Source organism: Reyranella sp., assembly GCF_044224635.1.
Lineage (GTDB): Bacteria > Pseudomonadota > Alphaproteobacteria > Reyranellales > Reyranellaceae > Reyranella.
The window spans coordinates 1-56,525 of the sequence record NZ_JBGAKA010000043.1 but is presented as its reverse complement, the minus strand read 5'-3'; the positions used below and the strand labels follow the sequence as shown (position 1 = coordinate 56,525).

Genomic DNA, 56,525 nt, shown 5'->3' with positions numbered 1-56,525 from the left:
CATGCCTCGTGCCCAGCGGCCAATCGAGGCAGCTGAGTCTTGCGACATCCGCACTTGCAGGCGGCCGGCGGGAAGGCTGCGCTGCATTGATGTGGATCAAAGCGACCCTGTGCCGGGGTTGTTCCACTTGTCCATGGGCGCTCCGTTTCTCTTTCTTTGTCCGAATACCGGCCTTCGGGTCCAGGCAACCGACAACGGCGACGAGCCTGTCAGCCAGAAGGGCACTCGCTACCTTGCTGTCGAGTGCCTGGCTTGTCGTGGTTTCCATTTCGTCGACCCCGCCACCGGCAAGCTGATGTCGGACAGCAACAAGAAGTGAGGCCCCACCGGATGGGGGGCGATCGCCGCGCTTCAGAGGGGAGTCGGGCGGGACATCAACACTGTCAGCCCGAGCATGGCGAGGGACCTCGACTCGAACCTAATGCTTGTGCGGATGCGGATGGGTCGGGTCGACCCAGTAGATTTCCTCGGGCTTCTCGACTGGCGCGATATCGATGTTGATGGCGATCGCCTCGTTGTCGGAGCGCACCAGCACGCATTCCAGCGGCTCGGTCTCCGAGGCGTTGATCTCCTGATGCGGCACGTAGGGCGGCACGTAGATGAAATCGCCCGGCCCGGCCTCCGCGGTGAACTGCAGCTGGTCGCCCCAGCGCATGCGGGCGCGGCCCTTGACCACGTAGATGACGCTCTCGAGATGGCCGTGATGGTGGGCGCCGGTCTTGGCGTGGGCATGGATGGTGACCGTGCCGGCCCACAGCTTCTGCGCACCGACCCGGGCGAAGTTGATCGCCGCGGCGCGGTTCATGCCCGGCGTCTGGGCGGTGTTGGTGTCGAGCGAACCCGCGGGGATGACCCGCACGCCATCATGTTTCCAGTCAGTCATGCCCTGCATCTAGCGTCGCCGCACAGCAGCGACAAGGGCAGCCTCCGCGTGAAGCAAGGTTCGCTCGATGGGACCGCAATGACAGAAGAAATTGCTGTCCTGGACGCGGCGCAGGAACTTTTTTGCGGCATAGCCCTGACGGCGCCGCGGTTGGTAAGGTGGCAGCCATGAACAGGATCGACGACTCGAAGCCCTTCAAGCCGGTCAACATCGCCGTGCTGACGGTGTCGGACACGCGCACCCTCGAAACCGACAAGTCGGGCGACACGCTGGTCGAGCGCATCGCGCGCGACGGCCATGTGCTGGTCGACCGCGCCATCGTCACCGATGATGTGCCGGTGATCCAGGCGCAGGTGAAGAAATGGATCGACGACCCGCGAGTCGAGGCGGTGATCACCACCGGCGGCACCGGCGTCACCGGGCGCGACGTCACCCCGGAGGCGCTCGAGGCGCTGTTCGAGAAGCGCATCGACGGCTTCGGCGAGGTCTTCCGCTGGATCAGCTTCCCGAAGATCGGCACCTCGACCATGCAGTCGCGTGCCACTGCCGGGGTCGCCAACGCGACCTACATCTTCGCCCTGCCTGGCTCGACCGGCGCCTGCCGCGATGGCTGGGACGACATCCTGCGCCAACAGCTCGACATCCGCTTCCGCCCCTGCAATTTTGCCGAGCTGATGCCGCGCCTCAATGAAGGCCGCCCCCCGCGGAACGGCTGAGCAGTGTTGCCGCGGAGCAGCTGAAGATGATTGTACGCGGAACGGCCGAGCAATGATCGCGCGGGGCTACTCGACGATGATCGCACGCGTGCCTGGGCGATGACCGTGCACGGCGATTGACCGGTGATCGACGCTCTGCTGGCCGCGCTGCGTGAGCAGCCGGCCTATGCCATCCTGACCGACCGCGATCTCGCACCCCTGCCGGCGACCGGCACGGCGCATGGTCACGTGCGCCTGCCGGACGGCAAGCTGGCGCGCGTCGCCTACGCGCACGAAGGCGATCCTGCGGCAGCGGAGCGCCTGCAGACCCAGGCCGTCGCCTTCCGCCATCTCGCCCCGGCACATCGCACGCCGCGTCTGCATGCGGTGATCGAGCCGCGCGCCGGCTTGCCCGGCGGCGCCCTGATCGTCGACCATGTCGAGGGTCGCCCTCCCGATCTCCCGGATGAGCTGCCGGCCCTGGCCGATACGCTGGCCTGTCTTCACGCCCTACCGCTGCCCGGGCCCGGCTCGCCGATCCCGCGGCAGACGAACCCGTTCCTGCAGACCCTCGAGGTTGTCGAGCTCGCCGCGACACGCTTCCTCGACAAGGCCGTCACGGATCCCGCGCCGCGCGCCGAGATCGTCGAGGAGCTCATACTGATGCGCGGCATGTCGTCCACCCTGGGCAGACAGTCCCAGCCGCTCACCGTGGCCCTGGCCGATACCCATCCGGGCAACTTCATCGTCGATCGCGCGGGCATCGCCTGGTTCGTCGATCTGGAGAAGGTTCATGTCGGCTCGCCGGCGATCGACCTCGCGCACGCCACCCTGCCAACCTCGACCCTGTGGGATCCCAAGATCGGCAAGAGCCTGTCCCGCGAGGACGTCGCCGCCTTCCACGCCTTCTATCTGGCGAAAGTCGGCGCGGCGCAGGCCGCTTTGCTCGAACCCTGGCTGATGCCGATGCGGCGGCTCACTTGGCTGCGCACCATGCTGTTCATGGCGCGCTGGCGAGTGCAGACGCAAAGCCCACGCGATCCCTCCGATGCGACGCAATGGAGTGACGCCGGCCTCGACCCGGCGATGAAGGCCCACATCGACGCCCGCATCGACAGCGCTTTCCGCCGGGAGACGATCCGGGCCATTCGGTCGGAATGGGAGGCTTGACGTATTCATGTTTTGTTCTCATCCTTCCTCGATGAGGCCGAAAGCCCCGCCCGACTATCCCGACGATCCGATCCCCGAGCCGGTGCATCGCGGCCGCGGCGCGCTGTCGAACGAGACGAGCCGCTTCGACAGCGAGAAGCGCATCCGCACGACCGACGGCTGGGAGACGGGTGGCCGGGAGACGGGTGGCCAGGAGGGAGGCTCCGCTTCCGAAGCCACCGATGACGACGACGTGCCGCCGCCGCTGCGTACCACGCTGACGCGCGATGCCACGCGCACCATCCTGGCGCGCAATTCGTCGCCCGACATTCCGTTCGATCGCTCGATCAATCCCTATCGCGGCTGCGAGCACGGCTGCATCTATTGCTTCGCGCGGCCCACCCATGCCTATCTCGGCCTGTCGCCCGGCCTCGATTTCGAGACCAAGATCCTGTTCAAGCCGGATGCTGCGGCGCTGCTGACCGCGGAGCTCGCCTCGCCGAAGTACCGCCCCGACGTGATCGCGATGGGGACCAACACCGATCCCTATCAGCCGGTCGAGCGCGAGCTCAAGATCACGCGCCAGATCCTGCGCGTGCTGAGCGACTTCAACAATCCCGTCGGCATCGTCACCAAGAACCACATGGTGACGCGCGACATCGACATCCTGGGCGACATGGCCAAGCGCAATCTCGCCGAGGTGTTCGTGTCCGTGACCACGCTCGACAAGGACCTGGCGCGGACCATGGAGCCGCGCGCCTCGGCGCCGCATCGCCGGCTCGAGGCGATCCGCGCGCTGGCCGGTGCCGGTGTCCCGGTTGGCGTCATGACCTCGCCGATGATCCCCGGCCTCAACGACCACGAGATGGAATCGATTCTCGAGGCGGCATCGGATGCCGGCGCGACGCGGGCCGGCTTCATCGTCCTGCGGCTGCCGCTCGAGATCAAGGAGCTGTTCGAGGAGTGGCTGCGCCAGCACCGGCCGGATCGCGCCGAGCGCGTGCTGTCGCTGATCCGCCAGGTCAGGGGTGGCGCGCTCTACCAGGCCGAGTTCGGCAAGCGCATGCGCGGCGAGGGGCCGATCGCCGACCTGCTGGCCTCCCGCTTTGCCGTCGCCGTCAAGCGGCTCGGCCTCAACAAGCAACGCTACCGGCTCGACACCGCCCGCTTCCGCGTCCCCGAGGCGGCGCGCACCGCGCTGGTCGACGCCAGGCGCGACGCGCGGCAATTGAAGCTCTTCTAGCGGACGCTCGCAGGCCGGAAGACGAAGAGCATGACGGTCGCGGTCCGGAAGACGGGTTGTTGGCTTCGTCGCCCGGCGCGGCCATGATCCGGCGTCGGAGGGCAGGGAGCGCAAGCGGCATGGCCAACCATCCTCAGGTGCTGATCGCGGGCGCCGGTCCGGTCGGAATGACCATGGCCAACGAGCTGGCGCGACGCGGCATCGGCGTACGCATCGTCGACAAGGCGCCAGCCCGCACCGACAAATCGAAGGCCCTGGTGCTGTGGAGCCGTACGCTCGAGCTGCTCGACGACGCGGGCTACGTGGGACCGTTCATGAAAGCCGGCATGCAGGCGCACGGCGCCCAGATCTCGACGGGACGCGAGATCGTGGCCCGCGTCTCGCTCGACACGATCGACAGTCGCTATCCCTACGCCCTGATGATCCCTCAGAGCGAGACCGAACGCATTCTCGACGAGCTCCTCGTCGCGCGCGGCGTGACCGTCGAGCGTCCGGTGGAGCTGGCGAGCTTCATGGACAAAGGCGGCGGCATCGAAGCCACGCTGCGCAAAGCGACTGGCGAGACGGAGACGGTATCGGCCGACTGGCTCATCGGCTGCGACGGCGCCCATTCGACGGTGCGGCATGGGCTCGGCTTCACCTTCGAAGGCTCGACCATGCAGAGCGACTGGGCACTGGCCGACGGCTTCATTGCCGGGCTGGAGCCCAAGGACCGCATCCACATCTACTGGCACCGCGACGGCATCCTGGCCTTCTTTCCCATCGTCGGCGATCGTTGGCGCGTCATCTGCGACCTCGGGGCGAGCCAGGGCGAAGGTCATCGCGCCGATCCGACGCTGGAGGAGATCCAGGCGCTGCTCCGGCAGCGCAGCGAGGCCGACCTCGTCATCACCAATCCCTACTGGCTGGCCTGCTTCCGCATCAACGAGCGCAAGGTGAGGGACTATCGCAAGGGCCGCGTCTTCCTGGCCGGCGACGCCGCCCACATCCACAGCCCGGCCGGCGGCCAGGGCATGAACACCGGCATGCAGGACGCCTTCAACCTCGCCTGGAAGCTCTCCCTGGTGATCCAGGGCAAGGCCAGGCCGGAACTGCTCGACAGCTACTCGCCGGAGCGCAGCGCCGTCGGCGACCGCGTGCTGCGCAATGCCGGCCGGCTGACCGAGGCGGCCATCGTGCGCAACCCGATCATCCAGGGCTTGCGCAACACCATCGTGCGCTTCGCCACCGGCTTCCCGCTGATCCAGCACAAGATCGCCGATCAGCTTTCGGAGATGGATATCGGCTATCCCGACAGCCCGCTGACCTTCCAGGACGGCATCGGCGGGAGCGGACCGAAACCGGGCGAGCGCTGGCCGCAACCGGTGCCGGAAGGCCCGCAGGGCGCGCGCTTCACGGCCATCGGACCGGCCGGCGCCGTCGCCGCCCTGGCGCAGAATTTCCCGCGCCTCGTGGTGGCCAAGCCCGATTCCGGGACGACCCTGCGCCTCGTCCGTCCCGACGGCTATGTCGCTTTCGCCGACGCTCATGCCGACCGGGCGCTGGCGGAGAGGTATCTGGCGGCGATCGCGGGCTGAGGCGACACTTTTCAGTCGTCCTGAGCGCAGCGACGGACCTTGTCGCCGCTCACCACTGGTGTGCTTGGAAGCTTCTGGCGATGAGATCCTTCGCTACGCTCGGGATGACAAGAAACGGACCTTCCGCTTCGGATCTCCCGCATGTCTGAATGCGGCTCAAGGCTCGTTCGAGTAGATCTCGACGAGCGTGCCGTTGATGCGACGGCTGAGCTTGGCATCGCACAGCATCGCCACGGTGTTGGTTCTTGTGCAGACCTGTCGCGACATGACGACGATCCAACCATAGTAGACTTTCACCGACAGATTCCAGAGCAGCCTTGGTCGATACCTTGGCCGATATCGGTTTGGTTATGGCAATCTCGGGTCCGACCATGGCTGATGCCGATCTCACCCTCTCGCAGGCTCTCCAGCGCGCGATCGAGAGCCACCAGGCGGGGAACCTGCCGGAAGCCGAGCGCCTTTACCGCGCCATCCTGCAGGCGCAGCCAACGCACGCCTTTGCCAACCACAATCTCGGGTCTCTCGCCGTCGGCGTGGGCAAGGTCGCCGAAGCTCTGCCCTATTTCGAGGCGGCCTTGCGCGCGGCGCCGCAACAGGAGGCGACCTGGCTGAGCTACGTCGCCGCCCTCGCCAATTGCGGCCGTCTGACGGACGCAAGGCGCGCGCTCGGGCAGGCGCGCGCCGCCGGACTCGCCGCACAATCCCTCGACGCGCTGGAGGAGCGGCTGCCCCGCGAACCCGCGGCGAGCGAGATCGGCACGCTGCAGCGTGCCTTCGAAGCCCGATCCTTCACCGACCTCGAGCACGCCGCCCGTCCGCTCACGGAGGCCTATCCGCAATCGGCGCTGGCGTGGAAGGCGTTAGGTCTCGCGCTGGTCGCGACAGCGCGGTCGGAAGAGGCCCTGCCCGCCCTCGAGCGATCAATCGCGTTGAAGGCCGACGATGCGGAAGTGTACGCCTACCAGGCCGACGCCTACCGCAAGCTCGGCCGCGTGGGCCAAGCCGAGGCGAGCTACAGGCATGCCATCGCGCTCCAGCCGGAGGCCAGCGGAGTCCAGCTGGAGCTGGGCAAGTTGCTGTTTGCACAGGATCGTTTCGACGAGGCTGAGAGGCGTCTTCGGCGCGTGATCGAGATCAGGCCGGCGCTCGCCGATGCGCATTCCTACCTCGGCACCACGCTTCGACATCTCGGCAGGATCGACGAGGCCGAGCGATGCTTTCGCGAGGCCGAGTCGCTCGATCCCGACAACACCATCCATCCCTACAATCTCGGCAATCTCCTGCGCGACGCCGACAGGATGGAGGACGCGGAGGCGCCGTATCGACGGGCACTCGCGCTCGATCCGGCCAACCGGCTCGCGATGAACAACCTTGCCGATACGTTCGTGGAGCGCGGGCGCTTTGCCGAGGCGCTCGATCTCCTGCAACGGGCGATCGCTGTCCATGCCGACTATGCCACGGCGCACTGGAACAAGAGCCTGGTCGATCTTCGCCTCGGCAATCTTGCCGAGGGATGGCGAGGCTATGAATGGCGCTGGCGATACGAAGGCTTCCCGACCCCGAGGCGGGATCTGCCGCAACCGCTGTGGCTCGGCGAGGAGTCTGTCGACGGCAAAACCATCGCCGTGCCGTGGGAGCAGGGGTTGGGCGACACGATCCAATTCTGCCGATACCTGCCGATGCTCGAGGCGCGTGGCGCCCGGGTGCTGTTTGCGCCGCAACGGTCGCTCCAGGGGCTGATGAAAGGGCTTCCCGGCACCGTCGAGCTGGTCGACCTCGGCGACCTTGTCGATGGCCGCGTGGCGTTCGACGTCCAGGTGCCGCTGATCAGCCTGCCGCTCGCCTTCGCCACCACGCTCGAGAGCATTCCCAGCACCGTCCCCTATCTTCGCGCCGAGCCCGCGCGCATCGAGCGCTGGAGGAGCAGGATCGGCAGTCATGGTCTCAAGATCGGGATCTGCTGGCAGGGCAACCCCGGCATTCTCGACCGCGGCCGTTCCTTCCCGGTTTCCTGCTTCGCCGGCATCGCCCGCCTGCCCGGCATCCGCCTGATCAACCTGCACAAGGGCGAAGGTCTTGCGCAGCTGTCGAGCTTGCCCGAAGGCCTGCACATAGAGACGCCGGGCGACGATTTCGATGCCGGGCCCGATGCCTTCGTCGATAGCGCGGCGGTGATGACCCTTTGCGACCTGGTGATCACGTCGGACACGGCGGTGGCGCACCTGGCCGGCGCGCTCGGGATCAGGACCTGGGTCGCGCTCAAGCCCGTGCCGGACTGGCGCTGGCTGGAGGATCGGACGGACAGCCCGTGGTATCCGACCCTGCGGCTGTTTCGTCAAAGGTCGCGCGGCGACTGGCGTCCGGTGTTCCGCGAGATCGAGGCCGAGCTCGGGCGCTTGCTCGAAGCGACGGCTCGATCACCCACGCCGCGGGCGCGGCCGGGCGCTCCATCCGTCCCGGTCTCCTGGGGCGAGCTGGTCGACAAGATCACGATCCTCGAGATCAAGAGCGAACGCCTGCGCGACGAACGGGCGCGCGCCAACGTCGCCCGCGAGCTGGCCCTGCTGGCAGCCGTTGTCGATCCGGAGCTCGCGGCCTTGCCGGCCCTGTCGGGGATGAAGGCGGCTCTGCGCACGGTCAACGAGACGCTGTGGGAGGTCGAGGACGCGCTGAGGCTGATGGAGGCGGCCAGCCGGTTCGACGATCGTTTCGTTACGCTCGCCCGCTCGGTGTACCGCCAGAACGACCAACGGGCCGCGATCAAGCGCCAGATCAACGACCTCCTGGGCTCCGAGCTCGTCGAGGAGAAGAGCTACGAGCCGTATTGAGCGGGACCCTTCTCATTCTCCTCCCCCGATTGCGGGGGAGGAGAATGAGAAGCTTCGAGCCACTCGCCCTCACCGCCACCAGTCCTGCGGGCTTTTCACCTCGCGCATGCCGTTCACCGTGATGTTGCGGTTGGCCGGGACGCACAGCATGTTGGATGACAGCAGGGGCGGGTGGTTGTTCTGGGTGTTGCCGCGGAAGTTCGGCATCTTGATGCATGGCGGCAGGTGCCAGAAGCAGCGGTAACCGAACGCCAGCAGCTGCTCGATCAGCGCCGGCGATCGATCCTGCCGGTCGTTCTCGGTGTAGATCACGGGGCCCCATCGTCGGATGGTGTCGGCCGCGCCCCTGAGGACGTCGAGCTCCATGCCCTCCACGTCGATCTTGAGGAGATGACAGGCCGGCAGGCCGAAACTGTCCAGTCTCACCAGGCGCACGCTGTCGCCCGACTGTGCGTCGCCAAGGGACAGGCCGCCGAAATTCTGCAGATGCGCGCTGTCGAGCCGCGGCACCGCGATGACGCCATCTGCATCGCCCAGCGCCGCCCAATGAGGCTCGACCTGCTCCAGCCCGTTCAGCGCCAGGTTGGCGCACAGGATTTGGAAGACCGAGCGTTGCGGCTCGAACGCCAGCACGCGCCCCGGGGGTCCGACCTGCCGGGCGATCGCCAGCGTATGGACGCCGATATTGGCGCCGGCCTCCACCACGGTCATGCCCGGCTTCAGGATCTGGCGGAAGATCTCGTTCTCCTCCTCCGAGAACTCGCCGTACTGGTCCAGCAGCGCGCCGATGAACCGGTCGTTGGTGTTGTAGAGCATCAAGCCGTTGCGGCACGGCCGCAGGCGCAGATGGTCCTTCTGGTAGAGCGGCGCGCCGGCCGTCGATGCACCTGTCTCCGTCATGGCTGAACCACGCGACTGTTCCCCGACATTCGCACGCGCGATCCGCTAAGCAGCCGCCTGATCGGCGTAAGGCACCGGCGTGCAGAAGGCGTCGTCCTCGTGCCGGCGCCAATAGAGCTCCTCGATGCGCCGCGTCAGTGGCCCGGGCCGTCCGTTGCCGACCGGCCGCCCCTCGTAGCGGGTGACCGGCATGATGCCGCCGGCCGTGCTGCTGACGAAGATCTCGCTGGCCTCGGCGACCTCGCCGGGGCGGACTGCGCGCACCTCGCAGCGCAGCTGCAGGTCGCGGGCGATCTCGATCACGGTGCGCCGCGTGATGCCCTCGAACAGGCCGCGCGCCGGCGTCGCCAGGACGCCGTCCTTGACGACGAAGACGTTGAAGCCCGGCCCCTCGGTGATGGAGCCGTCGGCCGCCGGCAGGATCGCCACCGTGGCGTCGCGGTCGTAGGCCTCGAAGATGCTCATGGTGAGATCGAGCCAATGGAAGTTCTTGATCCGCTGGTCGAGCGATTCGGGCGGGATGCGCTGGGTGTGCGACAGCACCATGCGCAAGCCGTCGCGGCGCTGCTGCTCGTCGGCGATCCAGACGAAGGGCTGGGCGAAGGCATAGAGTCGGTTGCGGCTGAGCCGCGGGTCACGCGTGCCCTGTGGCGGCAGACCGCGCGTGCAGGTGACGTGGACGTAGGCGTCGCGCAGCCCGCTGCGGCTGGCGCACTGGATCATGATGTCGGCGATCTCCTGAGCCGAGTAGGGCAGCGACATCCGCAACCCGGCCATCGAGGCCTGGAAGCGCTCGACATGATCCATCAGCCGGAAGAAGCGCCCTTTCCAGACATGGGCGACGTCGTAGGTCGCGTCCGAGCGCACGAAGCCGCGATCGAGGATCGGCACCGAGGCCTCGGCAAGCGGGACCCAGCGGCCGTCCATGAAGGCTATTCCCGTGATGCCGGCGGTCTCGTCGTCGATGGTCATCGCCATGGCTCCTGCTTGATTGCCCGGGGAGAGACAATGATTTGATTGAGTTCCGCCACTTGAATTTCCCTGGGGTAGAATATACCTAGTCTGGTACTAAGGAACCCTGAATGGCTCTTAGCATCAAGGACCCCGAAACCGAACGATTGGCGCGGGCACTCGCAAAGCTCACGGGCGAGAACATTACGACGGCGACCAAGCGCGCCATCAAGGAGCGACTGCGCCGGGTCGGAGGGCAGGGCCGCAAGGCCGCCCTGTTGGAAGACATGGCCGAGATTCGCCGACGCTGGAGCGCGATGCGCGTCCTGGATGATCGGACACCGGAAGAGATTGTCGGATACGACGAGCACGGACTTCCGCGCTGATGGTCATCGACACCTCGTCAATCGTGGCAATTGCCCTCGACGAGCCCGGCGCAGCGGAGCTCGAGGTACAAATCGCTGACGACCCGGTTCGTCTGATCTCTGCTGCGACGGTACTCGAAGCGACGATGGTGCTCGAGACTCGACTGGGCGATAGCGGCGGGCGCGAGCTCGATCTCTGGTTGCTGAAGATCGGCGCCGAGATCGTCCCCGTGGATGCCGAGCAACTCGATGTCGCGCGGCGTGCGTGGCGGCGCTTCGGCAAGGGGCGGCATGCTGCCGGACTGAATTATGGAGACTGCTTTTCCTACGCGCTGGCGCTAGCCCACGGTGAGCCGTTGCTTTTCAAGGGCGAGGATTTCGCGCGGACCGATGTCGAGCGAGCGCTCCGGTAGGCCGACGGATCGTGCTCCGGCTGTTCGATCGAGCGCCCCTCACTCCAGGAACCGCACCTTCGGCCACATCTCGCGCCAGCGCTTGGCGGTGATGCGCGCCTCGTACTCGTGCCGCCGCGTGTGGCCGAACGCGGTCGGACGGCAGCACAGGCCGAGCAGGTCGTCGGTGCCGAGCGGCGCCACCACGGTGAGCGAATCGTCGTCCTCGAGGCGCACGCCGACGGCGGTCACCGTCTCCAGCCAGTAGACCATCGCATCCGCTGTGTCGCGATGCGGCGGCAGGTCCTTCCACACATGCATGCGCGCCTGGTTGCGCACCTGCCAGGGCAGGCCAGGCAGCAGCACGGCGAGGCGGCCCTCGTGCTCGCTCTCGCGCTCCTTGGAGCGATCGTCGGCATCGAAGTAAAGCACGTCGATATCCACAGGCTGGCGGGGAGGCACGATGCCGTGCAGGTGGTCCCACACCCTGTTGCGCACGAATCCGGCGGCAATGCACCAGTCGGCCAGCGCCAGCGCGCGCACTGCACGAAGCTGTATCATAGCCACAGGGTCCTGGGTGATGATGGCGGCGATCGAAGTCATATAGGCAGTGTAGGGACGCCGGCAGGGGATATGCCGAGTTTTCGCTTCGAACGCGATTGCGTGGGCCGGGTGGCCGGCATCGACGAGGCCGGCCGTGGCCCGCTGGCCGGGCCGGTGGTCGCCGCCATCGCGGTGATCGACCGCACCGTGGCCAAGCGCAGGCTGCTGCGCCTGATCGACGATTCCAAGAAGCTCGAGGAAGAGGCGCGCGAGACCGCGTACGACGCCATGGTCGCCTCCGGCATCGTCCAGTTCGCCGTCGGCGAGGCGAGCGTCGAGGAGATCGATCGCGTCAACATCCTGCAGGCAACATTCCTCGCCATGCGGCGCGCCCTGCAGGCGCTGGCAGCGACGCCGGGCATGGTGCCGCCGGACATGGTTCTGATCGACGGCGACCGCATCCCGCCGGCGCTGGGATGCAGCGCCCAGACGATCGTCGGCGGTGACGCCCGCTCCTACTCGATTGCCGCGGCGTCGATCTTCGCCAAGGTGACGCGCGATCGCACCATGGCACGCTTGGCGGAGACATTTCCCGGCTACGGCTGGGAGACCAACCGCGGCTACGGCAGCCGCGAGCACCTGATGGCGCTTGACCGTCTGGGCCCGACGCCGCACCACCGCATGAGCTTTGCGCCGCTCAAGCTGCGCAACGTGGGACTGCCCCTTCTGGATTACGTGGACAACATAGGCGGCGACTGTGGATAAATCAGACAATCAGCTGACGTTGCAGGCGTTTTCCAACGACGCTGCGGTGGATAATGAACCGGGCGCCACGCCGCCGAAGGACTGCATCCTGGTCGGCGACTGCGTCAAGCTGATGGACGCGCTGCCCGAAGGCTCGGTCGACATGGTGTTCGCCGATCCGCCTTACAACCTGCAGCTCAGGAACGAGCTGCTGCGGCCGGAAAACACCAGCCATGTCGATGCGGTCGACGACGACTGGGACAAGTTCGCCGACTTCGCCACCTACGATGCCTTCACGCGCGCCTGGCTCACGGCGGCGCGGCGCGTGCTCAAGCCCAACGGCACGCTGTGGGTGATCGGCAGCTACCACAACATCTTCCGTATCGGCACGGCCCTGCAGGATCTCGGTTATTGGCTGCTGAACGACGTCGTCTGGATCAAGACGAACCCGATGCCGAATTTCCGCGGCAAGCGCTTCACCAATGCGCACGAGACGCTGATCTGGGCGGCGCGCGAGCAGAAAGGACGTCCAACCTTCAACTACGATTCGCTGAAGGCGATGAACGAGGACCTGCAGATGCGCTCGGACTGGCTGCTGCCGCTGTGCACCGGGCCGGAGCGCCTGACCGATGCCGAGGGCCGCAAGCTCCACCCGACGCAGAAGCCGGAGGCGCTGCTGCATCGTTGCATCCTGGCGGCGTCCAATCCCGGCGACACCATCCTCGATCCGTTCTTCGGCACCGGCACCACCGGCGCCGTGGCGCGCCGGCTCGGCCGGCACTACATCGGCCTGGAGCGCGAACGTACCTATGTCGACGGCGCGCGTGCGCGCATTGCCCGGGTGCGGCCGCTCGCGCGGCAGTTCGTCCTGCCGCTCGCCGGCAAGCGCACCGAGCCGCGCGTGCCGTTCGGCACCCTGATCGAGGCCGGCCTGCTCGAGGCCGGCGCGGTGCTGACCGACGCCCGCGGCCGCGTGCAGGCGAGCGTCTGTGCCGACGGCTCGCTGCTCGCTTCCGCCGAGGCGGGCGGCCATCGCGGGTCGATCCACAAGGTCGGTGCGCTGGTGCAGGGAGCCGAAGCATGCAACGGCTGGACCTACTGGCATTTCGAGCAGGACGGCACGCGCCGGCCGATCGACGAGCTGCGCGCCAAGGTGCGGGCGGGAATGTAAAGACGGCTAACGTGGAGGTCGAATCTCGGGCCAGGACGAAAGTCGGCTGGTTCTCGACGTGGAACTGCCGATGCGGCGTCGCCGAATACTCGCGCCATCTGCTGAACCATTTCGACGCTGATCGGTTCGACTGGACGGTTCTCGCCTCCTACGACGATCAGGTTCTGGGACCTGATGGCGGCAACGTCATCCGCTGCTGGGGGATCAACGCAGGGTCCGTGCGCCCCCTGCTCGAGGCCGTGAGCGCGGAACGGTTCGACGTCCTGGTCCTGCAGTACAAGATCCAGCTGGGGTTCGGCTGGCTCTCCCTGCACCACTTCGAGGCGCTGGTGGCGCTCTGCCATGTGCTCGGCACCCGGGTGATCGTCGTGGCGCATGCCACGGATGGAGCGGACCTGTCGGGCAGGCCGGTTTCGTCGCGCATGCGCGCTGCCCTGGCGACGGTCGAGCGCATCCTCGTCCATTGCGATGCCGACGTCGACCGCCTGCGGGCCTTCGGCCTGTCGGCCAATGTCGAGTTGTTGCTGCATGGCTTCCCCGACATCGTCGCACACGACGGCAAGTCGGTGCGCATCAGGCTGGGCATGCCGCAAGAGGGCTTCGTCATCGGCGCGTATGGCTTCATGCTTCCGGCAAAAGGGATCGACACGCTGATCGAGGCTTTCGGCGTGGTGCGATCCGCGCACCCGGACGCCAGGCTGCTGCTGGTGAACGCGATGTACCCGCACCCGATCTCCGAGGACTACCGGGCGACCTGCGAACGTGTCGCCGTGGATCGCGGCGTCCGCGACCAGGTGGTGCTCGAAACGCGCTTCCTGCCCGACGACGAAAGTGCGGAGCTGCTGACCGCCGCCGATGTCGTCGTGTTTCCCTATCGCAGCGGCATGGATTCGAGCTCGGCTGCGGTACGGGTCGGGCTGGCGTCACTTCGTCCGGTGCTGTGCACTCCCGCATCGATATTCTCCGACGTCGCGGCGATCGTGCAGTTCTTCGACGGATTTGCACCAGAGGACATCAGCCGTGGGCTCGAGTCGTTCATTGCCGGCGGTGGCGCGGACGAGGCGCGATCCCGGCGGCAGGCGGCCTGGGTCGAGGAGCATTCGCGGCGCAACGTCTCGCTCCGCCTGCAAGGTCTGATCGGCAAGCCTGCTGCGTCGGATGGAACGCGGCGCGACCAGGCGTGGGTCGCCGGCCATCTCCAGGATCTCGTCACCGGGCAGTCGGCGAACGACGTCGCGCACGATCGCATTCGGAACCTCGAGCAGGCGCTGCGCGAAGCGCACCAGGCGGCCGAGTCGATCGGCCGCGAGCACGATGCGGCCGCGAGCGCGCTCGAGCAGACGCGGTCGGCTCTCGGGCAGGCTGATGCCGCCCTCCAGCGGGCTCGAATGACCATCGACCAGTCCGACGCGGAGCTGCGCGCCGTCCATGCCAGCCGGTCGTGGCGCGTGACGGCGGCGCTGCGATATTGCGAATCGGTATTGCGCACCTGGTTTCGCGGACGACCCCCGGCGACGGCGGTGCAACAGGACGCAGCCCATCTCCGAGCCGACAGGATGACGGAGGACGCGCCACCCGCCTCCGCCGCCGTGGCGCCGGCTTCCGCCGCCGAGAACGAGCTGTCGGCCGAGGCGCGGGATGTCCGTCTCGATCTCGAACGCATGGCCGAGCGACGGAAATGGTGAAGCGGCCGTGCGCCTGATGCTCGATCTGCAGGCCTGCCAGACGCCGCCCAGTCGCGAGCGCGGCGTTGGCCGCTATTCGCTCAATCTGGCGAAGGCGCTGGCCGCGCTCGGCGAGCATGAAGTGTGGCTGGCCCTGAACGGACGATTTCCCGAAACCATCCCCGCGATCCGGCGCGCCTTCGAGGGTGTGCTGCCGCGCGAGCGCCTTGTCGTCTTTCAGGCACCAGGCACGGCGGCAGGCGCAGAGGTGGCCGATGCCGGACTGGTGCACGCGGCGGAGGCGACGCGCGAGCATTTCCTGGCGCAGCTCGAGCCAGACGTGGTGCATGTCTGCAGCCTGTTCGAAGGAGATCGGGACGATGCGGTCACGGCGGCCGGGACGGGCGCCTTCCCGACCAGCGTCACGCTGCATGACCTGATTCCCCTCGTGCATGCCGAGGTCTATCTCGCCGACCCGGTCACGCGAGCCTGGTACTTCCGCAAGATCGCGCATCTGCGCAAGGCCGAGCTGGTCCTGGCGGTCTCCGAGCATTCCCGCCGCGAGGCGATCGAGACCCTGGACCTGCCTCCCGACCGCGTGGTCACCAACCCGGCGGCGGCTGACGACCGGTTTGCCAAGCGGGCCGTACCGGCAGCCAGAAGGCAGGAGCTTTGCGCGCGCTATGGCGTGCATCGACTCTTCGTCCTGTACGTCAGCGGAATCGATTACCGGAAAAACATCGAAGGACTGATCGCGGCGTTCGCCGAGCTGCCCGCGAGCCTGCGTGACGGCCACCAGCTCGTCATCGTGTGCCAGGTGCATGAGGCGGATCGGCAGCGACTGAACGGCTTGGCCGACCGGTGCGGTCTCGGGCCGAACCAGCTCGTCCTCACCGGCCATGTTCCCGACGAGGATCTGCTCGATCTCTACAATCTCTGCCGGCTCTTCGTGTTCCCGTCGCTCCACGAAGGCTTCGGACTGCCGATCGTGGAAGCCATGCGCTGCGGCGCGCCGGTCATCGGATCGAATACGTCGAGCATTCCCGAGGTGATCGGGCGGCCCGATGCGCTGTTCGATCCGTCGCGACCGGCAGCGATCGCCGCGCTGATGGCGCGTGCGCTCGGCGACGACGGCTGGCGGCATTCGCTCGGCGAGCACGGCGTGCAGCAGGCCAAGAGATTTTCCTGGCAGGAGACGGCGCGGCGGGCCGGAGAGGCCTTCGAGGCGCTGCGCGCCAGGAAGGCGGAGCGGCGCCGCTGCGTCGTGGTGCCGTCACGGCGCGAAAGACCGCGGCTCGCCTACGTATCGCCCCTGCCTCCGGTGAGGTGCGGCGTGTCGACCTACAGCGTCGAGCTGCTGCCGGAATTGGCGAGGTACTACGACATCGAGCTGGTGGCCAACCAGCCCTCGGTGGAAGAGCGTCAGGTGCTCGGTCACTTTCCGCTGCGCGACGTTCCCTGGTTCGAGCAGAATGGCCATCGGTTCGATCGCGTCCTCTACCATCTCGGCAACAATGTCTTCCATCAGCACATGTTCGACCTGATGCGACGGCATCCGGGCGTCGTCGTGCTGCATGATTTCTTCCTGAGCGGCATCCAGGTGTGGCTCGACGATATCGGGACCAGCCCGGGACTCTTCCTGCGCACGCTCTATCGCGCGCACGGATACCCGGCGCTCGCCTGGACTGAGGCGCACGGCCGCGAATCGGCGATGTGGCGCTATCCCGCCAATCGAACGGTGACGGAATGCGCCGTCGGCATGATCGCGCATTCGTCCTACGCCCTGGCGGCGGCGCGCCGCTGGCAATTGCCCGATGTCGAGAGGAACTGGCGCAGGATTCCGCTTCTGAGGACCCTGCGGCCGCGCGGCGACAAGCCTGCGCTTCGCCAGGAGCTGGGCCTCCCCGTGGACGACTTCGTGATCTGCGCCTTCGGCTTTATCGATCCGATCAAGCTCAATCACCGGCTCCTCGACGCCTTCCTCGATCCGCGCCTGGCCGGCGACCGAAGCTGCCGTCTGGTCTTCGTCGGCGAGCCGTGCGACAGCAACTACGAGAGCGCGTATCTGAAGCGGATGGTTGGCCGCATCGAGCAAAGTCCGGCGCGGGATCGGGTGACGATCACGGGGTTCGTCGACGCCGAATTGTACCAGGCCTGGCTCGGCGCCGCCGACCTGGCGGTCCAGCTGCGCACCCGGCCCCGCGGCGAGACGTCGGCGACGGCCCTCGACGCTCTGGTCAACGACTTGCCCCTGATCGTCAATGCCGCCGGCACGATGGCCGAGCTGCCCGACGCGTGCGTCATCAAGATCGCCGAGGCGTTCGAGGACGGGGAGCTGGTCGAGGCGATTGCGCGACTGAGGAACGACCGGGCGCTGCGTGAACGGCTGGGAAGAGCGGGCGAAGACTACATGCGGACAGATCACGATCCGGTCGCGGCCGCCCGCCAGTATCACGATGCAATCGAGGAGCTGTATCACGGGAGCGGCCGACTGCGATATCTTCGCCTGGTCGAGACCTTGAGCCGCGACCTCGCCGGCAAGCCGACCGACGTGCTCCAGGAGGCGGCGGCGTCGGTCGCCGCGAACATGGCAGTCGCCAGAAACCCGTTGCTGCTCGTCGACGTTTCACCCCTGCTCGGGGGGACCGTCCAAGCCGCGGCAGCCGAGGGCCTTCGAGACCTCGTGAAGGGGCTTCTGCAAGCCGACGCCGGAACGATCCGCGTCGAGCCGATTCGCTCCAGCGGCGCCCGCTATCGCTATGCCCGCGCGTTCTCCCGGCAACTCCTCGGACTCTCGATGTTCGGCGCGGCCGACGACCCGGTCGACGTCTCCCCCGGGGATGTCGTGCTGGTGCTCTGCGCGGCGCGCGACCTGTCGTCGGATCAGCACAGCGGCCTCGGACGCCTTCGCGACATCGGCAGCGAGATCTGCTTCCTGGTTCGGGAGGGCGAGGAAGATCAGGTCGATGCAGCCCTGGACATGGGGGCTGGTCTGGTCTGCCTGTCTGCGGAGGCGACCGACCGGCTGGTGCAACGGCTGGCCGCACGGCAGCCTGCCGCCGGCACGATCAGGCGAATTGGGATCCTGGTGCCGCACCCGCGCGATGCGGGCCAGACGGGCGCGGGTGATGCCGGCATGGAGGGCTTGGTGCTGCAGTGGCGGACGGTGCCGGGCGATCGGCTGTCCGGGTGACTCTTCTTTTTCCTCCCCAAGCGTAGCTTGGGGAGGTGTCGCCGTCTTCGGCGACGGAGGGGTCATGAGCCCCAGTCCCACTGCTCATGACCCCTCCGCCCCGTATGACGGGGCACCTCTCCAGCGAAGCTGGGGAGGAGAGTGAGAGGCGCGCCCATAGGCGAATGCCCTGCCCGTAAGACGGGGGAGGGATTCGAGTTGTGTCCCCAGCCCCCCGTCACCCCGCGATTCGTCTCCGCGCGCTGCTGGTTGACGAAGGTGGCGGTCGTTTGCGGCGTAGGCGTGTCCCACAGGCACGACTTGCAAGTCGGCAGCTCGCCCCAGTTTCCTCGGTCGAGCTGCGCACCGAATTGCGTGCGCGCGGGCGACTGCAGGGCCTGCCGCACCGTCTGATGCGCCAGGCTGCCGATCGGCAGCTCCTTCCTGAAATCGTTGCAGCAGGGAAACACGGTGCCATCCCAATCGAAGATCAGGGTCTTTCCCAGGATGTCGCTGCGGCAGCGCGGATGCCTGGGGGCAAACGCCAACCCATCGAAAATCGACGCCGGCACCGAGCAGCGATTGGTGATCTGCGTGAACTCGACGAGCCGGCAACCACGATTGTGGAAGTACTCGACCATCGACTCGCGCTCGCCGAGGTTCATCTTGTGAACCGGAACGATGACGTCCACCTTGCCCGGGAAATCGCGCAGGATCATCTCGATCTTGTCGAGCACGCGCTCCAGGCGCAGGGGCGCCATGGCGACGTTGTAGACCTTGGGGTCGAGCGATTCGACGTGCAGCGAGACCTGGTCGAGCAACTCGATCAATGGCGCATGCCTCGACGGCGAATAGGCGGCGCCGTTGGTCGAGAGGATCAGATGCGTCTCCGGAAGCTTCTCCCTCGCATAGCTGATCCGCTCGACGATGTGCGGGTCGGTCAAGGGATCGCCATAGAGCCCGAAGCCGATTCGGCCGACGCGATAGCTTTCCGCGAGTTGATCCACGATGGCTTCGAAGGATCGGGTCGGCATCGCCCCCTGGGGCAGGTGCTCCGTCTCGGCCTTGTTGGTCGGGCAATGAATGCACGAGGCGTTGCAAAGGCTCGACGTGCCGATGATCACGCAGTCGAGGTGCTGCTTCGGCTCGGCGGGAGCGACGGCGATAGCGTCCTTCTGCTGCTGCGGGGCGGCCTTGCGCAACCCCTTCAACAGGCGAAGCGGCGTGTCGAGGAACGAAGGGAACAGTCTGGTCATTGACCCCGTCAGGCAGTGGCTCGTCAGAGCCACCTGCGCCGACACCATAGCGTTTTCGGTTGTCGAGAGGCAGGGTAGCGAGCGCTCGTTTCCTCTCACGTGCCCGATCGTCGACGACTGGGAGCCTGCGAATACGGCCGCCTCCGGAACGACCTCCGTAGAAACTGATTCGTTACACTCTCGGCCTGGTTCGCCCTGGGGCGCGCCAAACCCTGGTGATGCTGATCGTGACCGACCCGAAGTTCGAGTCTCAAGCCGCGTCGCCCGCCGGGGCGACATCGGACGTATTCCTCTTCCTCAAGAGAAAGAAGGGCGCGTCGCTGTCGATCGAGGAAAGGTCCACCAGGTTATTGTCGTAGCCAAAGGCGCGAGCCGGACCCGATCAGGGCCGATCGCGCAACCACTCTCTTGACGTCGCGAAAAGTCCGCCTAGCGTGAGTCAGCATCGGCAATGCGTCACCGCCGGTGAATGCGCAGCATCAAGGAGGATGGGACATGCGCAAGCGGGCGGCCGTGGCCGATCTCCGAGCGACCCTCTGCGGCTTCGGCTTCGTGACGTGGAAGGCCGGCCCGACCGCAAGAACAGGCCTCCGACCGCAAGAAGCTGTTTCCGACCGCAAGAAGCTGTTTCCGACCGCAAACCGCTTTTCGCGCAAGTCATTGAAAAACAACGGGATCGACCGCACCGAACGCACCGAACGCAAGATTGCAAGGTGATTCTATTCCTTGAGAGCGTGGGCGATCACCTTGCGCATGACCGTGGGCAGGGCGCGCTCCGTCATGCGGTCGACCGTGCACCACGCCGTACCGGGTGCCAGCGCGGCCGGAACATCTGTCGCGGCCGTCGCGCGCGCCACGGTGAGCTCGAGATGAAAGTGCGTGAAGGTGTGGCGCACGATGCCGTCGAGGATCTGCCAGCGCGCCGGCACCGGCGCCTCGGCGAGTGCGCTGTCGGCCGCGAAGGTGCCCTCGCGCCAGGCGCTCGACGGCACCTCGTCCATGCCGCCCAGCAGGCCCTTGGCCGGCCGCTTGCGCAGCAGGATGGCGCCGTCGCGGCGGGCCAGGACAAAAGCGAGGCCGCGGCGTGTCGGCTTCTGCTGCTTCGGGAGTCGGGCGGGCAGCTGCTCGGCGATGCCGCGCTTGCGGGCGCGGCAGGCGTCGGCGATCGGGCACAGCATGCAGCGCGGGTTGCGCGGCGTGCACACGGTCGCCCCGAGATCCATCAAGGCCTGGGCGTAGTCGCCGGCCCGCTTCTGCGGCACCAACCCGGCGGCGCGCTCGGCGATCTCGGGCTTGGCGTCGGGCAGCGGCATTTCGATCGCGAACAGGCGGCTGATCACCCGCTCGACATTGCCGTCGACCGCCGAGGCCGGCCGATCGAAGGCGATGGCGGCGATCGCGGCTGCGGTGTAGCGGCCGATGCCGGGCAAGGCGCGCAGGCCGGTCTCGTCTTCGGGGAACCGCCCGCCGTGCTGCTCCGCCACAACCCTGGCGCAGGTATGCAGGTTGCGCGCCCGGGCGTAGTAGCCGAGGCCGGCCCAGGCCGAGAGCACGTCGTCGATCGGCGCCGCGGCCAGCGCCTCGACGGTCGGCCAGCGGGCGATGAACCGGTGGAAGTAATCGCCGACCGTGGCCACCGTGGTCTGCTGCAGCATGATCTCGGACAGCCACACGATGTACGGGTCGGGCCGTTCACCGGCCGGCGCGCGCCACGGCAGGGTGCGACGATGTCGATCGTACCAGGCAAGCACTCGTGAAGCGTGAGTCGTGGTCATGTCATTTACTGTCGCCTAGCATATGAAGACGGGTTTGAAAGGGTCCATGCGGGAAAACGGCTTCCGCGCCATCGGCGGTCTGACGCAGCGGCTCACCTCCGACATCGCCAAGGGCCGCGGCGCCTCGATCGCGCGCCTGCGCGCCGACTGGTCGGCGATCGTCGGTGCCGACCTCGCCGCCGTCACTTGGCCCGATGCTCTGACCACCGGGCGCGGGCGCGCCGGCAAGGTGCTGCGGCTCTGCGCTTCGGGCGCCGCCGCCCTCGAGGTCCAGCACAAGGCGGGGCAGGTGGTCGAGCGGGTCAACGGCTACTACGGCCATCGCCTGGTCGACGCCGTCCGGGTCGTGCAGGGCATGATGCCGCGGCGCCGCGGGCTGTCGGAAGAGCAGGCGCCGGCGCCAGCGCCCGCGCCGGCGCTCGTTTCGGAGATGAGCGAGCGTGTGAAATCGGTCGAGGATCCCGAGCTGCGCGCGGCGCTGGCGCGGCTCGGCGCCCGCATCGGCCAGCGGCCCCTCAACCGGCGGAACGCGCTGGTGGGCGGGCTCGGCGCCGCCCTGCTCGGCCGCACGGCGTTGGCTCCGGCACGGGCGGGAGCGCAGGATCTCGCGCGCGACAAGCTGCTGGAGGCGCTGCCCGACGATCATGTGCTCGGCGATCGCAACGCCCCCAACACCCTGATCGACTACGCCTCGCTGACCTGTCCGCACTGCGCCAATTTCTACATCGCGGTGATGCCGATCCTGCGCACGGAGTGGATCGACCCCGGCAAGCTGCGCGTCATTCATCGCCATTTCCCGTCCGATCTCGTGGCGACCCGCGCCGCCCAGCTCACCGAATGCGTCGCGCCGGACAGGTTCTTCGCCACCGTCGAGCTGCTGTTCCGCCGCCAGGTCGAGTGGCTGTCGGTCGGCGACCCCCTGGTCGAGATGGTCACGGTGCTGGCGAGCGCGGAGGCGGGCGGAGGCGGCCCGATCAAGGGTGATACGGCCAAGGGCGACGCGACCAGGAAGTGGGCGGCGGCCTGCTTTGCCAACGACAAGGCGCTGGACAAGGTGGTGGCCGACGTGCAGTCCGGCCAGACGCTGGGCGTCCGCTTCACGCCGACCTTGTTCGTCAACGGGGAAAACTACGGCAATCCCGGGAGCGCCGAGGCTATCGCCGCGATTTTGCGCCAGGTAGGGCGGTAAGCGTTTGACACCCCACAGGGGCTATTTCCAAGATGTAGTGGAGAGGAAGAGGGAATGCGGAATATCTTGATCGTCGCCGGCGGCGTCGTGGCGGTGGCCGCGATTGTGCTCGGCGTCTATTTCGGGACCCGTGCGCCTGCCCCCGGCCCTGCGCCGGTGGCCGTGGCGGGGACCCCGGACAAGACCGCGCTGTTCGCCGTGCAACCCGGCGACCATGTCCTGGGCGACCCCAAGGCGCCGATCACCCTGATCGAGTACGCCTCGTTCACCTGCCCGCACTGTGCCCATTTCCACACCCAGATCCTGCCCGAGCTCAAGAAGAAGTGGATCGACACCGGCAAGGTGAAGCTGGTCTACCGCGACTTCCCGCTCGACCAGGTTGCCGCCAAGGCCGCGCAGATCGCCGAGTGCGCGCCGGCCGACCGCTACTACCCGGTCATCGACCTGATCTTCCGCAACCAGGCAACCTGGGCGACCGGGTCCGACCCGATCGCCGAGCTCGCCAAGCCGCTGCGCATCGCCGGCATGGGCGAGAACGAGATCAAGGCCTGCCTCGCCAACCAGGCCAAGGCGGACCAGGTGGTCGCCGACTACAAGGGCGGCGAGGTCCTGGGCGTCAACTCGACGCCGACGCTGTTCATCGATGGCCAACTCTATCGCGGGCCGCGGTCGGTCGAGGAGCTCGACGCCGCGTTCGCCAAGCTCGCGAAGTGACTCTCGCGATAATGACGGGCAACAACCGGTAACCGACAGGCGTGGTGTAGATGGTGCAGTTCGACAAGCTCCGGCTTTCCGGCTTCAAGTCCTTCGTCGACCCGACGGAGCTCGCCATCGAGCCTGGCATGACCGGCATCGTCGGGCCCAATGGCTGCGGCAAGTCGAACCTCGTCGAAGCGCTGAAGTGGGTGATGGGCGAGACCTCGGCCAAGCAGATGCGCGGCAGCGAGATGGAGGATGTCATCTTCGCCGGCACCGGCGCCCGGCCGGCGCGCAACATCGCCGAGGTGCTGCTGACGCTCGACAATCGCACGCGCACCGCCCCGGCCATGGTCAACGACACCGACCAGCTCGATATCGTGCGCCGCATCGAGCGCGGCCATGGCTCGTCCTACTCGGTGAACGGCCGCGACATCCGTGCGCGCGACGTGCAGACCCTGTTCGCCGACGCGGCGACCGGCTCGCGCTCGACGGCGCTGGTCAGCCAGGGCCGCATCGGCACGCTGATCAACGCCAAGCCGGCCGACCGGCGCACCGTGATCGACGAGGCGGCCGGCATCACCGGCCTCTATGCCCGCCGCCACGAGGCCGAGCTGCGCCTGCGCGCCGCCGAGCAGAACCTGGCGCGCGTGCAGGACGTGCTGGTGGCGCTGGAGGAGCAGCACAAGGGATTGAAGCGCCAAGCCCGCCAGGCCAGCCGCTATCGCAACCTGACCGACCATATCCGGCGCGCCGAAGCGGCCGTGCTGGCGCTCAAGCTGTCGGCTGCCGAGCGTGAGCTCGGCGAGGCGAGCGAGCGATTGAAGGAGGCCGAGGCCGAGGTCGCCGACCTGACGCGCCTGGTTGGCCTCGCGACGACGGCGCAGGCCGAGGCGGCGACGTCGCTGCCGCCCCTGCGTAACGACGAGGCGGCCGCTGCGGCGGCGCTGCAGCGGCTGCGCGTGGCGCACGATGCCCTCACCGTGGAGGCCGAGCGGGTCGCGCAGGCCCAGCAGGAGGCCGAGACGAGGCTGCGCCAGGCCGAGTCCGACCTGATGCGCGAGCATGGCCGCAAGGGCGATGCCGAGACGGCGATCGCCGATCTCGACGTTCAGCGCGGCCGTCTCGAGGAAGAGCGGTTCGGCGAGGACGAGCGGGCTGCCGCCGCGGCCGAAGCGCGCGATGCGGCGCGCGCCGAGACGGAGACCACCGAGGCCGAGCACGATCGGCTCAATCGCCAGATCGCCGACGACGAGGCGCTGCGCGCCAGCGTCAGCCGCGAGATCGCCGAGTTGCAGGAGCGGCTCGCCCGCCTGCTGGCGCGCCGCGAGGAGATTTCCAGCCAGCAGCGCCAGATCGAGGGCGAGCTCGCGAACCTGCCGGCGCTGGCCGAGGTCGAAGCCGCGCTCGACACCGCGCGCGAGACCCTGGAGCGGACTCGACACGAAGGCCAGCAGGCGATCGAGGCGGCACGCGAGGCCGAGCGCTACGAATCGGATGCGGCGCGCCAGGCGGTCGCCAAGGCCGAGGCCGAGCGCCTCGACATGGAGCGCGCCCGGCTGTCCGAGCGCCGCGCCGCCGAGGCGAGCCACCAGGCGGCCGGCGAAGCCGTCCGCGAGATCAATGCGCGACTGACCAAGCTGCGCGCCGAGGAGGCGGGCATCGCCGCGGCGCTGAAATCGGCGGCCTCGTCGCTGTGGCCGCCGCTGCTCGATGCGCTCACCGTCGAGCCCGGCTTCGAGAAGGCGCTGGGCGCGGCGTTCGGCGACGAGCTCGAGGCGTCGTCCGACCGCGGCGCGCCGGTCCATTGGCTGGCGCTCGGCGCGCTCGCCGAGGCGCCGGCGCTGCCCGACGGCGCGACGCCGCTCGGCCGGCACGTCGCGGCCCTGCCCGAGCTCGAGCGCCGCATCGGCTTCATCGGCGTCGTCGCGGACGATGCGACGGGCAGCGCCCTGCAGGCAGGCCTGGCGCCGGGCCAGCAGCTGGTGACGCGCGACGGCGCGGTGTGGCGCTGGGACGGCTACACGATGCGCGCCGGCGCGCCGTCGACCGCGGCGGTGCGGCTCAGCCAGCGCAACCGGCTGGCCGAGATCCGCCAGCAGATCGATGCGACCGTGGCCGAGCAGAACGCGGCGCAGGCGCGGCTCGACGCCGAGATCGGCTGGCTCGCCGCCGCCGTCGATGCCGAGAAATTGTGCGTCGACCAGGCGCGCGCGCACGAGCGCGCAGTGGCCGACGCGGCGCGCCGCAAGACGACGGAAGCGGGCGAGGCGACGCGCGCCGCCGAACGCCTGGCGCAGAGCAGCGTCGCAAGCGCCGAGCGCGCGGCCGTCTCGGCGCGCGACCGTCACGCCGACGTGGCGCGGCGCACCGACCAGCTGCGCACGCGGCTCGGCGGCCTCTCGAGCACGCTCGACGAGCTGGCGGGCGACATCGCCGACGGCGAGATGCGGCGGACCTTCCGCCAGGCACGCCTGTCGGCGATCGCCGACACGCAGGCCGATCGCGTCGCCGCGGGGACGTTGCGGGCGCGCATCGCCGAGCTGCGCGCGGCGCTGGTCGAGGCCGAGGGCCAGTGCGACCGGTTGGCGCGCGAGGCGGCGATGCGGCTGGAGCGGCTCGGTCAGATCGCCCAGGACCGCGCCGGCTGGGCCAAGCGGCTGGCCGATGCCGAGGGCCAGATCGGCGAGCTCGAGCAGCGGCACGAGCAGATCACCGAGGCGATCGCCGAGCTCGCCAGCAAGCCGGCCGAGATCGAGGCCAAGCGCGAGACGCTGGCCGAGGAGATCGCCGGCGCCGAGCAGCGCCGCCAGGAAGCCGCCGATCGTCTCGCTATCGGCGAGACGCGATTGGGCGAGGCCGACAAGGCGCTGAAGCAGGCCGAGGCCGAGCTCGCCACGGCGCGCGAGAGCCGGGTGCGGCGCGAGGGCCAGGTCGAGCAGGCGGCGCGCGATCGCGAGGCGGTGATCGAGCGCATCGCCGAGCGGCTGCGCTGCGAGCCCGACGGCGTGCTGGCGCTCGCCGAGGTGCAGTCGCTGGAGGAGCTGCCCGACATCGACAAGGCCGAGCATCGGCTGGAGCGGCTGGTCCACGAGCGCGAGACCATGGGCGCGGTCAATTTGCGCGCCGAGGAAGAGGCGACCGAGCTCGAGCAGCAGATCGCCGGCATGACCGCCGAGCGCGACGACCTGATCGCCGCCATCGGCCGCCTGCGCCAGGGCATCCAGAGCCTCAACCGCGAGGGCCGCGAGCGCTTCCTCGCCGCCTTCGAGCAGGTCAGCGGACATTTCCAGCAGCTCTTCACCAAGCTGTTCGGCGGCGGCAAGGCGGAGCTGAGACTGACCGAGTCGGAGGATCCGCTCGAGGCCGGGCTCGAGATCCACGCCAGCCCGCCGGGCAAGAAGCTGCAGGTGATGTCGCTGCTGTCGGGCGGCGAGCAGGCGCTGACCGCGCTGTCGCTGCTGTTCGCCGTGTTCATGACCAACCCGGCGCCGATCTGCGTGCTCGACGAGGTCGACGCGCCGCTCGACGACATCAACGTCGAACGTTTTTGCGGCCTGGTGAAGGAGATCGCCGGCCGCACCGATACGCGTTTCATGGTGATCACCCATCACCGTGTCACCATGGCGCGCATGGACCGCCTCTACGGCGTGACCATGGCCGAGCAGGGCGTCTCGCAACTCGTGTCCGTGAACCTGATGGAGGCCGACAGGATCGCGGCATGAGCCAAACGCCCTGACCGGCACGCCGGCCCGGCGCAACCCGGGATGGCAAAGCTCGAGCAAGCAACAAGACTAGTCTTCCTCTCTCTCAATTCGACTGGGCGCCGGTCCACCAGACCGACGCCCTTCTCTTTTTCATGCTCCTCCCCAGCGTCTTCGCTGGGGAGGTGTCGGCGTCTTCGCCGACGGAGGGGTCATGAGCAGCGGGACTGAGGCCTCTCACCCCTCCGTCTCGGATTACCGAGACACCTCCTATGAAAATCGGGGCGGGCACCGCCCCGATTTTCTCAGCATCGTGGTGCGCGCCGGCGTGCTGGGGAGGGGGAACATGAGAGTTCTCTTTGCAGGGGCAGGGATGTAGTGTCGCTGGCATGCCGGATACGATGACAACCGACGTCACCGACGTCGTCGAGCTGACGCGCTCGCTGGTGCGCTGCGAGAGCGTGACGCCGCACGAGGCAGGCGCCTTGCAGCTTCTCGAGAAGGTGCTGAGCGACCTCGGCCTCGCCTGCGAACGCATGGATTTCACCCAGGCCGGCACCGACGACGTCGCCAACTTGTACGCCCGCATCGGCAGTTCCGGCCGGCACTTCTGCTTCGCCGGGCACTCCGACGTGGTGCCGGTGGGCGACCTGTCGTCGTGGACCATCGGGCCGTTCTCGGCCGAGCTGTCGGCCGGCTACCTGTTCGGCCGCGGCGCCGCCGACATGAAGGGCGCGATTGCTGCCTTCACCGACGCGCTGGCGCGCTTCCTGGCGCGCCGCGGCCGCGACTTCGGCGGCTCGATCAGCCTGCTGATCACCGGCGACGAGGAAGGGCCGGCGGTCAACGGCACGATCAAGATGCTGCAGCGGCTGGCCGAGCGCGGCGAGACGATCGATGCCTGCGTGGTCGGCGAGCCGACCAGCTCCAGGCGCTTCGGCGACATGATGAAGATCGGCAGGCGCGGCAGCGTGAATGTCGACATGGTGGTGCGCGGCATCCAAGGCCACGTCGCCTATCCCGACCGGCTCGACAACGCCATCCATCGCCTGTCGGCGCTGATCGAGACGCTTGTGCGCGAGCCGATCGACCAGGGCAGCACGCACTTCCAGCCGAGCTCGCTGCAGTTCACCACAGTCGATGTCGGCAACAGGGCGACCAACATCGCACCCGGCACGGCCAAGGCCCGCTTCAACGTGCGCTTCAACGACCTGTGGACCTCAAAGACCTTGCTGGCTCACCTTGAAGAGCGGCTCGAGCGCGCCAATGCGGCGCTGGGCGGCAACGGCACCGTCGAGCTCTCGGCCGAGGTGTCGGGCGAGTCGTTCTATACGCCGCCCGGCCCGCTCAGCGAGCTGGTGGCCGGCGCCATCCGCGACGTCGCCGGCGTCGAGGCCGAGCTGTCGACCACCGGCGGCACGTCGGATGCGCGCTTCATCCGCAGCTACTGCCCGGTGCTCGAGTTCGGCCTGGTCGGCGAGACCATGCACAAGGTCGACGAGAAGAGCGCGATCGCCGACTTGGCGATGCTGGCGCGCGTCTACGAGACCGTGCTCGACCGCTTCTTCGCTGTGTAAGGCCGATCGTGCTCACCGCCGCAGAGATTGCGCGCGGCGTGCAGGGGGCGCTGGCGTTTCTGCAGCGCGACCCGGCGGCGCCGCGCTACTTCGAGAACACCATGGAAGCCTGCCTGCGCTCGTTCCGGGTGATGGCCGTGGTGGCGCCGCTCTATGCGCTATACCTGCTGATCTACTACGCCACCGTCACCACCGTGTCCGACGAGCTCGAGATCCTGCTGGTCGAGGCGGTGCGCTACGTCGTCGACTGGCTGCTCTACCCCGTGCTGTTCTACGAGGCGGCGCGGCGGCAGGGCTGGCTCGATCGCTATGCGCGCTACATCGGCGCGCTGAACTGGATCAACCTGCCGGCGATGGTGGCGGCGCTGGCGAGCCTCGTGATCGCCTCGGTGTCGCCGACGGCGGTCGCCATCCTGATCGATCTCGGCTTGCGGGCGCTGCTGTTCTACTGGTTCCTGGTGACGACGCGCATGGTGGTCGGCACAAGCTGGCCGATGTCGGTGGTCCTGCTGATCGTCAACTGGGTGCCGTCGCTCCTGTTGTCACTGCTCGTCGCCCGCATTCTCGGCGTCGTCGCCGTCACGCCCGGATAATATGGCTTTGAACGAGGCAGCCGATACAAATGGCTGTCATCCCGAGCCCAGCGAGGGACCTTTGAGGCCCCAATAAAGGTCCCCTCGCTAAGCTCGGGATGACAGCAGCGTCGTCACAACGAGCGTGACTTACTTTGCTGTAGACCCTCAGTCATACCGCACCTCCATCAGGCAGAGCCCCTGCGGCGGCGCCGTCGGTCCGGCGCGCGTGCGGTCGCGCGCCAACAGCGCCTGCTCGACGTCGCGACGCGTCCACTGGCCGCGCCCGACCAGCTGCAGGGTGCCGGCCAGGATGCGCACCTGGTTGTGCAGGAAGGAGCGCGCGGCGACATCGATGGCGATGCGATCGCCGTGCCGCGTGACGTCGAGCCGGTCGAGCGTCTTGAGCGACGAGGCGGCCTGGCAGGCGGTCGAGCGGAAGCTGTTGAAATCGTGCCGCCCGACCAAGAGCGCCGCGGCGCCGGCCATCGCATTGCGATCGAGTGCCACCGGCACGTGCCAGACGCGGCCGCGATCGAGCGCCGGCGGCGCGCGCCGGTTCAGGATCAGGTAGCGGTAGCGCCGCGCCGTCGCCGAGAAGCGCGCGTGAAAATCCGCGGGCACGACGGCCGCCTCGGTGATGACGACCGGCTGCGGCTTGAGATGGAAGTTGATGGCGGCCTGCACCGTGCCGGCGTCGTGCGCGTGCTCGAGATCGACATGCGCGACCTGGCCGGCCGCGTGCACGCCGGCGTCGGTGCGGCCGGCGCCGTGCATCGCCACGCGCTCGCCGCAGAAGGCGAAGGCCGCCTCCTCGAGGGCGGCCTGCACCGAGGGGCCGTTGTCCTGGCGCTGCCAGCCGACGAACGGCGCGCCGTCGTACTCGATCGTGAGCTTGTAGCGCGGCACGCGGTCAGGCGGGCAGGGCAGCTGCCGCCGGCAACGGCAGCACCGTCCCGGGCTCGAGCGCAAAGCCGCGCAAAAAGCTGTCGGCCGGCTGGGCCGTCTTGCCGGCGCGCTGTAGGGTCAGGAGCTTGAGGCCGCCGACGCCGCAGGCCACCACGGGATAGCCGTCGCGGCCGATGCTGACCATGCCGGGCGCGCCGGCGGCCAGCGCCAGGGCTGTCGCATGGACCTTGATGCGCTCGCCGGCGACCTCGAACCAGGTGCCGGGCCAGGGATGGAAGCCGCGCACCTTGCGCTCGAGCTCGGCGGCCGGGCGGCGCCAGTCGAGCGCGCCCTCCTCGCGGCCGAGCTTGTGGGCGTAGACGACACCCTCCTCGGGTTGCGGCACCGCCTCGATGGTGTTGCGCAGGAGCCCGTCGAGCGCCGCCACGATCAGGCGCGCACCCAGTTCCGCCAATCGATCGTGCACCGTCTCGGCGGTGTCGGCGGCGGAGATCGGCGTGCGCTCGGCGAGCAGCATCGGCCCGGTATCGAGGCCCTCGTCCATGCGCATGATGGTGACGCCGGTCTCGGCGTCGCCGGCCAGGATGGCGCGATGGATCGGCGCTGCGCCGCGCCAGCGCGGCAGCAGCGAGCCGTGGATGTTGAGGCAGCCCAGCACCGGCGCATCGAGAAAGCTCTTGGGCAGGATGTGCCCGTAGGAAACGACGACCGCGGCATCGAGGTCGAGCGCCTTGAAGGCCTCGGCCTCCGCGGGCGCGCGCAGGCTCTTGGGCGTGCGCACCTCGAGGCCGAGCGACAGCGCGCGCTCGTGCACCGGCGTGCGGCGCTCGCGCTGGCCTCGGCCGGCCGGCTTGGGCGCGCGGGTATAGACGACGGCGACCTCGTGGCCCGCCTCGACCAGCGCGCTGAGCGCCGGGACGGCGAAATCGGAGGTGCCGAGAAAGGCGAGCTTCATCGCCGGACCTTATAGGCAGCCGCGCGACGGTGAGCCAGAAGCCCATTCCGTCCGGCTGGAACAGCCGGACGGAATGGGCCCGTTGAAGCGACCATCTCCCGTGCGCGCATTTTCGTTGCGATGGAGCCGCTTGCGGTTCCATCGCAATGAAAATCGCTTTAGGTATGCGCCGGCAAATGACTGGACCTGCTCCCACGACTGCCGGCGTCCCCAATGTTGGCAAAGGACCCGCCGCCAACCTTGCCGCCCGCCGCGGCGCGGGCGAAGTTCATGCCGATCCCGTGCAGGAGAAGGTCGTGCTGCGCCTGCAGGCGATCTACGACCAGCTCGCCGCGATGGCCGACCATCCCGTGCCAAAGCGTAGCCTGCTCGCCCGCCTTGGCCTGGTCTCGGCGCCCAAGGAGCCGGTCGGGCCGCACGGCCTCTACATCTGGGGGCCGGTCGGGCGCGGCAAGTCGATGCTGATGGACCTGTTCTTCGCCGATGCGCCGGTGGCGCTGAAGCGTCGCGTGCACTTCCACGAGTTCATGCTCGAGGTGCAGGAGCGCCTGCACAGGCGGCGCGAGAAGCTGGCCAGCGAAGGCGCGCCGCCGGAGGCCGACACGATCGTGCCGATCGCCCGCGAGATCGCCCGCGAGACGCGCCTGCTCTGCTTCGACGAGTTCCAGGTGACCAACATCGCCGACGCGATGATCCTGGCCCGTCTGTTCGAGACCTTGTTCGACGAGGGCATCACCGTCATCGCCACCTCCAACCGCGCGCCCGACGACCTCTACAAGAACGGCCTGCAGCGCGATCGCTTCCTGCCTTTCATCGATCTCCTGAAGCAGCGCCTGGAGATCCTCGAGCTGGGTGGCGGCCACGATTACCGCATGGACCGCCTGCGCAACCTCGATGTCTACCTGACGCCGCTCGGCGCCTGGGCGACGGCCAAGCTCGACGAGGCGTTTCGCGCCTTGAGCGACGGTGCCGACGGCGAGCCGCTGCATCGCCGAGAATTTCCACACGGTGATCGTCGCGGAAATTCCCCAGATGGGACCGGACAGCCAGGACAAGGCGGCGCGCTTCGTCACCATGATCGACTCGTTTTACGAGAGGAAGGTCAAGTTCGTCTGCTCGGCAGCGACGGCTCCAGCGCGCCTCTACATGGCAGGCGACGGCGCCTTCGAGTTCCAGAGGACGGTGTCGCGTCTCATGGAGATGCAGAGCCCCGAGTATCTGGCCCTGCCGCACATCGCCTAATTGTGATTGTGGGCCAGGTGCATCGCATCTTAGGCTCCGCCGCGCGATTTAACCCCCAGGGAGGCAGGAATATGGACGGCGATCGCATGATTTCTCTCAACGAGCGCGGCCTGTCGCGGCGCACCGCCATGATGGCAACCGGCACGGCGCTCGGCAGCACGTTCGCCTTGTCGGTCCAGCCGGTGCAGGCACAGACCATGATCGTCACGCCGGCCGACGGGCTCACCGCGGGCGAGGTGAAGGTCAAGACCAAGGACGGCAAGGAAATGGCGGCGTACCGCGCCATGCCGGCGACCGGCCAGGGCTTCGGCACCATCCTGGTCGTGCAGGAGATCTTCGGCGTGCACGCGCATATCGCCGACATGTGCCGACGCTTCGCCAAGGCAGGCTATTGCGCCATCGCGCCCGAGCTCTATTTCCGCCAGGGCGATCCCAAGGGCTACACCGAGATTCCCAAGCTGATCTCGGAGGTCGTCGCCAAGGTGCCCGACGAGCAGGTGATGGGCGACCTCGATGCCTGCGTCGCCTTCGTCAAGGGCGAGGGCAAGGCCGACACGGCCAAGCTCGGCGTCACCGGCTTCTGCTGGGGCGGCCGCATCACCTGGCTCTACGACGCTCACAACCCGGCGGTGAAGGCTGCGGTGGCGTGGTACGGCCGGGTCGTCGGCGACGCGACGCCGCTGACGCCCAAGCATCCGATCGACATCGCCAAGCAGCTGCACGGCCCGGTGCTCGGCCTCTATGGCGGGGCCGACAGCGGCATCCCCAACGACACGGTCGACAAGATGCGCGCAGCGCTCAAGGCCGCCGGCACGCCGGCCGCGTCGAAGTCGGAGATCATCACTTTCCCCGACACGCCGCATGCCTTCAACGCCGACTATCGCCCGAGCTACCGCAAAGAGCGCGCCGAGGAGGGCTGGACGAAGGCATTGGCCTGGTTCAAGGCCAACGGCGTCTGATCGGTCGATGATCGAGACCACGAGCATCACCACCCGGCCGGGCCTCACCTTCACGACGGATGTCGCGGGCCCGGCCGGCGGGACTCTCGTGCTGCTGCTGCACGGCTTTCCCGAGTCGCGGCACAGCTGGCGGGCGGCGCTGCCGTCGCTTGCCGCGGCAGGCTATCGCGCCGTGGCGCCCGACCAGCGTGGCTACTCAGCCGGAGCGCGGCCCGATCCGGCGGATCTTTCGAACTATGCCTTCGACAGGCTGGTCGGCGATGCCATCGACATCGCCGATGCCGCCGGCGGGGCGGGCAAGCGCTTCCATCTGGTCGGCCACGATTGGGGCGGCCAGGTGTCGTGGGGCGTCGCCGACAAGGTGCCCGAGCGCCTGGCCTCGCTCACCATCCTCTCGCGGCCCCATCCCATGTCCTTCCGCCGGGCGCTCCTCAAGGAGGACGGCGACCAGAAACACCGCTCGCGCCATCATCGCGCCTTCCTCGAGCCGCAGACCGGGCCGATGCTGCTCGCCGACAATGCGCGGCGGCTGCGCGACGGCCTGTTCGGCCAGGGCGTGCCTCAGTCGGCACTCGACGAGCATCTCGCCGTGCTGGGCAATCCTGCGGCGATGGAGGCGGCGCTCGCCTGGTACCGCGCCAACAAAGGCCTGGCCGCCGACATCGACGCGATCAAGGTGCCGACGCTCTATGTCTGGGGCGACGCCGACGCGACGGTCGGCGCCGACGCCGCGCGCGGCACCGCCGAGTTCGTCGACGCGGCCTTCGCCATGGACGTGCTGCCCGGCATCGGCCATTTCGTCATGGACCAGGCGCCGGCCAGGGTCACCGAGCTGATGCTGGCGCACATCCGGCGCTGCCCTGTCTGACGCTTCTGGGCGTCCGCTATCGCCCGATCGATATATTCGCCGCCAGAAACGATGCCAATGCCCTGACCTTTGGCGAAACGTGCTGTCCCTTCAAATAAACCGCATGAACCGGCGGACCGGGTGCGACGTACCGTGTCAGGACTGGCTTCACCTTCCCCGAGGCGATGGCCTCGCTTGCGATGAACCGGCTGACGTTCGCGATCCCCAGCCCGGAGATCGCGGCCACCAGCAAGGCTTCCGAATTGCTCGCCTGCAGGCTGCCGGAGACGGTCTTGCCATAGACCTTTCCATTCTCCCGGAATTGCCATTCCCTCAGCCGGCCGGTATGGATTTGCGAGTAGGCGAGGCAATTGTGCCGCTCCAGATCATCGGGTTTCTTCGGCTCTCCGTGCCGTTCGAGATAGGCCGGTGATGCGCAGACGACAAAGCTCAGGTGGCCCAGCAGGCGGGCGATGAGGCGGCTGTCGGCCACCTCGCCGATGCGGATGTCGACATCGAATCCTTCGCTGGCGATGTCGACGACGCGGTCGCTCAGCTCGACGTTCATCGTCAGGGTGGGGTGCTGTTCCAGGAAGGGGCCCAGCGTCGGAAACACCACACGCCGGCCGAAGCCTTCGGTCATGTGTATGCGCAGGCGTCCGTAGGGACCTGCCGTCGCTCGGCTCAGCAGCAGCTCCGCCTGCTCGATCTCGCCCAGGATCTGCTTGCAGTTGTCGAAGAAGACGGCGCCGTCTTCCGTTAATCCCACCGATCGTGTGGTGCGCTGCAACAAGCCCACGCCGACTTCCGCTTCGAGGCGCTTGATGGCCTTGCTGATGGCCGAGGAGGTGAGGCCCAAGCTCGCCGCCGCCGCCTTGAAGCTTTTCAACTGCGCCACCCGGACGAATACACGCAGCGAGTTCAGATCTCTCATGGCTCGGAAGTGAATATGGTTCACGAATGAACTGAATAGTCCCTTGTGGAGACGGTTTCAGTCAAGGAATAGGGTCGCCGGACCAATGATAGTCGGCGGGGACGTACCATGGCTTACGCACATTTCTCGCGAGGGAGCAGGTCCTGGGCAGCGAGATGTGCGCTCGCCTGCCTCTTGTCGCTGCTGGCGTTCGCCGCAAGCGCGCAGATCTGCCCTTCGGGCGTCACCATCGTCGTGGGCTTCACACCCGGCGGCTCCAACGACGTGATCGCGCGCACACTCGCGCCCAAGCTGTCCGAGATCCTGGGAGTGCCCGTGATCGTGGACAACAAGCCCGGCGCCAGCGGCGCCATCGGCACGGCCTATGTCGTCAATTCCAAGCCCGATGGCTGCACCATCACCCTGGGGAGCACCAGCGTGCTGTCGATCGGCCCGCACACCAACCCCCATCTGCCGTACAAGCTCAGCGACCTCACCGCCGTGGCGACGGTCGCGTCGTCGGCGTCCGTGGTGGCCGTCAACCCCGAGGTGCCCGCCAAGACCATGCCGGAGCTGATCGCCCTGGCGAAAAGCAGGCCGGTCAGCCTGGCATCGGCCGGCGCCGGCGGCATCTCGCACCTCAACATCGAGTTGCTGAAGGCCGACACGGGCGCAAATTTCCTGCACGTCCCCTACAAGGGCGCCGCGCCGGGCGTCAACGACGTGGTGGGTGGTCAGGTCGACGGGATCATCATGGATTACTCGGCGCTCCAGAGCATGATCAACCAGGGTCGTCTGCGCGCCATCGCCGGGTCCAGGACGATCGGCTCCATCGCTTCGTCGGACATGGTGATTGCGGCCTGGTACGGTGTGATGGCGCCGGCGAAGACTCCCCGCAGCACGATCAACGCCTTGCACGCGGCATTCACGAAAGTCCTTGCCGATCCCGACATCAAGGCCAAGCTCGACAAGCTCGGCATCGAGCCCTTCGTGCAGCCCACGCCCGAGGAAGCCGACGCCTACATACGCGCCGACAGCGCACGATGGGGCGCGCTGGTGAAGGCGTCGGGGATCAAGTTCGACTGAACTCGAAGACTCCACGGTCGCAACCCGCCAATCAATGGTGACGATTTGCCGACGATCGATTCAGTGATCGCCCGGGCCGCGGCAGCCGCTCCCGGCACGGTGGCCATACGCGAATGGGGCGGACGGCAGGTGAGCTACGCCGAGCTCGATGCCGCCGTCTCGAGCTTCGCCGTGTGGGCGCGGTCGGTGGGTGCCCGGGAGGGCGATGCCGTCGCCATCCATCTGCCGAACTCGGTAGCTTATCTCGTCGCGCAGTTCGGCAGTTTCCGCGCAGGCGGCGTCGCCGTTTACGTGAACTACCGGTTGTCCGCGACGGAAGCGCGACGCCAGTGCCGGCTCTGCAACGCGCGCATCATCGTGACAACACCGGCCAAGGCGGCCGAGCTGCGGCAGGATCCGGACCTTGCGCAAGCCGTCTTCCTCGTGGATTGCGCCGCCGGGCCGGGCATGCTCGGCCTGCAGGACGTGGTGGCGGCGCGGCAGCGCCCGTCGTTCGGCACCGACGGCCTCGAGGATCGCGACGCGATCATCCGCTTCACCTCCGGCTCCACCGGCGACCCCAAGGGCCTGATCGTGACGCACCGCGCCTGGCTGGTGCGCGCCGTCTCCATGCTCGCCGAGGAGATGCGCATCAAGCCCTCGTCCACCACGCTGGTGCTCGGGCAGGTATCGCACCAGGCGGGGCTGTTCATCATCCCGACCTTCCTGCAACGCGGGACCCTGCTGATGATGGAGAAGTTCAGCCTGGATACCGTCGCCGACATCCTGTCGACGGAGCAGGTATCGTGCATGCAGGTCGTGCCGACGATGTTCACCATGATCCTGAGCCACGCCAGGGCGCGCCAGGCTTTCGCGCGGTCGGGCCTGGAGCGTGTCGTCTATGGCGGCTCGCCGATCCGCCAGAGCGTCCTCCAGGAGGCCATGAGCCTGCTGCCCGGCGCCGATTTCGTGCAGTCGTATGGCTCGCACGAGGCGGGCTCGATCAGTTTCCTCGACGGCGCCGGCCATCGCGACCCCAGGCTTCGCCATGGCGCCGGCCGGCCGCTGCTCGCGACCGAGGTCCGCGTGCACGAGCCGAACGCGGACGGCATCGGCGAGATCGAGGTCAAGGCGCCCTGGCTGCCGCACGCGCGCATCACGGCGCAGGGCCGCGAGCCGATCGCCGAGGAATGGGCGCGCACCGGCGATCTCGGCGAGCTGGTGGACGGCAACATCTTCCTGCACGACCGCATGAACGACGTGATCATCTCCGGCGGCTTCAACGTCTATCCGGTCGAGGTCGAGAAGATCATCGGCGCACACCCCCAGGTGCTCGACGCCGCCGTCGCGTCCGCGCCCGACGACAAGTGGGGCGAGCGTGTCATCGCCTTCGTGGTGTCGCGCGATCCCGGCAAGTTCGACGAGGAGAGCGTTCGCGACCACTGCAAGGGCCTGCTCGCCGGCTACAAGGTGCCCAAGGAGATCCACCTGATTCCCGAGCTGCCGCTCAACCCCAACGGCAAGCCCGACCGGCGCCGGCTGAGCCAGTCGCTGTGGGCGGGCCACGCGCGCCGCATCAACTAGACAACCGGAGCAGGATCCGTGAGCCTCATCAGCAGACGAAAGGACAGCGTCGCCGTGGTCGGCGTCGGCACGACCGACTATGGCGCCCTCGTCGGGCACGACGCGACGTCGCTCGGCATCTGGGCGCTGCGCAACGCGGCGCAAGATGCCGGCATCGACCTGCAGGACATCGACGGCCTGATCTGCCAGCGCCTGACCGACTACCAGAAGTTCGTGCAGATCACCAACACGTCGCCGAAGCTGGTGACGGCCGTGCCCGGCGCAGGCCGGATGACGGGCGGCACCATCCAGATCGCGGTGCAGGCGATCCTCTCGGGCATGCTCGACACTGTCGCCGTGGTCTATGGCAACGACGGCCGCACCGCCGGCGCGCGCTACGGCGGCCAGGGCGACAATTACGGCACGGGCGCCGACGAGATGTGGTTCCCCTACGGCATGACCTCGCCGGGCGCCGTGCATTCCATGCTGTTCCAGCGCCATGCGCACCTGTACGGCACCAAGGTCGAGCAGCTCGGCCAGATCGCCATGGCGTTCCGCAAGCACGCCGGCCTCAATCCCTCGGCCGTCATGAAGAAGCCGGTGACGATGGACGATTATCTGGCGTCCAGGTTCATCTGCGAGCCGCTGCGGCTGCTCGACTACTGCCTGATCAACGATGGCGGCGTGGCGATGATCCTGACCGCCGGCGACCGGGCCAGGGACTTCAGGCAGCGCCCCGTCTACGTGCGCGGTGTGGCGCAGCTGTCGCGGCTGGCGCAGGGCGAGCTGCCCGACGATTTCGGCTACGCGGCGATGCAGCGGGTGTCCGCGACCGTGCACGAGATGGCCGACCTGAAGCGCGAGGACGCCGATGCGCTGATGATCTACGACAATTTCACGCCCATCGTGGTCTTCGTGCTCGAAGGCTTCGGCTTCTGCCCGCGCGGCGACGGCGGTCGTTACGTCGAGAACGGGACGCTCGAGCTGGGCCGCGGCCGCTATCCCACCAACACCAACGGCGGCCATCTGTCCGAAAGCTACATGCAGGGCTGGAACCTGCAGGCCGAGGCGGTCCGGCAGCTGCGCGGCGGCCTCGGCTCCCGCCAGGTGCCCGATGCCGAGGTCGTGCAGTACCTGCAGGGCGGGCCGCTCTCGACATCGATCATCTACGCGACGGAGGCCTCGTGAGCGGATATACCAAGCCGCTGCCGCCCATCAGCGAGCAGAGCAAGCCGTTCTGGGACGCCACGCGCGAGGGGCGCCTGCAGCTGCCGCGCTGCAACCATTGCAGCACGTTCCATACCTACTTCGAGCCGTGGTGCAGCCACTGCGGCAAGGAGGGCGTGCACTGGGAGGGCTTGAGCGGGCGCGGGCGGATCTGGGCGAGCTGCCGCTTCCACAGGGTGTACTTCCCGGGCTTCGCCGCGGAGATGCCGTACAACGTGGCGATGGTCGAGCTCGAGGAGGGGCCGCGCCTCATGACCAACATCGTCGGCCTGCCCAACGGCACGCTCGACGAGATGCCGATCGGCATGCCCGTCGAGGCGGTGTTCGAACGCGTCACCGACGACGTGACGCTGGTCAAGTTCAGGCCGGCCGCGTCATGAGCGGGCAGGATTTCGCCGTCATCGACGCGCCGCAGACCGTGCTCGGCGAAGGGCCGATGTGGTCCGTGCGCGAGCAGGTCCTGTACTGGATCGACATCGTGTCGCGCCGCATCTTCCGGTTGCGGCCCCGGACCGGCCAGGTCGACGTGCGGGAGCTGCCCTATGCGCCCAGCGCGGTCATCCCGCGCGCGTCGGGCGGGCTGGTGATCGTCACCAAGAAGGGCATGGCCCTGACGGAATTCGACAAGCCGCAGCTCCAATCGGTAGCGGTTCCGCTTGTCGACTTCAAGAAGGAGGTGTTCAACGATGCCAAGTGCGACAGCGCCGGGCGCCTGTGGGTCGGCACGCGCGATCTGCATGTGAAGGAACCCAACGGCGGGCTGTTCTGCATGCACGCCGACTTCTCCATGCACCGCCATGCGAGCGGCCTGGTCGTGTCCAACGGCATCGCCTGGGCCCAGTCCGGCAGCGTGATGTACCATGTCGATTCCCATCCGGGCCGTATCGATGCCTACGACTTCGACGCCTCGACGGGGGCACTTTCCAACCGCCGGGTCTTTCGCGACTATGTCAAGGAACGCACGGCGGCGATCCCGGATGGATGCGCGGCCGATGCCGAAGGCGGCCTGTGGGTGGCCGAGGTCGGCGATTGGCACATCCGCCGCTATGCGCCCGACGGCCGCCTCGACCGCGAGATCCGCATGCCGTTCCAGAAGCCGACGAGCGTGATGTTCGGCGGCGCCGATCTCGGGACGCTCTATGTCACCTCGATGCGCTTCGGGCTCGACGATGCGGCTCTCGCCGAGCAGCCGCTGGCCGGAAGCCTGCTGCAGCTCGATGTCGGCGTGAAGGGCCAGCCGGAGCACGTGTTCGGCGGCTGAAGGAGAACCATGGACGAATCGCAAGTGGCGGATGACCTGCTCGCGCAGGGCTGGAGCGTTTACGAGGATCCCGGCTTCATCAGCCACGCCGGGCCGTTCTTCTACAGGATGGATGGAGAAGGCCCCACGTTCCTTTTCCCCACATTCGACAAGCACGAGAACCGCAACGGTGTCCTGCAGGGCGGGGCCTTCATGACGTTCATGGACCGCGCGCTCGGCGCGACGGCGCGCCATCTCACGCAGACGCCGGCGACCGCCACCGTGACCATGACCGTTCAGTTCATCGACGCGGTCGGCATCGGCGAGACGGTGCATGTCACACCCGTCATGAGCCGGGCGACCAAGCAGCTGGTCTTCATGAGCGGCGTCTTCCTGGTGGAGGCGCGCACTGTCGCCGTGGTCAACGGCGTGTGGAAGAAGATCCTGAAGGCGGCGCCCGGGAAAGCCGCAGCCCGGCGTCGATAGCTCGGTCGCAGGGCACCTGTCACCACGTCGCGACGGCGCAGATTTGACCAGTATCGGCGCAGTGATGACGCGAGCAGCTTGGCCGAAGGCTGTCCTCGAGCTCCTCAAATCCACATTCCCGTCCGGGAATATCGACTGACTGGCAGACCGGGCACGTTCTTGCCGCTCCGGGAGAATCGCGCTAACCACGCCCCGCCTTCACGGAACGGAGTTTTACGCATGGCTCGCAAGAAGATCGCGCTGATCGGCGCCGGACAGATTGGCGGCACCCTGGCGCTGCTGGCCGGTCAGAAGGAACTGGGCGACGTCGTCCTGTTCGACATTCCCGACGCCGAAGGCATCGCCAAGGGCAAGGCGCTCGACATCGCCCAGCTCAGCCCCGTCGAGGGCTTCGATGCGGCCTACAGCGGCTCCTCGGATTACAAGGACATCGAGGGCGCCGACGTGATCATCGTCACGGCGGGCGTGCCGCGCAAGCCCGGCATGACACGCGACGATCTGGTCGGCATCAACGCCAAGGTGATCGACTCGGTCGGCAAGGGCATCAAGGCGCACGCGCCCAACGCCTTCGTCATCGTCATCACCAACCCGCTCGACGCCATGGTCGGCCTCATGCAGGAGGTCACCGGCTTCCCGCCGAGCCGCGTCGTCGGCATGGCAGGCGTGCTCGACAGCGCCCGGTTCCGCCTGTTCCTGGCCGAGGAATTCAACGTCTCGGTCGAGGACGTCACCGCCTTCGTCCTGGGCGGTCACGGCGACACGATGGTGCCGTTGCTGCGCTACTCGACGGTCGGCGGCATCTCCCTGCACGACCTCGTCGACATGGGCTGGACCACCAGGGAGCGGCTCGAAAAGATCGTCCAGCGCACCCGTGACGGCGGCGCCGAGATTGTCGCCCTGCTCAAGACCGGTTCGGCCTTCTACGCCCCGGCGGCCTCTGCCATCGCCATGGCCGAGTCATACCTCAAGGACAAGAAGCGCATGCTGCCTTGCGCCGCCATGCTGAATGGCGAGTACGGCGTCAAAGGCCTGTACATCGGCGTGCCTGTGGTGATCGGCAAAGATGGCGTCGAACGCATCGTCGAGGTCGAGTTCAATGCCGAGGAAAAGGCGATGTTCGACAAGTCCGTCGCCGCCGTGAAGTCGCTGATCGACGCCACCAACAAGATCGTCGGCCGCTGACGCGGCCGGCCGCCTTCGACTTTGGTCGAGCGACTCAAAACGATCATCAGTCCTACATTGCCAAGCAGTGGTGGCACTCATAGAGTGCCGCTGCTCGTGGTCAGTTGCAAATGGCAACTGATGGATTGGCGTAGGCTTTGCAAGCGGGCCCGGACGAACAGGCATCCATGAATATCCACGAATATCAGGCCAAGGCACTGCTGGCCAAATATGCCGTCCCTCTGCTCAAGGGTGGCGTTGCCTATACCAGGGACGAGGCGATGGACGTGGCCCGCAAGCTCGGCGGCCCGATTACCGCGGTGAAGGCCCAGATCCATGCCGGCGGACGCGGCAAGGGCCGCTTCAAGGACGATCCCAACGGCAAGGGCGGCGTGCGTGTCGCCAGGTCGATCGAGGAGGTCGGCCAGCACGCCGCGGCCATGCTGGGCCACGAGCTGGTGACCAAGCAGACGGGCCCGACCGGCAAGACCGTGAAGCGCCTCTATATCGAGGACGGCTGCGACATCAAGCGCGAGCTCTATCTGTCGATGCTGGTCGATCGGGCGATCGGCCGTATCGCGATCATCGCCTCGACCGAAGGCGGCATGGATATCGAGGCGGTGGCGCACGACACGCCGGAAAAGATCGTCGAGCAGGCGATCGATCCGGTGACCGGCTACCAGGCCTTCCAGGGCCGCAAGATCGCCTTCGCGCTGGGCCTTTCCGGCAAGCAGGTCGGCAGTTTCGTCACCCTGCTGGGCAGCCTCTACAAGGCCTTCACCGAGCTCGACGCCTCGCTGATCGAGATCAACCCGCTGGTCGTCACCGGCGCGGGCGAGGTGATCGCCCTCGATGCCAAGATGAACTTCGACGACAACGGGCTGTTCCGCCACAAGGACGTCGAGGAGCTGCGCGACATCGACGAGGAGGATCCGGCCGAGACCGAGGCCGAGAAATACGCGCTGAACTACGTCAAGCTCGACGGCCAGATCGGCTGCATGGTCAACGGCGCCGGGCTTGCCATGGCGACCATGGACATCATCAAGCTCTATGGCGCGGCGCCGGCCAACTTCCTCGACGTCGGCGGCGGCGCCACCAAGGAGCGCGTCACGGCGGCGTTCAAGATCATCCTCAAGGATCCCAACGTCGAGGGCATCCTTGTCAACATCTTCGGCGGCATCATGCGCTGCGACGTCATCGCGGAGGGCGTGGTCGCAGCGGCACGCGAGGTCAATCTGCACGTGCCCCTGGTGGTGCGGCTCGAAGGCACCAACGTCGAGCTGGGCAAGAAGATCCTGAAGGAATCGGGCCTCAGGATCACGTCGGCCGAAAACCTCGGCGACGCTGCCGAAAAGATCGTCAAGGCCGTCAAGGAGGAAGGCTGATGGCCGTTCTGGTCGACAAGAACACCAAGGTCATCTGCCAGGGCTTCACCGGCGCGCAGGGCACCTTCCATTCCGAGCAGGCGATCGCCTACGGCACGCGCATGGTGGGCGGCGTCACGCCGGGCAAGGGCGGCACCACGCATCTCGACCTGCCGGTGTTCGACACCGTGGCCGACGCCATGGCCAAGGTCGGAGCCGATGCCTCCGTGATCTACGTGCCGGCGCCCTATGCCGCCGATTCGATTCTCGAGGCGCTCGATGCCGGGGTGCCGCTGATCGTGTGCATCACCGAGGGCATTCCGGTGCTCGACATGGTGCGCGTGAAGCGTGCGCTCGCCGGCTCGAGGTCGCGCCTGATCGGGCCCAATTGTCCCGGCGTCATCACGCCCGGCGAATGCAAGATCGGCATCATGCCGGGCCACATCCACAAGCGCGGCAAGATCGGCATCATCTCGCGCTCGGGCACGCTCACCTACGAGGCGGTGGCGCAGACCACGGCGGCCGGTCTCGGCCAGACGACCTGCATCGGCATCGGCGGCGACCCGGTGAACGGCACCAACTTCGTTGAGTGCCTGGAGATGCTGATCGGCGATCCGGAGACTGAGGGCATCGTCATGATCGGCGAGATCGGCGGCGACGCCGAGGTCAAGGGCGCGGAGTTCATCAAGGACTCGAAAACCCACAAGCCGGTGGTCGGCTTCATCGCCGGCCGCACGGCGCCGCCGGGACGGCGCATGGGGCATGCCGGCGCGGTCATCTCGGGCGGCCACGATACTGCCGAATTCAAGGTCGATTTCATGCGCTCGGTAGGCATCAGGGTGGCCGATTCTCCTGCCGCGCTCGGCGAGGAGATGCTCGCCGCGATGAAGGGCTGACGGATAGGGCGTTCGCATATGGGCGCTCTCTATATTCTCCTCCCCAGCTTCGCTGGGGAGGTGTCGCCGTCAAAGGCTTTTGGCCGCTTGCAGCCAAAATGCCGATACGGCGACGGAGGGGTCATGAGCAGCGGGACTGGGGCCCATGACCCCTCCGCCCCCGATTACGGGGGCACCTCCCCAGCTTCGCTAGGGAGGAGGATATAGAGAGCGCCCATATGCGAATGCCCTGCCCCCGCCAGGGGGAGAGGAGGAAGAGGAGACAGGACCATGAGAGCGGAACAGACATCGTTCCTGTTCGGTGCCAACGCGCCATTCATCGAAGAGCTCTATGCCCGCTATCTCGAGGACGCGGGCAGCGTCGATGCCGAGTGGCGGACGTTCTTCGAGGCGCTGGGCGAGCAGAAGGGCGACGTCCTGGCCGAGGTGCGCGGCGCCTCTTGGGCACCCAACGGCGCGCACGTCATCGGCGCCATCGATCCCGACATCCTGCCGGCGCCAGCCAATCGCAACGTCAAGGGTAATGGCGCCGCGCCGGCCGCGGCGCTCGCCGGCAAGACCGAGGATGACATCCGCCACGCCGCCCTCGATACGTTGCGCGCCTTCCAGCTCATCCGCTCCTACCGCATCCGCGGCCATCTCGAGGCCGATCTCGATCCGCTCGGCCTGCTGCGTCGCGAGCTGCATCGCGAGCTCGACCCCAAGACCTATGGATTCGGCGACAGCGACTGGGATCGGCCGATCCTGATCTTCGGCCTGCTGGGGCTCGGCGAATCGGCGACCCTGCGGCAGATCTGGGACCGCCTGCGTCACACCTACTGCGGCAAGATCGGCGTCGAGTACATGCACATCTCCGACCCCGACCAGAGGCTGTGGATCCAGGAGCGCATCGAGCACGTCGAGAACCGCACCGAGTTCACCCTCGAGGGACGCCATGCGATTCTCGAGCGCGTCGTCGAGGCGGAAGGGTTGGAGAGGTATCTCGGCGTCAAGTTCGTCGGCACCAAGCGATTCGGCCTCGACGGCGGCGAAGCGATGATCCCGGGCATCGAGCAGATCCTGAAGCGCGGCGGCCAGCTCGGCATCCGCGATGTCGTCATCGGCATGCCGCATCGCGGCCGCCTCAACACCCTCGTTCACGTCCTGCACAAGAGCTACACGGCGCTGTTCTCCGAGTTCCAGGGCCGCTCCTCGCTGCCCGAGGAGATGCGCGGCTCGGGCGACGTCAAATACCATCTCGGGGCTTCGGCCGATCGCGAGTTCGACGGCAACACGGTGCACGTCTCGCTGTCGCCCAATCCGTCGCACCTCGAGGCCGTCAACCCGATCGTGCTCGGCAAGGCGCGCGCCAAGCAGGACCAGCGCAACGACACCGACCGCAGCCAGGTGATGGCCATCCTGATGCATGGCGATGCGGCGTTCGCCGGCCAGGGCCTGGTGGCGGAGAGCCTCGACCTCAGCGATCTCGGCGGCTACCGCATCGGCGGCACCATCCACTTCGTGGTCAACAACCAGATCGGCTTCACCACGCTGCCGACCTACTCGCGCTCCGGTCCCTACTGCACGGAGATCGCCAAGATCGTGCAGGCGCCGATCCTGCACGTGAATGGCGACGACCCCGAGGCGGTCGTCCACGTCTCGCGCATCGCCACCGAGTATCGCCAGCATTTCAAGCGCGACATCGTCATCGACATGTTCTGCTACCGGCGGCACGGGCACAACGAATCGGACGAGCCGATGTTCACCCAGCCGCTGATGTACAAGATGATCGCCGGCCACAAGACGGTGAAAGAGGTCTACGCGGCGCGGCTCGAGGCCGACGGCGTGGTCACGGCAGCCGACGTCGCCAAGCTCGACGGGGCGCTGCGCGACAGGCTCGACAAGGCGCTGGAAGCGGCGGCCCAGTACAAGCCCAACAAGGCCGACTGGCTGGAGGGCCGCTGGGCCGGGCTCACGGTTGCGCCGGGCGAGGAGGATCGCAAGGGCACGACCGCGGTCGAGCTCGACCTGCTGCGCTCGGTCGGCCATGCGCTGTGCGAGGCGCCCAAGGGCTTCGATCTCAACCGCAAGATCGCGCGCCAGCTCCAGGAGAAGCGCAAGACCATCGACACCGGCCAGGACATCGACTGGGCGACCGGCGAGGCGCTGGCGTTCGGCACCTTGCTCGCCGAAGGCACGCCGGTCCGGCTGTCCGGCCAGGATTCGGGACGCGGCACTTTCTCGCAACGCCATTCCGTGCTGGTCGACCAGGCCACCGAGGACAAGTACATCCCGCTCAACCACGTGGCGCCGCACCAGGCCCGCTTCGAGGTGATCGACAGTCCGCTCAACGAGGCCGGCGTGCTGGGCTTCGAGTACGGCTATTCATCGGCCGAGCCCAACGCGCTGGTGCTGTGGGAGGCCCAGTTCGGCGACTTCGCCAACGGCGCGCAGGCGATCATCGACCAGTTCATCTGCTCGGGCGAGAGCAAGTGGCTGCGCATGGACGGGCTGGTGTTGCTGCTGCCGCACGGCTACGAAGGACAGGGGCCGGAGCACAGCTCGGCACGGCTGGAGCGCTACCTGCAGCTGTCCGCCGAGGACAATTGGCAGGTCGTCGTGCCGACGACGCCGGCCAACTTCTTCCACGCCCTGCGCCGCCAGGTGCGCCGCAGCTTCCGCAAGCCGTTGATCGTGATGTCGCCCAAGTCGCTGCTGCGCCACAAGGACTGCGTGTCGCGATTGGAGGATTTCGGTCCGGGCTCGTCGTTCCGGCGCATTCTCGCCGAGACCGACAGGATCGCCGAGCCGGCGAAGGTGCGCCGCGTCATCCTGTGCTCGGGCAAGATCTACTTCGATCTCGTTGCCGAGCGGCGCAAGCGCGGCATCGACGACATCGCGATCTACCGCATCGAGCAGCTCTACCCATTCCCGTTCAACCGGCTGGGCGTCAGGCTTTCTGCCTATCCGAATGCCGAGATCGTATGGTGCCAGGAGGAGCCGGAGAACATGGGAGCCTGGCATTTCGTCGACCGCCGCATCGAGCGCTCGCTGGCCGGGATCGACATCAAGGCGAAACGGCCGATCTATATCGGTCGTCCCGAATCGGCGTCGCCGGCCACCGGCTCGGCCCGCACGCACGTCAAGGAACAGGCCGATCTGGTCGAGCGCGCGTTGACCGTCGGCTAGCCGGTAAAGGGAGAGGGGTTCGAAGACATGGCTGTCGAGATCAAGGTCCCGGCGCTGGGTGAGTCCGTCACCGAGGCGACCGTCGCCAAGTGGCTGGTCAAGGCGGGCGATGCGGTGGCGATCGATCAGCCCTTGTGCGAGCTCGAGACCGACAAGGTCACGGTCGAGGTCAATGCCACGGTCGCCGGCAGCATCGTCGACCTCGCCGTCGAGGAAGGCGCCACTGTCCAGGTCGGCGGCGTGCTCTGTCATATCGAGGCGGGTGCCGCGGGAGCGGCGGTGAAGCCCGCCGCCACGGCAGCCGCGCCGAAACCTGCGCCTGCTGCTGCGGCGTCCCCCCCGGCGCCGGATGCGGTTGCCGCGCCGCCAGCAGCCCGCCTTGTCGTGGATGTCGCGGCTTCGGGTCCGGCAACGCGCAAGCTGATCGCCGAGACGGGCGTAGCGCCGGAGGCGATCCATCCGACCGGCAAGGACGGGCGGGCGACCAAGGCCGATGTCCTGGCAGCGCTCGCGTCGATTCCGGCTGCCGCGCCGCCGGCCGCCGCCCGGCCCGCCCAGGCGGCCGGGCCGCGCCTGCGCGCCGACCGAGAGGAGCGGGTGCGCATGACGCGGCTCCGCCGTACCATCGCCAATCGGCTCAAGGACGCGCAGAACACCGCGGCCATGCTCACCACCTTCAACGAGGTGGACATGACCAACGTCATGGCGCTGCGCGATCGGCTGAAGGATGATTTCGAGAAGAAGCACGGTGCGCGGCTGGGCTTCATGTCGTTCTTCGTCAAGGCCTGCATCGCCGGCCTCAAGGAGCTGCCGGCGGTCAATGCCGAGATCGAGGGCGACGATATCGTCTACAAGAACTATTACGACATCGGCGTCGCCGTCGGCACGCCCCAGGGCCTCGTCGTGCCGGTGGTGCGCGACGCCGACGTGCTGTCCTTCGGCGGCATCGAGAAGGCGATCGGCGATCTCGGGCGCAAGGCGCGCGACGGCAAGCTCAGCATCGCCGACCTGACCGGCGGCACCTTCACCATCTCCAACGGCGGTGTCTACGGCTCGCTGATGTCGACGCCGATCCTCAACCCGCCGCAGTCGGCCATCCTCGGCATGCACAAGATCCAGCAGCGGCCGATGGTGGTCGGCGGCGAGATCAAGGTGCGGCCGATGATGTATCTCGCCGTGTCCTACGACCATCGCATCATCGACGGCCGTGAGGCCGTGCTGTTCCTGGTGCGCGTCAAGGAATGCATCGAGGATCCCGAGCGGCTCCTGCTGGGGGTGTAGTTATTCTCCTCCCCAGCTTCGCTGGGGAGGTGTCGCCGTCATACGGCGACGGAGGGGTCATGAGCAGCGGGACTGGGGCCTATGACCCCTCCGTCCGCGAAGACGCGGACACCTCCCCAGCGGAGCTGGGGAGGATACGATGTGGAGACGGGTGACGTCATGGCAGAAGAAACCTTCGACCTCGTGGTCATTGGCGCCGGTCCCGGCGGCTACGTCGCGGCGATCCGGGCGGCTCAGCTCGGCATGAAGGTGGCGATGGTCGAGAAGCGGCCGACGCTCGGCGGCACCTGCCTCAATGTCGGGTGCATCCCCTCGAAGGCGCTGCTGCAATCCTCGCACCTGTTCGAGGAAGCGGGCCACGACCTCGCTCAGCACGGCATCGTGCTCGGCGCACCCAAGCTCGATTTCGCCCAGCTGATGAAGCGCAAGAACGAGGTGGTGGAGGCCACCACCAAGGGCGTCGCTTTCCTGTTCCGCAAGAACAAGATCACCATCTTCCAGGGTACCGGCCGCATCGATGCGGCGGGCAAGGTTTCGGCGCTGGCCGACGACGGTGCGGTGAAGGACACGCTGTCGGCCAGGAGCATTCTGATTGCCTCGGGGTCCGAGGTGACACCGCTGCCCGGGGTGACGATCGACGAGAAGAAGATCGTCTCGTCAACCGGTGCGCTCGAGCTCTCCGGAGTGCCCAAGCGCCTGGTGGTGGTCGGCGCCGGCATCATCGGCCTCGAGCTCGGCTCGGTCTGGCGCCGGCTCGGCGCCGATGTCACGGTGATCGAGTTCCTCGACCGCATCTCGCCCGGCGTCGACGACGAGATCACCAAGCATTTCCAGCGTGCGCTCGCCAAGCAGGGGCTGAAGTTCAAGCTCGGCTCGAAGGTTACCAAGGCGGAGGCGACCGATGCCGGCGTGGTGCTCACCGTCGAGCCGGCCAAGGGCGGCGCGGCCGAGACCGTGCAGGCCGACATCGTCCTGGTCGCCATCGGCCGGCGACCCTGTGTCGCCGGCCTCGGCCTCGATGCCGTCGGCGTCAAGATGACCGAGCGCGGCCGCATCGCCGTCGATCGGCATTTCCAGACCTCGGTGCCGGGCATCTATGCGATCGGTGACGCGATCGACGGGCCAATGCTGGCACACAAGGCGAGCGAGGACGGCATCGCCTGTGTCGAGACCATCGCCGGCCAGAAGGGCCATGTGAACTGGGATCTCGTGCCGTCGATCATCTACACACAGCCCGAGGTGGCGTGGGTCGGCAAGACCGAGGAACAACTCAAGTCAGCCGGCGTTGCCTACAAGGTCGGCAAGTACCCGTTCACCGCCGACCCGCGCAGCCGCGCCAATGGCGCGACGGAGGGTTTCGTGAAAGTGCTGGCCGACAAGGCGACCGACAAGGTTCTGGGCGTCCACATCATCGGCGCTGAAGCCGGCACCATGATCGCCGAGGCGGGGATCGCCATGGAGTTTTCGGCCTCGGCCGAGGATATCGGCCGCGTCTGTCACGCCCATCCCACGGTCAACGAAGCGATGAAGGAAGCGGCCCTCGCTGCGTGGGACAAGCCGATCCATTTGTAGGGCCGATTCACCTGTAGGCCCCCTTCACGCGTAGGCTCCGCATGCGCAAGCCGCTGATGGCCCTGGCGATCGCCGCATGTCTGATCATGTCGGTGGTCGGCGGATTGGTGCCCATCCTGCAGGGCTGGATCTTCTTCGTGATCGCCCTCTATCTGCTGGCGACCGAGTTCGAGACCGGCCGCCGCTGGGTCAAGGCGGCGCGGCGGCGCTGGCCCGGGCTCGACAACTGGATCGTCAAGGCGCGCGATCACCGCTGGGCGCCCGCCCATCTCAAGGAATTCGAGGACATCACCGATCCGAAGCGGTGACCTCATTCTCCTCTCCAGCTTCGCTGGGGAGGTGTCCGCGTAATCGCGGACGGAGGGGTCATGAGCAGCGGGACTGGGACTCATGACCCCTCCGTCGCCGTAAGACGGCGACACCTCCCCAGCGAAGCTGGGGAGGAGTAAATCATTACCCCAGCTGCGCCGCGGCGCGGGCCAGCAGCCCGCAGGCCCAGGCGTGGCCGCGCTTGGCGTTCGCCGCCAGGCTCCAGTAGGCGTCGATGTGGAGCTGCTTGCGCGGATGGGCGATCTCGACGATGCGCACCCGCGAGGGGCGCGCCAGCTCCTGCGCCACCTTGCGCGGCACCAGCGCGATGCAATCGGATTTCTCGACGATCGTGCCCAGCACCAGGAAGTTCGGCACCGTGCAGACGGGCGCCGTCTCGAGCGCCGCCGTGGGCTGCAACAGGGCGCGGATGTCGGCCGGCATGCGCAGATCGCGGCGGAAGGCGACATGGCGTGACACCTGGAACTGTGCCGGCGTGATGCGGCTGCCGATCCCGCCGTTGTCGGCGGCGGCGATGCACACCATCTCGTCGCGCCACAGCGGCAGGCGGCCGACCCGCTTGCCCATGCGCTCGCCGAAGGCGCGCGGACCGATCATGAAGTCGACCCGCCCCAGATCCTCGACATTGCGCGTGCCGACCCAGGTGAACTCCAGCACGACGTGCGGCGCCTCACGGGCGCAGATCCCGGCCAGGATCGGCGCCAGCAGCTGGGTCACGTAGTCGGCGGTGTTGATCACCAGGTGGACGGCCTCGCTCGCCGGGTCGAACGGTCCCGCCGGCATCATCAGGTGGTCGATCTCGGCGAGGGCGCGAGCGAGCGGTCCGGCCAGGGATTGGGCGCGATCGGTCAGCTGGGCGTTGCGGCCGGGCGACACCAGGAGCTCGTCGTCGAAGGCCGCCCGCAGCTGGCGCAGTGCACGGCTGACGGCGGGTTGGGTCATGTTGAAGGAGCGTGCGGTTCGGGTCACGCTGCGCGTGCGCAGCAGCTCGTGCAGCACCGGCAGCAGGTCGAGGTTGACCTTGTGCAGGCGGGCGACGAGCTCGGGTTCGGCAGCCGGCCGCGGCGTGACGCGCGCAGCGCGCTCATAACCGGATGTTATGCGATTCATGTTCCATTTGATTGTTCAGTTATGTCAGTCGCTTGCCTAGGGTCAATCGTCTCGAAGCTCGCAAAATCTCGGGGAGGAGTGACGATGGCGGCACGGACAGGCCAGCAGTTCCTCAGGGGATTGCGCGACCGGCGCGAATTGTGGGTCGGCGCGGAGAAAGTTCGCTCCATGGTCGAGCATCCGGCCTTGGCCGGCGCCGCCCATGCGCTGGCCGAGGTCTTCGATCTGCAGCACCGGCACGCCGACGATTGCCTGATGCCCGACCCGGAAACCGGCGAGCCGATCAACGTCAGCCATATGATCCCGGGCTGTCACGCGGACATTCACCGGCGCCATCGTGGCCTCGAGCGCACGGCCGAGTACTCGGTCGGGCTGATGGGGCGGACGCCGGACTACATGAACGTCACCTTCGCGGGCTTCGCCGGCCGGCACGACGAATGGGCGATCAACGGCAACGAGCAGGGTGCCGACAATCTGGTGCGCTACCAGAAGAAGCTCAGGCGCGACGACATCTCGCTCACCCATACGATCGTCCATTCGACCGTCAATCTCGCCAAGGGCAAGTATCCGGTGGGCTTCGATCCGGTGCAGCTGCACAAGGTCGAGGAGACGGCGCACGGCATCATCGTGCGCGGCTCGCGCGTCCTGGCGACCCTGGCGCCCTTCGCCGACGAGCTCGCGGTCTACCCCGGCGGGCCGATGCCCGATGCTGCGCCCGAGCACGCGCTGAGCTTCTGCATTCCGATGGATACTCCGGGGCTCAAGTTCATCTGCCGGGACAGTGTTTCGGTGAACACCAACCGCTTCGAGCATCCGCTGTCGAGCCGGTTCGACGAGCAGGACGCCTTCGTGATCTTCGACGATGTCGAGGTGCCGCGCGAGCGCCTGTTCATCGACGCCAACCTCGCCATCTACAACTCGGTGATGAAGACGAGCTGGTGGCCCAACATCATGCAGCAGACCATGATCCGGGCGCAGACCAAGCTGGAGTTCGCCTACGGGCTGACGGCGCGCATGGCGGAGGCGATCAACCTCGCGCAGCCGCAGGCCCAGCAGATGCTGGGCGAGATCGCGATGTTCGCCGAGTTCGCCCGTGCCGCGGTCTATGCTGCCGAGCAGGCGGCACGCCCTTACGGCAACGGCCTGTGGTGCTGCGACGTGCGGCCGCTGATCGCGCTGCGCGCCGCGCTGCCGACCTGGTTCCCGCGCGTCAACGAGATCATCCGCCTGATCGGATCGCACAATCTGCTGACCACGCCGTCGCGCGCCGCGCTCGCGGACGAGGCCCTGCGGCCGCTGATCGATCGCTACCTGCTGGGCTCGGACATCGACGCCGAGCGGCGCAGCCGGTTGTTCCGCCTCGCCTGGGATTTCGCCGGCACCGCGCTCGGCAGCCGCAACGAGCAGTACGAGCGCTTCTATCTCGGCTCGAGCGCCCGCAACCTCGGCATGGCCCACATCCTCGCCGACCGCACCCGCGCCAACCGCCTGGTCGACCGCTTCCTGCTGGAGGAGCTCGACGAGCCGGCGGCCCTGCGGCCGGCCGTGGCGGCGTCGTAGAGGGCGTTCTCTCATTCTCTTCCCCAGCTATGCTGGGGAAGAGAATGAGGAAGCACGCGGCGCAATTATCCTCCTCCCCACGCACGCGTGGGGAGGTGTCGCCGTCTGACGGCGACGGAGGGGTCATGAGTCACGTGAGGGGGCCTCCGACCCCTCCGTCAGCGTAAGACGCTGACACCTCCCCAGCGAAGCTGGCGAGGAGAATGAACGTGAGCGAAGAATCATCCCCGCTTTGCGTCCTCTTCCGGCGTCAGCGTCGTCAGCGCGAGCGCGTGCAGGCCGGCGGCGAACTCTTCGCTCAAGGTTGCGTATACCAGGCGCTGGCGGGCGACGCGGCCGTGGCCGGCGAAGGCCTGCGAGACGATCTCGACCCTGAAATGAGTTTCGCCGGCCTCGCGCCAGCCGGCGTGGCCGCGATGGCGCGACGACTCGTCTTCTATGGCGAGCCGCGCCGGCGCAAACGCCATCCGCAGCTTGTTGTCAATCGACTTCGCGACCTCGCCCATCACTCGCCTCACTTGCCCGGTCAAACCGTTGAACACATATTAGCGCGATGCCCCGACGGCGAGCGAAACCCTTGACGGCCACCGATGGTGCAGAGGCGCACCGGCGCGTTTGCGAGGCACCGGGCTGCCGGCTGGCGGGCGACTACCGCGCACCCCGGGCGCGCGACCGCCTGAACGAGTACCGCTGGTTCTGCCTCGCCCACGTGCGCGAGTACAACAGCAAGTGGGACTATTTCGCCGGGCTCGACGCCGACCAGATCGAGGCACACATCCGCGCCGACACGACCTGGCGGCGGCCGGTATGGCCGCTCGGCGGGCGGCGGTCCAACGGGCCGCACGTCCACATCATCGATCCGTTCGATCTGGCCAGGCATGCCGGCCTGGAGGAGCGCTACCAGGCCCCCAACGATGGCTGGGAGCAACTCACCCCGGATGAACGTAAGGCCTTGGGAGTGCTCGATCTTTCCTGGCCGCTCACGCAGGCGGATGTGAAATCGCGCTACAAGGAGCTGGTCAAGCTGCATCATCCCGACGCCAATGGCGGCGCCCGCGAGGCAGAGGAGAGGATCAAGCAGATCAACGCCGCCTATTCCACACTGCGGGCGTCGGAGCGACTTCCCGTCGAGTAATAAGCCTTGTTTGGGGCAGCCGTGCGAATTGGTCGCTTGCAGCGCACAAAGCGGCCTGCGACTATACCTTTTCGCCCGCAATTTGGCGGGCTTTGTATTTAGGACGTGTGATGGCTTCTACAACGACAGCGGCCCGCGAGAACGTGTCGGGCATCCCCGATATCAAGGTTTCCGCGCGCCAGCTCTTCGGCATCGACACCGACATGGAGGTGCCGGCCTTCAGCACGGCCACCGAGCACGTGCCGGAGGTCGACGACGCTTACCTGTTCGATTCCGACACGACGATGGCGATCCTCGCCGGCTTCGCGCACAACCGACGCGTCATGGTGCAGGGCTATCACGGCACCGGCAAGTCGACCCATATCGAGCAGGTGGCGGCGCGCCTCAACTGGCCGTGCGTGCGCGTCAACCTCGACAGCCACATCTCCCGTATCGACCTGATCGGCAAGGACGCGATCGTGCTGCGCGACGGCAAGCAGGTCACCGAGTTCCGCGAGGGCATCCTGCCGTGGGCGCTGCAGAACCCGACGGCGCTGGTGTTCGACGAGTACGATGCCGGCCGCGCCGACGTCATGTTCGTGATCCAGCGCGTGCTCGAGGTCGAGGGCAAGCTGACCCTGCTCGACCAGAACAAGGTCATCCGCCCCCACCCGTCGTTCCGCCTGTTCTCGACCGCCAACACGGTCGGTCTCGGCGACACGACCGGCCTCTATCACGGCACCCAGCAGATCAACCAAGGCCAGATGGACCGCTGGTCGATCGTGACCACGCTGAACTACCTGCCGCATGACCAGGAAGTGGGCATCGTGCTGGCCAAGACGCCGATGTACGACAACGACGAGGGCCGCAAGATCGTCTCGGCCATGGTGGCGCTGGCCGACCTGACGCGGGCCGGCTTCATCGCCGGCGACATCTCGACCGTGATGTCGCCGCGTACCGTCATCACCTGGGCGGAGAACGCGCGCATCTTCGGCGGCGACCTGGGCTTCGCCTTCCGTCTCACCTTCCTCAACAAGTGCGACGAGGTCGAGCGCAGCACGCTCGCCGAGTACTATCAGCGTTGCTTCGGCCGGGAACTGCCGGCATCGAGCGGCAAGGGCGGCAAGTTGCACTGAGAGGGGCCGTAATGGCCAAGGACACCACTCCCCTCGAGGAGTTCCGTCGCGTCACCGCCACCACCATGCGGGCGGTGTCGCGCAAGGAAGTGAACGTCTCGTTCGTGCCCGACGGCGGCTCGCTGCTGGGCAGCGAGGCGCGCATCACCGTGCCGGCGCGCGACCTTCCGGTGGAAGACGTCAGCCGGGTGCGCGGCGAGGCCGATTCGATGGCCCTCAAGATGCGCCATCACGACCGCAAGACGCACCTGCGCCGCGTGCCGCGCGGCGAGACCGCGCGGGCCATCTTCGAGGCGGTCGAGCAGGTCCGCGTCGAGGCCTTGGGCGCGCGCCGCATGGCGGGCGTCGCCGACAACCTCTCCGCCCTGTGGCGCCAGCGCTCCGACCAGCGCGGCCATGCCCGCATCAAGTCCAAGGACGACGCGCCGATCGCCGACGTGATCGGCTTGATCGCCCGCGAGCAGCTGCTCGGCGCGGCGCCACCCGACGCCGCCAAGGCGATGGTCGACATGTGGCGGGCCGATATCGAGGCAGCGGCCGGCCGCGATTTCCAGAAGCTGCGTGAATCGCTGACCAATCAGGAAACCTTCGCCCGGGCTGCCCGCCAGCTGATCCGCGATCTCAAGCTCGGCGACGAGACGGCCGACCTGCAGGACGAGGATCCCGAGGATTCGCAGGACCAGGAGAACGCCGACGGCCAGTCCAACGAGACCGGCGACGATCAGAGCGATTCGAGCGAGACCCAGGGCTACGGCGCGCAGGGTGAGGAGACCGAGGACGCCTCCGAGCAGGACGACGCTTCCGAGACGGTCGCCGACCAGGCGCAGACCGAGATGCAGATGGGCGCGGGCGACGAGGAGGAGCCGGGCCGCGCCGAGCGGCCGTGGCTGCCGCCGGGAGCGCTGTCGAACGAGCCGAAGGGCCAGCAGTACCATCCCTACACGGTGAAGTTCGACGAGATCGTCGATGCCGACCAGCTGTGCGATGCGGAAGAGCTCGGCCGGCTGCGCAACCATCTCGACCAGCAGCTCTCCCATCTGCAGGGCGTGATCGGCAAGCTCGCCAACCGCCTGCAGCGCCGGTTGATGGCTCAGCAGAACCGGTCCTGGGAATTCGATCTCGACGAGGGCACGCTCGACGCGGCCCGCCTGGCGCGCATTGTCGCCAACCCGATGCACGCGCTCTCCTTCAAGAAGGAGCGGGACACCAACTTCCGCGACACCGTGGTGTCGCTGCTGATCGACAATTCGGGCTCGATGCGCGGCCGGCCGATTACGGTGGCGGCGATGAGCGCCGACATCCTGGCGCGCACCCTCGAGCGCTGCGGCGTCAAGGTCGAGATCCTGGGCTTCACGACGCGTGCCTGGAAGGGCGGCCAGAG

At 67.6% G+C, this 56,525-nt stretch carries 50 protein-coding genes and 1 pseudogene; 39 read left to right on the top strand and 12 right to left on the bottom strand.

The features are described from left to right. Positions 1–91 precede the first annotated feature (91 nt). On the top strand, positions 92–319 hold the full coding sequence (locus tag ACILR9_RS28835) for a hypothetical protein (RefSeq protein ID WP_395713426.1): 228 nt from the start codon (positions 92–94) through the stop codon (positions 317–319). A gap of 99 nt (positions 320–418) precedes the next feature. Here the strand turns inward: ACILR9_RS28835 and ACILR9_RS28830 are convergent, their stop codons facing one another. Further along, positions 419–892 carry a cupin domain-containing protein gene (locus ACILR9_RS28830; RefSeq protein ID WP_395713425.1) on the bottom strand — a complete coding sequence of 158 codons (474 nt, stop codon included), beginning with the start codon at positions 890–892 and terminating at the stop codon, positions 419–421. Between the two features lie 158 nt (positions 893–1,050). Here ACILR9_RS28830 and moaB point away from each other — a divergent pair, with 158 nt between their 5' ends. The 4 genes from moaB to ACILR9_RS28810 all read left to right on the top strand — a co-directional run bounded on the left by moaB (position 1,051) and on the right by ACILR9_RS28810 (position 5,547). Beyond that, complete coding sequence (moaB, locus tag ACILR9_RS28825) at positions 1,051–1,599, top strand: molybdenum cofactor biosynthesis protein B (protein WP_395713424.1); 549 nt, start codon at positions 1,051–1,053, stop codon at positions 1,597–1,599. Between the two features lie 123 nt (positions 1,600–1,722). Continuing rightward, complete coding sequence (locus ACILR9_RS28820; protein WP_395713423.1) at positions 1,723–2,748, top strand: phosphotransferase family protein; 1,026 nt, start codon at positions 1,723–1,725, stop codon at positions 2,746–2,748. A gap of 31 nt (positions 2,749–2,779) precedes the next feature. Beyond that, on the top strand, positions 2,780–3,970 hold the full coding sequence (locus ACILR9_RS28815; protein WP_395713422.1) for a PA0069 family radical SAM protein: 1,191 nt from the start codon (positions 2,780–2,782) through the stop codon (positions 3,968–3,970). Positions 3,971–4,089: 119 nt separating this feature from the next. Continuing rightward, on the top strand, positions 4,090–5,547 hold the full coding sequence (locus tag ACILR9_RS28810; RefSeq protein ID WP_395713421.1) for an FAD-dependent monooxygenase: 1,458 nt from the start codon (positions 4,090–4,092) through the stop codon (positions 5,545–5,547). 156 nt (positions 5,548–5,703) lie between these two features. On the opposite strand, the gene ACILR9_RS28805 is transcribed toward ACILR9_RS28810, so the two are convergent. Continuing rightward, positions 5,704–5,844, bottom strand: coding sequence for a hypothetical protein (locus tag ACILR9_RS28805; protein ID WP_395713420.1), 141 nt, complete (start codon positions 5,842–5,844; stop codon positions 5,704–5,706). Between the two features lie 74 nt (positions 5,845–5,918). On the opposite strand from ACILR9_RS28805, the gene ACILR9_RS28800 reads away from it, so the two are divergent. Next, on the top strand, positions 5,919–8,375 hold the full coding sequence (locus ACILR9_RS28800; RefSeq protein WP_395713419.1) for a DUF6165 family protein: 2,457 nt from the start codon (positions 5,919–5,921) through the stop codon (positions 8,373–8,375). Between the two features lie 69 nt (positions 8,376–8,444). Here ACILR9_RS28800 and ACILR9_RS28795 read toward each other — a convergent pair whose 3' ends face one another. Together ACILR9_RS28795 and ACILR9_RS28790 are read right to left on the bottom strand one after the other, a co-directional pair. After that, on the bottom strand, positions 8,445–9,275 hold the full coding sequence (locus ACILR9_RS28795) for an FkbM family methyltransferase (RefSeq protein WP_395713418.1): 831 nt from the start codon (positions 9,273–9,275) through the stop codon (positions 8,445–8,447). 45 nt (positions 9,276–9,320) lie between these two features. Continuing rightward, positions 9,321–10,247, bottom strand: a complete 927-nt coding sequence (locus ACILR9_RS28790; RefSeq protein ID WP_395713417.1) for an aminotransferase class IV — start codon at positions 10,245–10,247, stop codon at positions 9,321–9,323. Positions 10,248–10,357: 110 nt separating this feature from the next. Between ACILR9_RS28790 and ACILR9_RS28785 the strand changes: the two genes are divergently transcribed. Together ACILR9_RS28785 and ACILR9_RS28780 are read left to right on the top strand one after the other, a co-directional pair. Beyond that, positions 10,358–10,612: a type II toxin-antitoxin system VapB family antitoxin gene (locus tag ACILR9_RS28785; protein ID WP_395713416.1), complete on the top strand. Its 255-nt coding sequence runs from the start codon at positions 10,358–10,360 to the stop codon at positions 10,610–10,612. Then, on the top strand, positions 10,612–11,004 hold the full coding sequence (locus ACILR9_RS28780) for a type II toxin-antitoxin system VapC family toxin (RefSeq protein WP_395713415.1): 393 nt from the start codon (positions 10,612–10,614) through the stop codon (positions 11,002–11,004). The genes ACILR9_RS28785 and ACILR9_RS28780 overlap by 1 nt, the downstream gene beginning before the upstream one ends. Before the next feature lie 39 nt (positions 11,005–11,043). Here ACILR9_RS28780 and ACILR9_RS28775 read toward each other — a convergent pair whose 3' ends face one another. Continuing rightward, positions 11,044–11,544 (bottom strand): nucleotidyltransferase family protein, encoded by a 501-nt coding sequence (locus ACILR9_RS28775; protein ID WP_395713414.1) that lies wholly within the window; start codon positions 11,542–11,544, stop codon positions 11,044–11,046. A gap of 72 nt (positions 11,545–11,616) precedes the next feature. Here ACILR9_RS28775 and ACILR9_RS28770 point away from each other — a divergent pair, with 72 nt between their 5' ends. The 4 genes from ACILR9_RS28770 to ACILR9_RS28755 all read left to right on the top strand — a co-directional run bounded on the left by ACILR9_RS28770 (position 11,617) and on the right by ACILR9_RS28755 (position 18,298). After that, complete coding sequence (locus tag ACILR9_RS28770; RefSeq protein WP_395713413.1) at positions 11,617–12,291, top strand: ribonuclease HII; 675 nt, start codon at positions 11,617–11,619, stop codon at positions 12,289–12,291. 112 nt (positions 12,292–12,403) lie between these two features. Beyond that, positions 12,404–13,441, top strand: a complete 1,038-nt coding sequence (locus ACILR9_RS28765; RefSeq protein WP_395713441.1) for a site-specific DNA-methyltransferase — start codon at positions 12,404–12,406, stop codon at positions 13,439–13,441. A gap of 11 nt (positions 13,442–13,452) precedes the next feature. Next, positions 13,453–15,126 carry a glycosyltransferase gene (locus tag ACILR9_RS28760; protein WP_395713412.1) on the top strand — a complete coding sequence of 558 codons (1,674 nt, stop codon included), beginning with the start codon at positions 13,453–13,455 and terminating at the stop codon, positions 15,124–15,126. Continuing rightward, entirely contained in the window at positions 15,080–18,298 is a 3,219-nt protein-coding gene (locus tag ACILR9_RS28755; RefSeq protein ID WP_395713411.1) for a glycosyltransferase, read from the top strand. Before ACILR9_RS28760 ends, ACILR9_RS28755 begins: the two co-directional genes overlap by 47 nt. A gap of 62 nt (positions 18,299–18,360) precedes the next feature. On the opposite strand, the gene ACILR9_RS28750 is transcribed toward ACILR9_RS28755, so the two are convergent. Beyond that, a complete protein-coding gene (locus ACILR9_RS28750) occupies positions 18,361–19,812 on the bottom strand; it encodes a radical SAM/SPASM domain-containing protein (protein ID WP_395713410.1) in 1,452 nt (483 codons plus the stop codon). A 216-nt stretch (positions 19,813–20,028) separates the two neighbouring features. On the opposite strand from ACILR9_RS28750, the gene ACILR9_RS28745 reads away from it, so the two are divergent. Beyond that, positions 20,029–20,250 (top strand): hypothetical protein, encoded by a 222-nt coding sequence (locus ACILR9_RS28745; RefSeq protein ID WP_395713409.1) that lies wholly within the window; start codon positions 20,029–20,031, stop codon positions 20,248–20,250. A 2-nt stretch (positions 20,251–20,252) separates the two neighbouring features. On the opposite strand, the gene mutY is transcribed toward ACILR9_RS28745, so the two are convergent. Beyond that, entirely contained in the window at positions 20,253–21,308 is a 1,056-nt protein-coding gene (gene mutY / locus ACILR9_RS28740; RefSeq protein ID WP_395713408.1) for an A/G-specific adenine glycosylase, read from the bottom strand. Between the two features lie 46 nt (positions 21,309–21,354). Between mutY and ACILR9_RS28735 the strand changes: the two genes are divergently transcribed. From ACILR9_RS28735 to ACILR9_RS28715, 5 genes are all read left to right on the top strand, one after another. Next, positions 21,355–22,497 carry a DciA family protein gene (locus tag ACILR9_RS28735; protein ID WP_395713407.1) on the top strand — a complete coding sequence of 381 codons (1,143 nt, stop codon included), beginning with the start codon at positions 21,355–21,357 and terminating at the stop codon, positions 22,495–22,497. Positions 22,498–22,551: 54 nt separating this feature from the next. Beyond that, entirely contained in the window at positions 22,552–23,211 is a 660-nt protein-coding gene (locus ACILR9_RS28730; protein ID WP_395713406.1) for a DsbA family protein, read from the top strand. A gap of 50 nt (positions 23,212–23,261) precedes the next feature. Then, the gene (gene smc, locus ACILR9_RS28725) at positions 23,262–26,918 is read left to right on the top strand and encodes a chromosome segregation protein SMC (protein ID WP_395713405.1); all 3,657 of its coding nucleotides are present in this window, start codon (positions 23,262–23,264) and stop codon (positions 26,916–26,918) included. Between the two features lie 368 nt (positions 26,919–27,286). Further along, positions 27,287–28,474, top strand: a complete 1,188-nt coding sequence (dapE, locus tag ACILR9_RS28720; RefSeq protein WP_395713404.1) for a succinyl-diaminopimelate desuccinylase — start codon at positions 27,287–27,289, stop codon at positions 28,472–28,474. 8 nt (positions 28,475–28,482) lie between these two features. Beyond that, a complete protein-coding gene (locus ACILR9_RS28715) occupies positions 28,483–29,067 on the top strand; it encodes a hypothetical protein (protein ID WP_395713403.1) in 585 nt (194 codons plus the stop codon). Between the two features lie 147 nt (positions 29,068–29,214). Here the strand turns inward: ACILR9_RS28715 and truA are convergent, their stop codons facing one another. Both truA and fmt read right to left on the bottom strand, forming a co-directional pair. Then, positions 29,215–29,955, bottom strand: a complete 741-nt coding sequence (truA, locus tag ACILR9_RS28710) for a tRNA pseudouridine(38-40) synthase TruA (protein WP_395713402.1) — start codon at positions 29,953–29,955, stop codon at positions 29,215–29,217. Positions 29,956–29,959: 4 nt separating this feature from the next. After that, entirely contained in the window at positions 29,960–30,910 is a 951-nt protein-coding gene (gene fmt / locus ACILR9_RS28705) for a methionyl-tRNA formyltransferase (protein ID WP_395713401.1), read from the bottom strand. 146 nt (positions 30,911–31,056) lie between these two features. On the opposite strand from fmt, the pseudogene zapE (ACILR9_RS28700) reads away from it, so the two are divergent. The 4 genes and pseudogenes from zapE (ACILR9_RS28700) to ACILR9_RS28685 all read left to right on the top strand — a co-directional run. Further along, a pseudogene (zapE, locus tag ACILR9_RS28700) lies at positions 31,057–31,827 on the top strand (cell division protein ZapE); the annotation flags it as partial. Positions 31,828–31,942: 115 nt separating this feature from the next. Continuing rightward, positions 31,943–32,152 carry an AFG1/ZapE family ATPase gene (zapE, locus tag ACILR9_RS28695; protein ID WP_395713440.1) on the top strand — a complete coding sequence of 70 codons (210 nt, stop codon included), beginning with the start codon at positions 31,943–31,945 and terminating at the stop codon, positions 32,150–32,152. Between the two features lie 71 nt (positions 32,153–32,223). Further along, positions 32,224–33,111 carry a dienelactone hydrolase family protein gene (locus ACILR9_RS28690; RefSeq protein WP_395713439.1) on the top strand — a complete coding sequence of 296 codons (888 nt, stop codon included), beginning with the start codon at positions 32,224–32,226 and terminating at the stop codon, positions 33,109–33,111. Between the two features lie 7 nt (positions 33,112–33,118). Further along, positions 33,119–33,979 (top strand): alpha/beta fold hydrolase, encoded by an 861-nt coding sequence (locus ACILR9_RS28685; protein ID WP_395713400.1) that lies wholly within the window; start codon positions 33,119–33,121, stop codon positions 33,977–33,979. Between the two features lie 16 nt (positions 33,980–33,995). Here the strand turns inward: ACILR9_RS28685 and ACILR9_RS28680 are convergent, their stop codons facing one another. After that, the gene (locus tag ACILR9_RS28680; RefSeq protein WP_395713399.1) at positions 33,996–34,892 is read right to left on the bottom strand and encodes a LysR family transcriptional regulator; all 897 of its coding nucleotides are present in this window, start codon (positions 34,890–34,892) and stop codon (positions 33,996–33,998) included. A gap of 108 nt (positions 34,893–35,000) precedes the next feature. Between ACILR9_RS28680 and ACILR9_RS28675 the strand changes: the two genes are divergently transcribed. The 13 genes from ACILR9_RS28675 (at position 35,001) to ACILR9_RS28615 (ending at position 50,202) form a co-directional block, all read left to right on the top strand. Further along, on the top strand, positions 35,001–35,957 hold the full coding sequence (locus ACILR9_RS28675) for a Bug family tripartite tricarboxylate transporter substrate binding protein (RefSeq protein ID WP_395713398.1): 957 nt from the start codon (positions 35,001–35,003) through the stop codon (positions 35,955–35,957). Between the two features lie 63 nt (positions 35,958–36,020). Beyond that, the gene (locus ACILR9_RS28670) at positions 36,021–37,520 is read left to right on the top strand and encodes a class I adenylate-forming enzyme family protein (protein WP_395713397.1); all 1,500 of its coding nucleotides are present in this window, start codon (positions 36,021–36,023) and stop codon (positions 37,518–37,520) included. 18 nt (positions 37,521–37,538) lie between these two features. Continuing rightward, entirely contained in the window at positions 37,539–38,687 is a 1,149-nt protein-coding gene (locus tag ACILR9_RS28665) for a thiolase family protein (protein ID WP_395713396.1), read from the top strand. Next, entirely contained in the window at positions 38,684–39,106 is a 423-nt protein-coding gene (locus tag ACILR9_RS28660) for a Zn-ribbon domain-containing OB-fold protein (RefSeq protein ID WP_395713395.1), read from the top strand. The genes ACILR9_RS28665 and ACILR9_RS28660 overlap by 4 nt, the downstream gene beginning before the upstream one ends. Beyond that, positions 39,103–39,987 (top strand): SMP-30/gluconolactonase/LRE family protein, encoded by an 885-nt coding sequence (locus ACILR9_RS28655; protein WP_395713394.1) that lies wholly within the window; start codon positions 39,103–39,105, stop codon positions 39,985–39,987. Before ACILR9_RS28660 ends, ACILR9_RS28655 begins: the two co-directional genes overlap by 4 nt. Before the next feature lie 9 nt (positions 39,988–39,996). Then, complete coding sequence (locus ACILR9_RS28650) at positions 39,997–40,452, top strand: PaaI family thioesterase (protein ID WP_395713393.1); 456 nt, start codon at positions 39,997–39,999, stop codon at positions 40,450–40,452. 219 nt (positions 40,453–40,671) lie between these two features. Beyond that, positions 40,672–41,634, top strand: a complete 963-nt coding sequence (mdh, locus tag ACILR9_RS28645; protein WP_395713392.1) for a malate dehydrogenase — start codon at positions 40,672–40,674, stop codon at positions 41,632–41,634. A 167-nt stretch (positions 41,635–41,801) separates the two neighbouring features. Next, entirely contained in the window at positions 41,802–42,998 is a 1,197-nt protein-coding gene (sucC, locus tag ACILR9_RS28640) for an ADP-forming succinate--CoA ligase subunit beta (protein WP_395713391.1), read from the top strand. Next, positions 42,998–43,873 carry a succinate--CoA ligase subunit alpha gene (gene sucD, locus ACILR9_RS28635; RefSeq protein WP_395713390.1) on the top strand — a complete coding sequence of 292 codons (876 nt, stop codon included), beginning with the start codon at positions 42,998–43,000 and terminating at the stop codon, positions 43,871–43,873. Before sucC ends, sucD begins: the two co-directional genes overlap by 1 nt. 270 nt (positions 43,874–44,143) lie before the next feature. Next, positions 44,144–47,041: a 2-oxoglutarate dehydrogenase E1 component gene (locus ACILR9_RS28630; protein WP_395713389.1), complete on the top strand. Its 2,898-nt coding sequence runs from the start codon at positions 44,144–44,146 to the stop codon at positions 47,039–47,041. Positions 47,042–47,068: 27 nt separating this feature from the next. Then, a complete protein-coding gene (gene odhB / locus ACILR9_RS28625; protein WP_395713388.1) occupies positions 47,069–48,322 on the top strand; it encodes a 2-oxoglutarate dehydrogenase complex dihydrolipoyllysine-residue succinyltransferase in 1,254 nt (417 codons plus the stop codon). Between the two features lie 159 nt (positions 48,323–48,481). Continuing rightward, positions 48,482–49,894 carry a dihydrolipoyl dehydrogenase gene (lpdA, locus tag ACILR9_RS28620; RefSeq protein ID WP_395713387.1) on the top strand — a complete coding sequence of 471 codons (1,413 nt, stop codon included), beginning with the start codon at positions 48,482–48,484 and terminating at the stop codon, positions 49,892–49,894. 41 nt (positions 49,895–49,935) lie between these two features. Then, on the top strand, positions 49,936–50,202 hold the full coding sequence (locus ACILR9_RS28615) for a hypothetical protein (RefSeq protein ID WP_395713386.1): 267 nt from the start codon (positions 49,936–49,938) through the stop codon (positions 50,200–50,202). Between the two features lie 145 nt (positions 50,203–50,347). On the opposite strand, the gene ACILR9_RS28610 is transcribed toward ACILR9_RS28615, so the two are convergent. Beyond that, on the bottom strand, positions 50,348–51,334 hold the full coding sequence (locus ACILR9_RS28610) for a LysR substrate-binding domain-containing protein (protein ID WP_395713385.1): 987 nt from the start codon (positions 51,332–51,334) through the stop codon (positions 50,348–50,350). 84 nt (positions 51,335–51,418) lie between these two features. On the opposite strand from ACILR9_RS28610, the gene ACILR9_RS28605 reads away from it, so the two are divergent. Beyond that, a complete protein-coding gene (locus tag ACILR9_RS28605; protein WP_395713384.1) occupies positions 51,419–52,894 on the top strand; it encodes a 4-hydroxyphenylacetate 3-hydroxylase family protein in 1,476 nt (491 codons plus the stop codon). A 221-nt stretch (positions 52,895–53,115) separates the two neighbouring features. On the opposite strand, the gene ACILR9_RS28600 is transcribed toward ACILR9_RS28605, so the two are convergent. Next, a complete protein-coding gene (locus ACILR9_RS28600) occupies positions 53,116–53,400 on the bottom strand; it encodes a BolA family protein (protein ID WP_395713383.1) in 285 nt (94 codons plus the stop codon). Between the two features lie 71 nt (positions 53,401–53,471). Between ACILR9_RS28600 and ACILR9_RS28595 the strand changes: the two genes are divergently transcribed. The 3 genes from ACILR9_RS28595 to ACILR9_RS28585 all read left to right on the top strand — a co-directional run. Continuing rightward, positions 53,472–54,029, top strand: coding sequence for a J domain-containing protein (locus tag ACILR9_RS28595; protein ID WP_395713382.1), 558 nt, complete (start codon positions 53,472–53,474; stop codon positions 54,027–54,029). 110 nt (positions 54,030–54,139) lie between these two features. Next, the gene (gene cobS, locus ACILR9_RS28590) at positions 54,140–55,144 is read left to right on the top strand and encodes a cobaltochelatase subunit CobS (protein WP_395713381.1); all 1,005 of its coding nucleotides are present in this window, start codon (positions 54,140–54,142) and stop codon (positions 55,142–55,144) included. A gap of 11 nt (positions 55,145–55,155) precedes the next feature. Further along, a partial coding sequence (locus tag ACILR9_RS28585; protein WP_395713380.1) for a cobaltochelatase CobT-related protein occupies positions 55,156–56,525 on the top strand: 1,370 nt, incomplete at its 3' end.

Excerpts from the sequence above, each read along its gene's own strand:
- ACILR9_RS28830 (WP_395713425.1), bottom strand. The coding sequence starts at position 892 with ATGCAGGGCATGACTGACTGGAAACATGATGGCGTGCGGGTCATCCCC.
- moaB (WP_395713424.1), top strand. The coding sequence starts at position 1,051 with ATGAACAGGATCGACGACTCGAAGCCCTTCAAGCCGGTCAACATCGCC.
- ACILR9_RS28815 (WP_395713422.1), top strand. The coding sequence starts at position 2,780 with ATGAGGCCGAAAGCCCCGCCCGACTATCCCGACGATCCGATCCCCGAG.
- ACILR9_RS28810 (WP_395713421.1), top strand. The coding sequence starts at position 4,090 with ATGGCCAACCATCCTCAGGTGCTGATCGCGGGCGCCGGTCCGGTCGGA.
- ACILR9_RS28800 (WP_395713419.1), top strand. The coding sequence starts at position 5,919 with ATGGCTGATGCCGATCTCACCCTCTCGCAGGCTCTCCAGCGCGCGATC.
- ACILR9_RS28795 (WP_395713418.1), bottom strand. The coding sequence starts at position 9,275 with ATGACGGAGACAGGTGCATCGACGGCCGGCGCGCCGCTCTACCAGAAG.
- ACILR9_RS28790 (WP_395713417.1), bottom strand. The coding sequence starts at position 10,247 with ATGACCATCGACGACGAGACCGCCGGCATCACGGGAATAGCCTTCATG.
- ACILR9_RS28785 (WP_395713416.1), top strand. The coding sequence starts at position 10,358 with ATGGCTCTTAGCATCAAGGACCCCGAAACCGAACGATTGGCGCGGGCA.
- ACILR9_RS28780 (WP_395713415.1), top strand. The coding sequence starts at position 10,612 with ATGGTCATCGACACCTCGTCAATCGTGGCAATTGCCCTCGACGAGCCC.
- ACILR9_RS28775 (WP_395713414.1), bottom strand. The coding sequence starts at position 11,544 with ATGATACAGCTTCGTGCAGTGCGCGCGCTGGCGCTGGCCGACTGGTGC.
- ACILR9_RS28770 (WP_395713413.1), top strand. The coding sequence starts at position 11,617 with ATGCCGAGTTTTCGCTTCGAACGCGATTGCGTGGGCCGGGTGGCCGGC.
- ACILR9_RS28765 (WP_395713441.1), top strand. The coding sequence starts at position 12,404 with ATGGACGCGCTGCCCGAAGGCTCGGTCGACATGGTGTTCGCCGATCCG.
- ACILR9_RS28755 (WP_395713411.1), top strand. The coding sequence starts at position 15,080 with ATGTCCGTCTCGATCTCGAACGCATGGCCGAGCGACGGAAATGGTGAA.
- ACILR9_RS28750 (WP_395713410.1), bottom strand. The coding sequence starts at position 19,812 with ATGTCGCCCCGGCGGGCGACGCGGCTTGAGACTCGAACTTCGGGTCGG.
- ACILR9_RS28745 (WP_395713409.1), top strand. The coding sequence starts at position 20,029 with ATGCGCAAGCGGGCGGCCGTGGCCGATCTCCGAGCGACCCTCTGCGGC.
- mutY (WP_395713408.1), bottom strand. The coding sequence starts at position 21,308 with ATGACCACGACTCACGCTTCACGAGTGCTTGCCTGGTACGATCGACAT.
- ACILR9_RS28735 (WP_395713407.1), top strand. The coding sequence starts at position 21,355 with ATGCGGGAAAACGGCTTCCGCGCCATCGGCGGTCTGACGCAGCGGCTC.
- ACILR9_RS28730 (WP_395713406.1), top strand. The coding sequence starts at position 22,552 with ATGCGGAATATCTTGATCGTCGCCGGCGGCGTCGTGGCGGTGGCCGCG.
- smc (WP_395713405.1), top strand. The coding sequence starts at position 23,262 with ATGGTGCAGTTCGACAAGCTCCGGCTTTCCGGCTTCAAGTCCTTCGTC.
- dapE (WP_395713404.1), top strand. The coding sequence starts at position 27,287 with ATGCCGGATACGATGACAACCGACGTCACCGACGTCGTCGAGCTGACG.
- fmt (WP_395713401.1), bottom strand. The coding sequence starts at position 30,910 with ATGAAGCTCGCCTTTCTCGGCACCTCCGATTTCGCCGTCCCGGCGCTC.
- zapE (WP_395713440.1), top strand. The coding sequence starts at position 31,943 with ATGGGACCGGACAGCCAGGACAAGGCGGCGCGCTTCGTCACCATGATC.
- ACILR9_RS28690 (WP_395713439.1), top strand. The coding sequence starts at position 32,224 with ATGGACGGCGATCGCATGATTTCTCTCAACGAGCGCGGCCTGTCGCGG.
- ACILR9_RS28685 (WP_395713400.1), top strand. The coding sequence starts at position 33,119 with ATGATCGAGACCACGAGCATCACCACCCGGCCGGGCCTCACCTTCACG.
- ACILR9_RS28680 (WP_395713399.1), bottom strand. The coding sequence starts at position 34,892 with ATGAGAGATCTGAACTCGCTGCGTGTATTCGTCCGGGTGGCGCAGTTG.
- ACILR9_RS28675 (WP_395713398.1), top strand. The coding sequence starts at position 35,001 with ATGGCTTACGCACATTTCTCGCGAGGGAGCAGGTCCTGGGCAGCGAGA.
- ACILR9_RS28655 (WP_395713394.1), top strand. The coding sequence starts at position 39,103 with ATGAGCGGGCAGGATTTCGCCGTCATCGACGCGCCGCAGACCGTGCTC.
- ACILR9_RS28650 (WP_395713393.1), top strand. The coding sequence starts at position 39,997 with ATGGACGAATCGCAAGTGGCGGATGACCTGCTCGCGCAGGGCTGGAGC.
- mdh (WP_395713392.1), top strand. The coding sequence starts at position 40,672 with ATGGCTCGCAAGAAGATCGCGCTGATCGGCGCCGGACAGATTGGCGGC.
- sucC (WP_395713391.1), top strand. The coding sequence starts at position 41,802 with ATGAATATCCACGAATATCAGGCCAAGGCACTGCTGGCCAAATATGCC.
- sucD (WP_395713390.1), top strand. The coding sequence starts at position 42,998 with ATGGCCGTTCTGGTCGACAAGAACACCAAGGTCATCTGCCAGGGCTTC.
- ACILR9_RS28630 (WP_395713389.1), top strand. The coding sequence starts at position 44,144 with ATGAGAGCGGAACAGACATCGTTCCTGTTCGGTGCCAACGCGCCATTC.
- odhB (WP_395713388.1), top strand. The coding sequence starts at position 47,069 with ATGGCTGTCGAGATCAAGGTCCCGGCGCTGGGTGAGTCCGTCACCGAG.
- lpdA (WP_395713387.1), top strand. The coding sequence starts at position 48,482 with ATGGCAGAAGAAACCTTCGACCTCGTGGTCATTGGCGCCGGTCCCGGC.
- ACILR9_RS28615 (WP_395713386.1), top strand. The coding sequence starts at position 49,936 with ATGCGCAAGCCGCTGATGGCCCTGGCGATCGCCGCATGTCTGATCATG.
- ACILR9_RS28610 (WP_395713385.1), bottom strand. The coding sequence starts at position 51,334 with ATGAATCGCATAACATCCGGTTATGAGCGCGCTGCGCGCGTCACGCCG.
- ACILR9_RS28605 (WP_395713384.1), top strand. The coding sequence starts at position 51,419 with ATGGCGGCACGGACAGGCCAGCAGTTCCTCAGGGGATTGCGCGACCGG.
- ACILR9_RS28600 (WP_395713383.1), bottom strand. The coding sequence starts at position 53,400 with ATGGGCGAGGTCGCGAAGTCGATTGACAACAAGCTGCGGATGGCGTTT.
- cobS (WP_395713381.1), top strand. The coding sequence starts at position 54,140 with ATGGCTTCTACAACGACAGCGGCCCGCGAGAACGTGTCGGGCATCCCC.